The sequence below is a fragment of the Saprospiraceae bacterium genome, from assembly GCA_016709995.1.
GTDB lineage: Bacteria > Bacteroidota > Bacteroidia > Chitinophagales > Saprospiraceae > JADJLQ01.
The window spans coordinates 922,747-980,417 of record JADJLQ010000002.1 but is presented as its reverse complement, the minus strand read 5'-3'; the positions used below and the strand labels follow the sequence as shown (position 1 = coordinate 980,417).

The 57,671-nt window shown below is 43.9% G+C and carries 28 protein-coding genes (2 of these 28 only partly in view); 10 read left to right on the top strand and 18 right to left on the bottom strand.

The annotated features are described in order from the left end of the window. The 5 genes from IPJ09_18235 to IPJ09_18215 all read right to left on the bottom strand — a co-directional run. Positions 1-1,968 carry the 5' portion of a hypothetical protein gene (locus tag IPJ09_18235; protein MBK7373336.1) on the bottom strand. 243 nt of this gene lie to the left of the window's left edge, so only the first 1,968 of its 2,211 coding nucleotides appear in the window; its start codon is at positions 1,966-1,968; its stop codon lies off the left edge, out of view. A 23-nt stretch (positions 1,969-1,991) separates the two neighbouring features. After that, positions 1,992-8,600 (bottom strand): DUF11 domain-containing protein, encoded by a 6,609-nt coding sequence (locus IPJ09_18230; protein MBK7373335.1) that lies wholly within the window; start codon positions 8,598-8,600, stop codon positions 1,992-1,994. After that, positions 8,515-10,779 (bottom strand): hypothetical protein, encoded by a 2,265-nt coding sequence (locus IPJ09_18225; protein ID MBK7373334.1) that lies wholly within the window; start codon positions 10,777-10,779, stop codon positions 8,515-8,517. Before IPJ09_18225 ends, IPJ09_18230 begins: the two co-directional genes overlap by 86 nt. A gap of 517 nt (positions 10,780-11,296) precedes the next feature. Continuing rightward, entirely contained in the window at positions 11,297-16,417 is a 5,121-nt protein-coding gene (locus tag IPJ09_18220; protein ID MBK7373333.1) for a fibronectin type III domain-containing protein, read from the bottom strand. A 773-nt stretch (positions 16,418-17,190) separates the two neighbouring features. After that, entirely contained in the window at positions 17,191-18,549 is a 1,359-nt protein-coding gene (locus tag IPJ09_18215; GenBank protein ID MBK7373332.1) for a cytochrome-c peroxidase, read from the bottom strand. Positions 18,550-19,418: 869 nt separating this feature from the next. Here IPJ09_18215 and IPJ09_18210 point away from each other — a divergent pair. Then, the gene (locus IPJ09_18210; protein MBK7373331.1) at positions 19,419-19,988 is read left to right on the top strand and encodes a hypothetical protein; all 570 of its coding nucleotides are present in this window, start codon (positions 19,419-19,421) and stop codon (positions 19,986-19,988) included. Between the two features lie 1,010 nt (positions 19,989-20,998). On the opposite strand, the gene dinB is transcribed toward IPJ09_18210, so the two are convergent. Then, a complete protein-coding gene (dinB, locus tag IPJ09_18205) occupies positions 20,999-22,243 on the bottom strand; it encodes a DNA polymerase IV (protein ID MBK7373330.1) in 1,245 nt (414 codons plus the stop codon). A gap of 104 nt (positions 22,244-22,347) precedes the next feature. Between dinB and IPJ09_18200 the strand changes: the two genes are divergently transcribed. Then, positions 22,348-23,079 carry a hypothetical protein gene (locus tag IPJ09_18200; protein MBK7373329.1) on the top strand — a complete coding sequence of 244 codons (732 nt, stop codon included), beginning with the start codon at positions 22,348-22,350 and terminating at the stop codon, positions 23,077-23,079. A 243-nt stretch (positions 23,080-23,322) separates the two neighbouring features. On the opposite strand, the gene IPJ09_18195 is transcribed toward IPJ09_18200, so the two are convergent. Beyond that, positions 23,323-25,860 carry a lamin tail domain-containing protein gene (locus IPJ09_18195; GenBank protein MBK7373328.1) on the bottom strand — a complete coding sequence of 846 codons (2,538 nt, stop codon included), beginning with the start codon at positions 25,858-25,860 and terminating at the stop codon, positions 23,323-23,325. A gap of 67 nt (positions 25,861-25,927) precedes the next feature. On the opposite strand from IPJ09_18195, the gene IPJ09_18190 reads away from it, so the two are divergent. From IPJ09_18190 to IPJ09_18180, 3 genes are all read left to right on the top strand, one after another. Beyond that, a complete protein-coding gene (locus tag IPJ09_18190; protein ID MBK7373327.1) occupies positions 25,928-26,947 on the top strand; it encodes an aspartate-semialdehyde dehydrogenase in 1,020 nt (339 codons plus the stop codon). A 66-nt stretch (positions 26,948-27,013) separates the two neighbouring features. After that, positions 27,014-28,375: a hypothetical protein gene (locus tag IPJ09_18185; protein ID MBK7373326.1), complete on the top strand. Its 1,362-nt coding sequence runs from the start codon at positions 27,014-27,016 to the stop codon at positions 28,373-28,375. Positions 28,376-28,450: 75 nt separating this feature from the next. Further along, complete coding sequence (locus IPJ09_18180) at positions 28,451-30,649, top strand: carbohydrate binding family 9 domain-containing protein (protein MBK7373325.1); 2,199 nt, start codon at positions 28,451-28,453, stop codon at positions 30,647-30,649. Between the two features lie 54 nt (positions 30,650-30,703). Here the strand turns inward: IPJ09_18180 and IPJ09_18175 are convergent, their stop codons facing one another. The 8 genes from IPJ09_18175 to IPJ09_18140 form a co-directional block, all read right to left on the bottom strand. Then, positions 30,704-31,912 carry a DUF2961 domain-containing protein gene (locus IPJ09_18175; GenBank protein ID MBK7373324.1) on the bottom strand — a complete coding sequence of 403 codons (1,209 nt, stop codon included), beginning with the start codon at positions 31,910-31,912 and terminating at the stop codon, positions 30,704-30,706. Between the two features lie 248 nt (positions 31,913-32,160). Then, on the bottom strand, positions 32,161-33,090 hold the full coding sequence (locus tag IPJ09_18170; GenBank protein MBK7373323.1) for an N-acetylmuramoyl-L-alanine amidase: 930 nt from the start codon (positions 33,088-33,090) through the stop codon (positions 32,161-32,163). Between the two features lie 246 nt (positions 33,091-33,336). Further along, positions 33,337-35,394 carry an excinuclease ABC subunit UvrB gene (gene uvrB, locus IPJ09_18165; GenBank protein ID MBK7373322.1) on the bottom strand — a complete coding sequence of 686 codons (2,058 nt, stop codon included), beginning with the start codon at positions 35,392-35,394 and terminating at the stop codon, positions 33,337-33,339. A 111-nt stretch (positions 35,395-35,505) separates the two neighbouring features. Then, on the bottom strand, positions 35,506-37,533 hold the full coding sequence (locus IPJ09_18160; protein ID MBK7373321.1) for a glycoside hydrolase family 3 C-terminal domain-containing protein: 2,028 nt from the start codon (positions 37,531-37,533) through the stop codon (positions 35,506-35,508). A 116-nt stretch (positions 37,534-37,649) separates the two neighbouring features. After that, on the bottom strand, positions 37,650-40,430 hold the full coding sequence (locus IPJ09_18155; GenBank protein ID MBK7373320.1) for a formylglycine-generating enzyme family protein: 2,781 nt from the start codon (positions 40,428-40,430) through the stop codon (positions 37,650-37,652). Between the two features lie 22 nt (positions 40,431-40,452). After that, complete coding sequence (locus tag IPJ09_18150) at positions 40,453-42,834, bottom strand: alkaline phosphatase D family protein (protein ID MBK7373319.1); 2,382 nt, start codon at positions 42,832-42,834, stop codon at positions 40,453-40,455. Positions 42,835-42,851: 17 nt separating this feature from the next. Then, entirely contained in the window at positions 42,852-44,363 is a 1,512-nt protein-coding gene (locus IPJ09_18145) for an arylsulfatase (GenBank protein MBK7373318.1), read from the bottom strand. A gap of 34 nt (positions 44,364-44,397) precedes the next feature. Next, positions 44,398-45,930 carry a M20/M25/M40 family metallo-hydrolase gene (locus IPJ09_18140; protein MBK7373317.1) on the bottom strand — a complete coding sequence of 511 codons (1,533 nt, stop codon included), beginning with the start codon at positions 45,928-45,930 and terminating at the stop codon, positions 44,398-44,400. Positions 45,931-46,327: 397 nt separating this feature from the next. On the opposite strand from IPJ09_18140, the gene IPJ09_18135 reads away from it, so the two are divergent. Both IPJ09_18135 and IPJ09_18130 read left to right on the top strand, forming a co-directional pair. Next, the gene (locus IPJ09_18135; protein MBK7373316.1) at positions 46,328-47,554 is read left to right on the top strand and encodes a DEAD/DEAH box helicase; all 1,227 of its coding nucleotides are present in this window, start codon (positions 46,328-46,330) and stop codon (positions 47,552-47,554) included. A 226-nt stretch (positions 47,555-47,780) separates the two neighbouring features. Next, positions 47,781-48,632 carry an SMP-30/gluconolactonase/LRE family protein gene (locus IPJ09_18130; protein ID MBK7373315.1) on the top strand — a complete coding sequence of 284 codons (852 nt, stop codon included), beginning with the start codon at positions 47,781-47,783 and terminating at the stop codon, positions 48,630-48,632. A 247-nt stretch (positions 48,633-48,879) separates the two neighbouring features. On the opposite strand, the gene IPJ09_18125 is transcribed toward IPJ09_18130, so the two are convergent. After that, positions 48,880-49,254 (bottom strand): hypothetical protein, encoded by a 375-nt coding sequence (locus tag IPJ09_18125; protein ID MBK7373314.1) that lies wholly within the window; start codon positions 49,252-49,254, stop codon positions 48,880-48,882. A gap of 320 nt (positions 49,255-49,574) precedes the next feature. Beyond that, positions 49,575-50,030: a hypothetical protein gene (locus IPJ09_18120; GenBank protein ID MBK7373313.1), complete on the bottom strand. Its 456-nt coding sequence runs from the start codon at positions 50,028-50,030 to the stop codon at positions 49,575-49,577. Positions 50,031-50,093: 63 nt separating this feature from the next. Here IPJ09_18120 and mnmE point away from each other — a divergent pair, with 63 nt between their 5' ends. Next, on the top strand, positions 50,094-51,485 hold the full coding sequence (gene mnmE / locus IPJ09_18115) for a tRNA uridine-5-carboxymethylaminomethyl(34) synthesis GTPase MnmE (GenBank protein MBK7373312.1): 1,392 nt from the start codon (positions 50,094-50,096) through the stop codon (positions 51,483-51,485). Positions 51,486-51,778: 293 nt separating this feature from the next. On the opposite strand, the gene IPJ09_18110 is transcribed toward mnmE, so the two are convergent. Next, a complete protein-coding gene (locus IPJ09_18110) occupies positions 51,779-53,197 on the bottom strand; it encodes a hypothetical protein (protein ID MBK7373311.1) in 1,419 nt (472 codons plus the stop codon). A 482-nt stretch (positions 53,198-53,679) separates the two neighbouring features. On the opposite strand from IPJ09_18110, the gene IPJ09_18105 reads away from it, so the two are divergent. Then, entirely contained in the window at positions 53,680-56,136 is a 2,457-nt protein-coding gene (locus IPJ09_18105) for a glycoside hydrolase family 95 protein (GenBank protein MBK7373310.1), read from the top strand. 38 nt (positions 56,137-56,174) lie between these two features. Beyond that, positions 56,175-57,671, top strand: partial view of an alpha-N-arabinofuranosidase gene (locus IPJ09_18100; GenBank protein MBK7373309.1) — the 5' portion only. It continues 441 nt past the right edge of the window; the window shows 1,497 of its 1,938 coding nt (coding positions 1-1,497); it begins with the start codon at positions 56,175-56,177; its stop codon lies off the right edge, out of view.

Genomic DNA, 57,671 nt, shown 5'->3' with positions numbered 1-57,671 from the left:
AGGGAATGTATTGTTGAGATTAGTTATACCATGGTCTACATCATCTACATCCCTATCCCCATCAGTCAATGTCGGATTGCCCCCTTCATATGGTCCACTGGTCAAATCATACCCTGCCGTGCTGCTGGCAAATCCTTGTAATGCGCCCCCAGCCTGGAAGTTTTTAGCGGTAATCTCTATAATATATTTTCCTTCCAATAAATACCCAAATAAATATCTGCCCGTGCCATCTGTCAATGTGGTATCCAGGGCCACACAAGACATGGCCAATTCATTGTACCAATGCAATACGACCTCAACACTATCCAATGGAACCTCTGTGCCCCGGTCATATACACCATTATTATTGGCATCCCACCATACCTGGTTTCCAATGGAGTTTAACGGTATCAATCCAAAATCGATGGTCAGATTATTGTGATCATCTGTCACCGTGGTATCATTATAAGGATTCTCTGCCAATGGCTCTGGGACATCTCCAAGGTCTATCGTATCAGAAGCAATCAGTCCATCTATGGGACTTCCAGGTGCATTCATTAAAGATCCATTGTCATTATTGTCTGTAGTTTGATCCATCCAGTTGGCATTCGTTTGATCTTCATACGGTCCATTCACAGGATCATACGAGTTACCATCACCCGTGCTGCTGGCAAATCCTTTTGCCAAGGCTCCCCCTGGTGCAAAATTGCTTCCTGAGATAGCGACGATATATCGCCCCATGAGTAAACTGTCAAACACATACAATCCATTGGCATCCGTCGTATCATATCCTATCAACCGGCATATCGTAACAGGCGTATCTTCTTCATCTACAGTATCAATGACTTTATGAAGTTCCATGACTACGCCGCTGATGACCTGTTCACGGGACGGGTCATACAATCCATCATTATTGCGATCTGCCCACACCATATTGCCCAGACTGAAGATCTCCATAAATCCAAAGTCTATATGCAGATTGCTGTTGGCATCCAACGCGGTTGTATCAAACGGCTCACCCGTAGGTTCGTCCTCTCCCAGGTGCAAGGTATCGCTGATGATGCCCCCTGCAAATGATCCTGATGGAACATAAACTCCATGATCCACACTATCTGCCGGTGTATCTGCATCGATCGGCATACCGGGCACTTCATTCGGCCCTGTACTCGTATTATCTCCTCCTCCGGTGCTGCTGATATAATTTTCTAAAGGTTTGCCCGGACCAAAATTGCTCGCGGGGATCTCTACCAGGTATTGACCGGCGATCAAACTATCAAATACATATTTTCCATCCGAGTCGGTGTCCACACTGTCTATCGTCACGCATACTGACATACCGCCCGTCGTATCCACATAATGTAAGATCACTTTGACTCCAGGGATCGCTGATTCTCCCATATCCATTTTCCCGTTATTGTTCGCATCTACAAATAGTTGATTGCCAATACTGTGCAGGGGTACAAAGCCAAAGTCTACTGTCAGATTGCTATTGATGTTTCTGGCTCCACTCATATCGTAGGTGGTGTCGGTCGATCCTGTGCTACCATCGATTTCGGTGGTGGGCTCATTGCCATTCAGTGAAATCGTATCACTGGTCACCGAGCTGGCAAAATTGGTATTGCCACCTCGAATACCATTGTCATCATTGTCTGTATCATCATCCGGATCATTGGGTACATTTTTGTCTTCATACGGACTGCCTGTCTTAGTCGTCAGATCAGAGCCCCCTCCTGTACTGCTGGCATATTTTTCCAACGGTAGACTCATTGCAAAATTATAGGCCGTGATCTCGACGATATAATCTCCCGCTATCAGGGTATCGAACAGGTATTTTCCTGCCCCGTCTGTGTTCTGCGTATCTACTGCTACACATCCACTTTGGGTCACTATATGCAGCACCACTTCTACTCCCGGTATACCCATTTCTCCTCCATCTACCAGGCCATTGTTATTGGCATCAATCCATACCAGATTGCCTATGCTGTGCATGGGTAGGAGACCAAAATCTACGGTCAGATTGTTATTGATATCTGTAGTCGTATTGTCATTGTATGGGTTTCATTCAATGGCTCTCCATTGCCCAAATCTATCGTGTCCGTAGCTATCAAACCGGTTAATGGTCCTACTCCATATTTATTGGTGATGCCATTGTCATCCAGATCGGATGGTACTGCATCCGGATCATTGGTGAGACCTGCAGGGTCATCGTAGGCACTTCCTATTTTCGTAGTCAGATCTGACAATCCGCCCGTACTACTGATATACCCTCCATAGGCTCCTCCACTTACAAAATTGGATGCTGAAAGGGCTAAAATGTACTTGCCTGCTAATAAAGTATCAAATAAGTATAATCCATTGACATCTGTCGTATCGTAGCCTATCAGCTCACAATCCATGGTGGCTGGATTATAATAATGTAATTCTACTATCACTCCGGCCAACGGTGTTTCACCTCCATCATACAGGCCATTATTATTCGCATCTTCCCATACCAGATTCCCTAAACTATGTAACTCGATGAAGCCAAAGTCCATATGCAGGTTGCTATTCATATCCGGTGCAGTCGTATCAAAAGGTTCATTGGTCGGCTCGTCTTCTCCCAGGTGAAGGGTGTCACTGATCACACCCCCTGCAAACGGTCCTGTCGGTACGAAAACTCCATGATCTGTACTATCTGCCGGCGTATCTGCGTCGATCGGCATACCGGGTACTTCATTCGGGCCGCTGGTCGTATTGGTTGCTCCTCCTCCTGTACTGCTATTATAATTTTCTAAAGGTTTGCCCGGACCAAAATTGCTCGCGGGGATCTCTACCAGGTATTGACCGGCGATCAAACTATCAAATACATATTTTCCATCCGAGTCGGTGTCCACACTGTCTATCGTCACGCATACTGACATACCGCCCGTCGTATCCACATAATGTAAGATCACTTTGACACCCGGGATCACTGATTCTCCCATATCCATTTTCCCGTTATTGTTCGCATCTACAAATAGTTGATTGCCAATACTGTGTAATGGTACAAAGCCAAAGTCTACTGTCAGATTGCTATTGACATCCAAAGCTCCGCTATTATCATCTATCCCTGCAGTATCATTTGGAGCAATTGGTTCATTGCCATTCAAATCCAACGTATCAGAGAACACTGATCCAGGGAAATTGATGTTCCCATTCTTCGTACCATTATCATCACTGTCTATATCACTATCCGGATCCGGTGCCCCTTCATACGGTCCTGCGCTCAAATTAGTTGCTCCATTGCCTGTACTCGATACATATCCTGCTAATGGTCCACCTGGTGCAAAATTGATAGCTGCTATCTCTACAAGGTACTTACCCGCGATCAGACTGTCAAACAGGTATCCACCTGCCCCACCTGTATACTGGCTATCCACTGCCGTGCAACTCATCGCAATTGGGTCATAATAATGTAATATCACCAATACATTACTGATCCCGATTTCAGAAGCATCCTTTAAGCCATTATTATTCGCATCAATCCACACCTGGTTGCCTATCGTGTGCATGCGTACAAATCCAAAGTCTACTGTAAGATTACTATTTTCATCAAATGATCCACTGTTGTCATCAAGTCCTGCTGTATCATTTGGCGCTATTGGTTCGCCTCCAAATAAATCCAACGTATCGGAAAACACTGCTCCTGGAAACATGAGGTTACCATTCAGCGTACCATTGTCATCACTGTCTATATCATTATCCGGGTCCGGGGCAGCTTCGTATGCACCTGAGGTCAGGTCATCTGCTCCGTTGCCACTGCTGCTGGCGTATCCTTCTAACGGTCCACCAGGTGCAAAATTGATCGCCGCTATCTCTACCAGGTACTGTCCTGCTATCAGCGTATCAAACAAATATCCACCCATTGCATCTGTAAACTGACTATCCACCGCCATGCAGCTCATCGTATTCGGATCGTAATAATGCAGGATCACCAATACATTATTGAGCCCAGATTCTGTATTGTCTTTAAGTCCGTTGTTGTTCGCATCCAGCCAGACTATATTACCAATACTATATTGTGTTAATTGGACGGAAGCTGGGTCCGCATCATCTTCATCTAAGCCAGAGTTAGGATCACCTGGCGCACCGGAACCATTACCTCCCGTTGAATTATCACTTCCCGTATTGATCGCGCCACCACCACTGGCGAGGCCATCCGGGTTACTATCCGGATCATCTGCTTCGGTGAGACCTCCCACATCCCGTGACGAAGTTACTTCAGCCACATTGATAAGATTGCCATTATTGGCTCCCGGAGCTATCGTGAGATCAATAAAAAATGAGATAGAATCACCTGGAGCTACCTGATCTAAAGGTGCTAATAAAGTATCCAGACAAGCGTTCATACCCGAAGGAGTCCAACCATTATTGGATACAAAACTATAACCTGCCGGAATATAATCTGTCACTTTCAGACTATCCAATGATTGATTGCCCTGATTGTAAACTCTTATTTCAAAGGTGATGAGATCACCGATATCTACCGTGCCTGATCCTGACCTGATCTTAATCAAGGCCACATCATGGATAGGTAGATAAGCCGGATCTGCATCGTCTTCATCTATACCAGGTGTGGTACCAGGCATCATGGGAACACCTCCGGTACCCGTAATTACATTATCAGCCGGATTATTGACTGCATTTGACGCATCAGCACCATTATCATTTGTTGGGTTGCTATCGGGATTACTATCAATATCTAAATCCCCAATCTGAACTGCTCCGTACGGGTTATTTGGTTCGACAATACCTTTAACCGAATTTATCTCAGCATGATTGGTATAGCTTTGAATGTTTAAACCTCCTGCCAAAACTATTAATTTCACAGGAATGGCGACACTATCACCCGTACAAATGGTATCGCTCAATACATAATTGCTGGTGTAAGCTACTCCCGACCCACTCCATCCAGGGTTTAGTACAGGACTCAGGCTTAAATGAGAGGGTACATAATCATTGATCACGAAACTATCACCACATATGTTACCTTGATTATAAATGGTTATCAAGAAATTTACGGTGTCCCCTATAGCATATGGGCCTGGTGTAGTAATCGTTTTTCGCAATGCAAAATCGACTACAGTGATCAGAGCCGGATCTGCGTGATCTGCATCCGTAGCCGCCACTCCATCTCCAACTGTGCCTGCGCCTGTCCCTCCAACAAAGTCATCTGCAGGGCTGCCTGGTTGCCCTCCGGGATTGTCTGCATAAATGCTGTTCAGCACTCCATCAATATCCTGATTACTCACATCGACTCCATCGTAACCATATGCTTTACTGATCTCTGCCCGGTTGGTATAGTCTGCTTTCGTTCCCAAGGGTAGTGCATTAAGTTTTAACCAAATAAAAACTGTAGCACTATCTCCAGATATCAATGTATCATTGGGAGTTTTACCCCAGGTATAATTAGCCTCATTGCCTGCCATTGTCCATCCCTGATTGATGGCTCCGGCAGGAGTCACAAATGTAAATCCATTGGGTATCGTGTCATTGATCACCAGGCTATCGATCGGTACTGATCCCTGGTTAAAGATTTTTATCGAAAATTTTATGGTGTCTCCATATTCTAAAACTGCGTTGCCCAAAGTATCTGCTACAGTCTTTCTCAAAGCTACATCCACAATCCTTATTTCTGCCGGATCTGCATTGTCCTGGTCTGTACCAGCAACACCCGAACCCGGTGCTCCAGTACCATTGCCTGTCACCGAATCATCGGAAGGACTGCCAGGATTACCCCCGCCATTGTCTCCGTAATTATCATTTAATGGACTGTCTATGTCCTGACTACTTACATCCACACCGCCTAAGCCATAGGCTTTGCTGATCTCTGCACGGTTTGTATAGTCTGCTGACATGCCTGCAGCTACTGAATTGACCTGCAACCAGATGCAGACTATGGCACTATCACCAGACTCTAAGGTATCCATCGGTGTCCTGCCCCAGGTATAATTGGCTTCACTGCCACTCAATACCCAACCTTGATTGATGGCTCCGGAAGGAGTTACAAACGTATATCCGTTGGGTATACTGTCATTGATTACAAGGCTATCTATTGGTAAGGATCCCTGGTTAAATATTTTTATTGCAAATTTTATAGTATCGCCATATTCTAACACTGCGTTACCTAAAGTGTCTGCTATGGTTTTTCTCATAGCTACATCCACTATAGTGATTTGAGCAGGGTCTGCATGATCCGCATCGGTTGCTGCTACACCATCCCCAATAACTCCAGTACCTGTGCCTCGTACAAAATCATCTGCAGGGCTACCTGGCTGACCTCCGGGATTGTCTCCGTAATTGCTATTTAGGATGCCATCAATGTCCTGGTTGCTCACATCGACTCCACCCAATCCATAGGCTTTACTGATCTCTGCACGGTTAGTATAGTCTGCTTTCATTCCAGCTGCAACTGAAGTAAGTCTTAACCATATACACACGGTAGCACTGTCTCCTGACAACAAAGTATCCATCGGCGTCCTGCCCCAGGTATAATTGGCTTCATTGCCACTCAATACCCATCCCTGGTTGATCGCTCCTGAAGGCGTCACGAAGGTATATCCATTGGGTATAGTATCATTGATCACCAGGCTATCTATAGACACGGATCCCTGATTAAATACTTTGATTGCAAATTTTATCGTGTCGCCATACTCCAGGACTGCATTGCCTAAAGTGTCTGCTACGGTCTTTCTCAAAGCTACATCCACTATATTCAGCTGGGCCGGATCTGCATTGTCCTGATCTGTCCCGGGCACACTCGTGCCTGGAGCTCCTGTACCATTGCCGGTCACTGCATCATCCGCAGGACTACCCGGATTGCCTCCTCCATTGTCCCCATAATTATCATTTAATGGACTGTCTATGTCCTGGCTACTTACATCCACACCGCCTAAGCCATAGGCTGTGCTGATCTCTGCACGGTTAGTATAGTCTGCGGACATACCTGCTGCTACTGAATTGACCTGCAACCAGATGCAGACTATGGCACTATCACCAGACTCTAAGGTATCCATCGGTGTCCTGCCCCAGGTATAATTGGCTTCGTTGACACTCAATACCCATCCTTGATTGATAGCTCCCGAAGGAGTTACAAAAGTATATCCATTGGGTATACTGTCATTGATCACCAGGCTATCGATCGGTAAGGATCCCTGGTTAAATATTTTTATTGCAAATTTTATAGTATCGCCATATTCTAACACTGCGTTACCTAAAGTGTCTGCTATGGTTTTTCTCAAAGCTACATCCACTATCGTAATTTGAGCAGGGTCTGCATGATCCACATCGGTTGCTGCTACACCATCTCCAATAGCTCCAGTACCTGTGCCTCGTACAAAATCATCTGCAGGGCTGCCTGGCTGACCTCCGGGATTGTCTCCGTAATTGCTATTTAAGACGCCATCAATATCCTGGTTGCTCACATCGGCTCCACCCAATCCATAGGCTTTGCTGATCTCTGCACGGTTTGTATAATCTGCTTTCATTCCAGCTGGAACTGAAGTAAGTCTTAACCATATACACACGGTAGCACTGTCTCCGGACAACAAAGTATCCATCGGCGTCCTGCCCCAGGTATAATTGGCTTCATTGCCACTAAATACCCATCCCTGGTTGATCGCCCCTGAAGGCGTCACAAAGGTATATCCATTGGGTATAGTATCATTGATCAACAGGCTATCTATAGGCACGGATCCCTGATTAAATACTTTGATTGCAAATTTTATCGTGTCGCCATACTCCAGGACTGCATTGCCTAAAGTGTCTGCTACGGTCTTTCTCAAAGCTACATCCACTATATTGAGCTGAGCCGGGTCTGCATTGTCCTGGTCTGTCCCGGGCACACTCGTGCCTGGAGCTCCTGTACCATTGCCAGTCACTGCATCATCCGCAGGACTGCCAGGATTACCCCCGCCATTGTCCCCATAATTATCATTTAATGGACTGTCTATATCCTGGCTACTTACATCCACACCGCCTAAGCCGTAGGCTTTGCTGATCTCTGCACGGTTAGTATAGTCTGCTGACATACCTGCTGCCACTGAATTGACCTGCAACCAGATGCAGACTATGGCACTGTCACCAGACTCTAAGGTATCCATCGGTGTCCTGCCCCAGGTATAATTGGCTTCACTGCCACTAAATACCCATCCTTGATTGATGGCTCCCGAAGGAGTTACAAACGTATATCCATTGGGTACACTGTCATTGATTACCAGGCTATCTATTGGTACTGTCCCCTGGTTAAATATCTTTATCGCAAATTTTATCGTATCACCATATTCTAATACTGCATTACCTAAAGTGTCTGCTATGGTTTTTCTCATAGCTACATCCACTATATCCTGGTTAGGCAAATAAAATCCCGCATCCAGGCTATGATCAGACTGCTGACCAGAACGATAAAAAATAACCGGGTAACCAACCCATGGCTGAACACCCACCACTGAAGTATCATAAGGATCTGAATCATTTAAGTCTGGTGCGACGCCTGTACCAGTATTGGACACGGTGAGTTTATAGGATTTGCCACCTACCAAAAGTATATCCGTAGCAGGAGTATACTGAGCTCCTGCTACCATCTGGGCCAAAAACGATTGCATAACTGCTATCTGTCCTTAAACTATCAAAATAATACTGACCTATCATATTGGTTGTCGTAGACTTGATGAAAGTCCCTGAGCTAGAAAACAATGATACAATAACTCCTGGGATCGAGTCCTCTCCCGGGTCTTGTATTCCATCCAGATCCGTGTCTTCCCAGACATAATTGCCTATTTGGATGAGTGGTAATCCACAACCTGCTTCTATATCACCCAATCCATTGGCTTTATCCAAAGTTGCATCATCACCAGATAGATACACATCGTAAGCACCTGTATAGAACCCAGTAGTATTATTGTATCTTACTACGCCTCCTGTATTATAATTATCATCACGTTCTGCACCAGCAGAAGTTTCATTTACAGCATCAAACGCAGTTGAAATGACATGGTTTTGCCCAGGTAAAACTAATAGGGCTCCCTGCGTCGATTCACCGACAGTATCCGGGCTACTTGCCCCATTCGGGCCGATATAATCATCTCCATCACCTGAATAGTCATCTCCATAATAAAACTCTCCTCCGCCGGGCCCAGAAGGACCGTGAGATCGGACTGATCCAGCGGTCGTAACTCCTCCGCAAGATCCGCCTGATTCCAATGTATATATACCACCAGAATAACAAGCTCTCAAAATATCGCCATGTGATCTTGGATAAGGAGGATCATTTGCAAATTTACACGCTCCGGGTGTCTTATCAGCATATCTGTCCCTTATACCAAGTATCATATTCATACCATCGAAAGCAATATCACTTAACAATGGCTCCGCATGAAAGCCTCCTCCGTCGTTAAAAGGAGCTCCTATCCTATAGTTTCCAAAAGTATCTACATCCGTCCAGGGATGAAACGGATCATTTTTCCTTGGATAGTTTAAACTTTCATTTAGCACCATGGTGAAGCCTCCTGCACCGTCAAACTCCCAGACATAAGCTCTGAGCTCACTCGCGAGCTGAGAAGTCTGAGCAGAGTAAGTAGCACCAACATAGAGTTTACCATTGTAAGGATTCACCCCTAAAGCCATTGGCCGCACATCTACAGAAAGAGGTCCTATAGCTGGTTTTGAGATTGATCCAACATCACCGGAACCAGAAGTAGGAATAGGCCATCTTTGGATAGTACCACTATTTAATGGACCCGTGGTCGGTATAGCATACAATTGTTTGTCATGCATATTGACTACATACAAGATCGAATCATTGGCAGACATCTCAAGATCACCCAAACTAGTCTTGGAAACAAACGGGCGACTGATTGTATCATGGTTCCAGAAATTACTACACAATGCATTGTTGACCAGTGGATTTGGATGAGTGTTTTTGCCGGCTGTCCCTGCTCCAAATATAGTGTTGAGATTTACATAATCGGATACGACAGGCGATGCACCATTAGGACTGGTGATTCTGAATATCTGACCTGGCGCTGCAGTATCGCCTGCCGCGGTAGCAAAGTCTTTATATGGCGTTCTGGTCCGCAAAAATGCACCAGAGTACAATATTTGTTTTGAGCGATCGAATGCAAGTCCATAGGTCGTACCGGTTTCACTATAGTCAGCGACTGTAAAAGGCACCGGTCTTGCGGAAGAATTAGGGGTTAAAGTGCCGTCTCCATCAGTCCCTTGAGTAGTAATATATCTAAATCGAACCAAAGCTTGCCTGGTACCAGGACTTGAGGCCGCACCCAGGATAAAGCAGGGTACGAATATATTGAGTCCCGCCGTATCACATGCTCCGATTGTTCGAAGTCCAACATCGGCTGTACAGGTAGGTGCAGTGACGAACTGTACGGTTGTATTATTATTAGTACCAAACTTAGTTTTGTCTAGATTAGTGATGACCTCAATACGATATGGATAATTAGTTAGTACTCCAAATGAATATTTACCCACGGTATCGGTCGTCGTGGAGCCCACCAATCCACCATCATCGTACAGTCTTACTTCGACGCCAGGTACTCCTACTTCTCCTGCTGTCCTGATGCCATTGAAATTGTTGTCAGACCAGACCTGACCACCTAAATCGCCCGGATTGCATGGGGGAATAAAAAATAACTCCTCCTGATGGTACCGGAATATCATATTGGCAGCAAAGGAGCCGAGGACCAACAATAATACGATCATCACCAACCAATGGATTTTTGAAAGCCTTGAAGTCAATGGTTTTAATGCGCGAGAAAGATTCATTCTAGAAATATTTACGTAGTAAAATGGAGTTTAAATACAATTCATGCCTGAAGCACGTATATGCAAAGCATATATTGTGCCACATCTGATTATCATAAATCAAAATTAAATTGTTCAATATGAAAAGTTTATAAATAATCAATATCACGATATATTATATTAACAATTAAAGTGTTCACAAACATGAGGTAAATATATGAATGGAAGGCCAAATATTTGAATAGAATACAAATATTATTTTTTAATATATAATTATCAATATTTTATTATTTTATATATAACCTTAAGCAGAATGAATAGGTTAGATATTTTATTATTTAATATATTAAAAAATTAGAATAAGTAAATAATGTATTACATTTTTACAATTCATTTACAGATAATTTTGTAATATTTTATTTTAATGGAGAAATTGATATTAATAAAAAAGGGAAAGTATCAATTAAATTAATACTTTCCCAAATATTCCCCTTTCAGGGATTAAAGTCTTTAAAATCTTGGCGTGGTATGACGCTGCTTAACGTTGAATTAAGACCCTTTCTGACCTAATGAGTCTGCCTTTGGAGTCACTGACTTTCAATAAATAAAATCCATTCTGCATATCACCGGTCTCAATTTTGGTAGCAGTCGACAATGATCTCTCCCTTTTCATCAGCTGACCATAAAGATTGAAGATTTCCACAGTTCGATCTGAGGCATCATTATAATTGTAGACTACAATATAATCACTGGCAGGATTAGGGTAGATATCGGTAGAATTATCTTTGACTGAGTATTTTTTATTAAACTCTGTCAAACGGTGGCTTGACGCCAATCCAGAAGTGGGCGAATAAGTAAATTCAAGAATACTTCCTGGATTGGCCGGAGTAGTCGTAACCCCACCGGTAGGTCCGGAAGTGGAACCGCTGGCGTCGCAAGCCAAATATATTTTAAGCCCATCAGGGGAAACCACTACATCTCTAAATCTTCCTTTACCCTGAAAATAATGGATAGTATCAGAGATAATACTTTGGCCGTCATTACTCAATTTATACCTGAGCATAGCGCCCCTTTTTAATTGTGCTATTAGCAAAGAATTTTGCCAGCCAGGTATCGCATTGCTTCCATAAAAATCAGCTCCGGAGGGTGCTGTGGATGGCCAGGTCATATTGTCGCCACCGGAAGGAGGGTTTCCCACTGGAAACAATGACTTTAAAGGTTCTTTAACATTTAAATTTGCACAATTCGTTTGCTCACTAACGATATTAAAAGTGCCGAGGGTACGGCCGTTGTAATTTCCATCACATAATCCAGCCACCTGGGGCCAGCCGTAATTGCGACCTCCTTCTATAAGATTTACTTCGTCATCGCTGTAAGGTCCATGCTCATCACTATATAAAATATCAGTACCGTTGACATTACCCCACACCAGGCCCTGAGGATTGCGATGACCCAAAGAATACACGGCATTGGTATTTCCAAATGGATTGTCTGCAGGAATCCATGATCCGGAGATCTGCTCCGTATTCAATCTTAATATTTTGCCCTCATACACATTGACATTTTGGGCATTTTGTGTTCTGTTGGTGTTATCAAATTGGCCTGCCCCCATATCACCGATAGAATAATAAAGCTTTAAATCAGGCCCTATGGCCAGCCTACCTGCATTGTGGTCATTACTTCCGGGTATATTTTCTAACACCGTCACAGCAGAACCCAGAGTATTGTTGCCAGAATTATAAGTATATCTGGCAATCCTGGTTTTACGCACTGTGGAACTTGAGGATTGATAAGTATATGCGATATAGACATATGGTTTTCCGGACAGTAGTTGAGGGTGAAGAGCCAAACCGAATAAACCGTCTTGTCCACCCACCAGTACCATTGCAGAACCCAGGGTAAGTAAAGTGGTTTTAGCCCCCGAAGCAATATTTACGAAGCTCACCGTACCGGCAAATCTTTCTATATACCAAAGGTTATTATCCGGTCCGTACACCAGGTCGTGCGGCATGTTTTGACTGGCGATCACAGTCCTTTGAGTAAAGGTTTCTGTTCCCAACGCGACTGTAGTTGTAGTCACATGTAAGGTAGTACTCGCCAGACTGGTATTTCCTGCTGCATCTTTGGCGATCACATAAAAAGAATAAGAAGTAGCTGCAGTCAGACCAGTCACTATATAGCTTGTAGCAGTGATGTTACTGCCATTGATTTTTATGCCGTTACGATACATATCATAACCTATGACCGATACATTATCAGTAGAGGCTGTCCACGATAATGTGAGGGTGGTCTGGGTCACTGCTGATGAGGCGAGATTAGTAGGAGCTGTCGGCGATTGCGTATCCGGAGTAGTTACGTTTAAGGTACTACTGTTGGTACTGTTACTTGCAGCATCCTTTGCAACCACATAAAAAGCATAGCTGGTGCTGGCTGATAATCCGGTCACATTAAAGCTCGTCACTGCAATATTACTTCCGTTTATTTTTACTCCATTACGATATACATCATAACCTGTCACCCCCACATTGTCAGTAGAAGCACTCCAGCTTAAGGTAAGTGACGACTGTGTAAGATTGGCGGCGGCAAGGTTGGTCGGTGCGCTCGGTGCCTGGGTATCCGGAGTCGTGACATTTAAATTGGAACTATTGGTGCTATTACCGGCAGCATCTTTTGAAGTTACATAGAAAGTATATAGTGTTGACGCAGACAATCCTGTCACGGGATAACTTGATCCCATCACATTGCTACCATTGATTTTTACTCCATCCCTGTATACATCATATCCAGTCACCCCTACATTATCCGTTGATATAGTCCAGGTTAAGGTCAAACTAGCTTGAGTGAGACTGCTATAGGCAAGATTGGTCGGTGCGCTCGGTGCCTGGGTATCCGGAGTCGTGACATTTAAGGTACTGCTATTGGTACTATTACCGGCAGCATCTTTAGCTTTTACATAATAAGCATAATTGGTAGTCGCGGATAAACCACTGAAATTGTAACTGGTGCCGACTATGGTGGCTCCATTGATTTTTGATCCATTCTGATATACATCGTACCCAGCCACGCCCACATTGTCTGTGGATGCTGTCCACGAAAGTGTCAGTGAAGATTGGGTAAGATTGGTTACTGCCAGGTTAGTTGGTGCCGTTGGAGCTTCCGTATCCGGCGCTGCAAGTGTAGTCACCAATAGAGAACTGCTGGCAGCAGACATATTGGTCGCTGCATCTATAGCCCTGACCAAATATGTATAAGGTGTGTTTAAAGATAACCCTGAAATATTATAACTGGTCGATACTACACTTCCACCATTGATTTTTATGCCGTCTTGATAGACATCATATCCAATCACTCCTACATTGTCAGTGGATGCTGTCCATAATAACATAAAAGAAGTTTGTGTCAAATTAGTCGCAGCAAGATTGGTCGGTGCGGTCGGTGCCTGGGTATCCGGGGTTGTAACATTGAGCGTGGTACTATTGGTACTATTACCTGCGGCATCTTTAGCTTTTACATAATATGCATAATTGATAGCTGCGGACAAACCACTGACATTAAAATTGGTGCCGGCTATGGTAGCTCCATTGATTTTTGATCCATTCTGATACACATCGTACCCAGCCACGCCCACATTGTCTGTGGATGCTGTCCACGAAAGAGTCAGTGAAGATTGGGTAAGATTGGTTACTGCCAGGTTAGTAGGCGCACTTGGTGCCTGGGTATCCGGGGTCACGACATTCAGCGTACTGCTTGTGGAAGTATTGCCTGCCGCATCTTTAGCGATCACGTACAATCCATAAGAGGTGGATACTGTAAGTCCTGAGATATTTTGGCTGGTACCGCTGATGGTGCTCGTATTCACTTTGACCCCATTTTGATATACATCGTATCCCACTACCCCTACGTTGTCAGTGGATGCTGTCCACGACAATGTCAATGAAGTTTGAGTCAGATTAGATACCGTCAGATTGGTTGGTGCGGTCGGTGCCTGGGTATCTGGAGTTGTAACATTCAAGGTATTGCTGCTGGCAGTGTTGCCTGCAGCATCTTTTGCCAATACATAGTATGCATAATTGCTAGCTGCAGATAACCCATTTACATTGTAACTAGTGCCCACTATGGTCGCACCATTGATTTTAGATCCATTTTGGTAAACATCGTATCCAGCCACGCCTACATTGTCCGTAGATCCGGTCCAGGAAAGGGTCAACGATGATTGGGTAAGATTGGATACTGCCAGGTTGGTAGGTGATGTTGGTGGAAGTACATCCGGAATCACAGTGACTAATGGCAGCAATCTGTCACCGGGAATCACCTCTGATGGGCTTGAGGTAGATTGCCCAGGCTTGGCCCAGCCGACGGCAAGGTTATCTCCTCCGCCACCTTCTTTCATCAACGCCTCTATGTAATATTGCTGACCAGCTATCATATTGATGGCTACCGACTTTTGAGTACTATATTTAGACCACTCCTGAGAGTTGGTCCATGCCGTGTGATAGGCTATTCTTATTTTATTTGATGCACTCGAGGTAGTACTTAGCCAAAGCTCACCATTATCATCACTTGCTATCCAAAAAGTATAACTGCCGGTAAGTGGGGGACAGAGGTAACCACAAACTTTGATTCCGTAATTGTCTGCAGTATTGGTCACCGTTTCAAATTTTGATAAAGTTCCTGCAGAACTTGGATTGTTTGGAAAATTTGCACTCGAAGTCAAATTAGCAATAGTAGTACCTGCAATATTATTCCATTGTTGATAAGTGATGGTACCTGTTCCAGGACAAGTGACCGGAACCAGCGTGGTGGGGTTGACAGTATTGCTATTGCCAGAGGAGTTTCCTGCTGCGTCATTTGCCTTAATATAAAAAGCATAATTAGTGCCGGATGTCAATCCGTTGACAGGATATGAGGTAGAGGTAACTTGAGTTGAATTTATTTTGATGCCATTTTTAAACACATCGTAACCAGATACACTGACATTGTCAGATGAAGCATTCCAGGAAAGGTCTAGCGAAGTTTCAGTCAGGTTCGAAACTACCAGATTAGTAGGAGCAGTCGGAGCCTGAGTATCAGGTGCGGGGTTGTATTGAGTCATAAGGTTTGAGCCGGGAATTACTTGGCTGGGAGAGTTTGTGGATTGGCCGGGTTTTGACCAACCCACCGCAAGATTATCACTACCTGATCCTTCTTTCATTAAGGCATCGATGTAATAAACTTGCCCAGCCACCAGGGAGACGGTAGCCGATTTCTGTGTGGAATATTTCGTCCATTGCCTTGAATTGGTATATCCAGTGTGATAGGCTATCCTTTGCCTGGCAGCTGGATTTGAAGAAGTGCTCAGCCAAAGCTCACCGCTATCATCACTGGCAATCCAAAATACATAATTACCCGTAGTAGGAGGACAGAGATAACCATACATTTTGATACCAAAATTGCTTCCGGCATTTGAATTCATCTCAAAAGAAGTGCGGGTACCGGAAGATGAAGGGCTATTGGGATAATTAGAATTGGAAGTAAGATTAGAAATAGAAGTACCAGAAATATTATTCCATTTTTGATAATTAATGGAACCAGTGCCGGTACAGGTTTGGGCATATAAATCGATGTTCATACTTCCAATAATGCATAACAATATACCAGCTAAAAAGAATTTAACTTTCATGTTTTTGGCAGTTTAAAATTGAATATTAAAAATTGATTACCTTATAAAAAATAGATTTGAATTGCCTGGTGAAAAATTTTAGCATTGTGGTTTGAATTTCTGTAAAAGAAATAATGCTTGACTTAAAAAATAAACTCCGTTCAAGAAAGGCAAATAGTCAAAGGACCCTGGTTTAGGTTGCTTAGATTTAGGTAATACTATAGGTAGATGAAAACTGATCTTATCCAAAAAGGGGTTTGAAAAACTCATATTAGTTATTTTGGGGTTAACTATTATAACACAATGATAACAAAATAATTTCCTCAAAAACTAAAAAATGATAATTTAATCAAAAAATTATTATTTGACTTAAATTCAAATTTTTGTGTTACCTAATGGTGAGGCTTTAGAACTTCCAAACAACCTGTGGTGAAATTTACTATAGCCCAAAAAAATGTTAAATTGGATTCCAATCAAAATGTAAGAATTGCTATTCGAGCCGCTCTCGCTGACTAGGAAAACAAGTGGTTCCAATGCTGTAGCGGCAGATGGCGCTTTCGAGGTCGCCTCCTGCCTTGCGGGTCGCCATTTCATTTTATTTTTGAAAATGAACTTCCATGCGGGTATAGTGAGAATCAATGCTAAGTACATCTCTCAGTCTTCCATCGTTCTGTGCAGTGTATACCATGGTGAATAAGCGTTTTTGAGATATTTTCATGAAAATTTTAATGGAATGCCTTACTCCTCACTGCCTGATCGACAATTCAAGTCAGTAAGTTTTGAATCTCAAGTGTTTACTGACAGCCCCGATCCTGTCTTGAAACCAAATCATTGTTGGGGAAACAATTGCCTGAAGGCAGTGTTGTGGGTACATATCGACGAAGGTTGGGATCATAGAGTGCATCTTCAATAAATATTCGTAGGCTTTCCAGCTCGTTAGCGCTGAGATTCAGTGGTTTAAAGTCAAATGCGAGCTGGGTCACAGGGACATTTGCATTGGTAGGAGTAGCATTGTTTTTGTATTCAAGGACTTCCCTCACTGTTACGAACTGGGCACCGTGTCCATAAAAGGGTGAGTCTTTGAGATTATATAGCTGCGGTACTTTGAACTTAAACATGTCTTCGGCCTTGCCTGTAAATCCTCCTCTACCCTTGTGCTCCGCTTTAGGACCGGAAGCATTGACGGCACCATACTGGCCATCGCTCAGGTCATTCATGCCCAGAGCATAAAATTCCATGACATTGAGGGCTGGACCTGTGTGGCAGGATACGCAATTGGCTTTGCCAAAAAACAAGGCGGCTCCATCTTTTTCATCCTCAGTCATGGCACTGGCATCACCCTGTAACCATTTTTGGAAAGGTGACTCATTAGCTAAAAGAGTACGCTCATAAGCTGCGATGGCCAGGCCTGCATTGACCCGGGTAAATCTTTCTTCTGGTGTAAGGCCTGGAAAGGCCAGGGCAAACAGGGTGGGATATACCGGCATCTGGGCAATACGATCTACATCTATCTTCATCCGGTGGACATTGAGACCTGCGATGGCCTGGGTCTCCACCCCCTGAAAACCAAAATTGTTGTTTTCTTTTGGAGTGCCTGCGGTCCAGTTGGCTTCTGTGCCCACATTTCTTCCGGTAGCTCCAAACTGTCCATTCCAAAGGACGATCTCCTGGTAAGCCATATTCATAGCAGATGGAGTACGGATAGGTTGGACATCGACTTCCAGGTCTGTGAAGGTCGCAAGTTTTTTACGCCCTTCCCCCTTTCTGCCAAAGCCTACTCCTCCTTCTGAAAGTCCCTGAGCTATACCTGCCTGGAAACCCGCATCTACATGATGACAGCTGGCACAGGAGTAAGTCTCCATGCTTGCAGTTTTCAATGGACTTCGTGCAAGACAGGTCTCGTGGAATAAGAGGCGTCCCAGCTCTACTTTGTAGGCAGTGATGGGGTTTTTAGGATCCTGAGGAATCTGGGAAAAGTCTTTGCCGGCCGGCATTTTGAAATAATCAAGGCCTTTGCCGTTGGAAGCGGTATTGAGAATGGAGGTGAGGTTCTTATCCAGAGACTCGCTGCTGTTTTTTTGGCAAGAGACGAGTAGGAGAAACGAACTCAAGAAAACCAGACCAATATGTGGGGTAAACAAAGACTGTTTCATAAAAAATAATTTAAAATAAACTAAATAAGCAAGTATCGTACCAGATGTCAGATCTTTTGTAAGAACGAACGAAAAATGGGATTATGGGTAAAGATGGGGGTTTTTTGGGGAAGTGCTTGGAGGAAAAAGTTGGGGGTTGATTCTGATAAAAAGCAAGAGGCGGCCCTGAAGGCGCCACTTGCTGGGGAAGCGCGGTCGATGGCAGGCGGTGCTTTCGGAGCACCCTGTGCATTTGCACCTCCTGCCTTGTGCGGTAGGCCGCTGAAGTGCTTGGGAATAAAGTTGGGGGTTAACTCTTGAGAGAAAGCAAGAGGCGGCCTCGAAGGCGCCACTTGCTGGGGGGAAGCGCGGTCGATGGCAGGCGGTGCTTTCGGAGCACCCTGTGCATTTGCACCTCCTGCCTTGTGCGGTAGGCCGCTGAAGTGCTTGGGAATAAAGTTGGGGGTTAACTCTTGAGAGAAAGCAAGAGGCGGCCTCGAAGGCGCCACTTGCTGGGGGAAGCGCGGTCGATGGCAGGCGGTGCTTTCGGAGCACCCTGTGCATTTGCACCTCCTGCCTTGTGCGTTAGGCTGCTGAAGTGCCTGGGGGGAAAAGTTGGGGGTCGACTCTTGAGAGAAAGCAAGAGGCGGCCTCGAAGGCGCCACTTGCTGGGGAAGCGCGGTCGATGGCAGGCGGTGCTTTCGGAGCACCCGGTGCATTTGCACCTCCTGCCTTGTGCGGTAGGCCTTCGTCGTTTGAGCAAGAAAAAATATTTTTTACTTTTGAAAATGAACTTCTATTCTAATCAACTCTTCCATGTTTACAATCAAGGCAATAACCGACAAATAATTTTTCATTCAGATCATCATTATGAGTACTTTCTGTGGAAAATGAAAGCTTATTTACTTCCATTTGCAGATATAGTAGCTTATTGTTTAATGCCAACCCATTTTCATTGGTTGCTTTATGTGCGCCAGACAGTTGTCGATAGAAAATCATTTAGAGAGCATGTGGATTACATCGAAAATATGAGAAGGAAAGAACTTTATGGTTGTGCAGCAAAGATGGTTGACAATGCTGTTGGCAGAAAAGCGCCTGCAAATACAACCATTCAATTAAACGAATCAATCGGAGTGTTACAGATGGCATATACCCGCGCCATCAACCAAGAAAAAGGATGGACCGGGAGTTTATTCAGAAAAGAGTGTAAGGCTAAAGATGGTTGGATCGATGAGTTTGTTACCCTTAGAAAAACGAATGGGTTAATTGATTCAAGATTTTCCAGCGGATCAGATTATGCCTTTACTTGTTTTAATTACATTCATAATAATCCCAAAAAAGCAGGATTGGTAAAAGAAGCAATTGAATGGAAATATTCTTCTGCTAAGGATTATTCAGAACTGGGAAGAGAAAGTATTTGCAATTTGGATTTGGGAAGGGAGTTGATTGATCACATTTAGGGACTTTGAGACAAGACAAGAGGCGGCCTCGAAGGCGCCACTTGTCGGGGGAGGTGCCGGGTGCCGGGTGCGGTAGCGGGCAGGCGGTGCTTTCGGAGCACCCGGTGCATTTGCACCTCCTGCTTTGTGCGGTAGGCTGCTGAAGTGCTTGGGGATAAAGTTGGGGGTTGATTCTTGGGAGAAAGCATGAGGCGGCCCGGAAGGCGCCACTTGCTGGGGGGAAGCGCCGGGTGCCGGGTGCGGTAGCGGCAGGCGGTGCTTTCAGAGCACCCGGTGCATTTGCACCTCCTGCATTGTGTGGTAGGCCGCTGAAGTGCTTGGGAATAAAGTTGGGGGTTGATTCTTGAGAGAAAGCTAGAGGCGGCCTCGAAGGCGCCACTTGCTGGGGAAGCGCGGTCGATGGCAGGCGGTGCTTTCGGAGCACCGTGCATTTGCACCTCTGCCTTGTGCGTTAGGCTGCTGAAGTGCTTGGGAATAAAGTTGGGGGTCGACTCTTGGGAGAAAGCATGAGGCGGCCCTGAAGGCGCCACTTGCTGGGGAAAGCACGATCGATGGCAGGCGGTGCCTTCAGAGCACCCGGTGCATTTGCACCTCCTGCCTTGTGCGGTAGGCTGCTGAAGTGCTTGGGGGGAAAAGTTGGGGGTTGATTCTTGAGAGAAAGCAAGAGGCGGCCTCGAAGGCGCCACTTGCTGGGGGGAAGCGCGGTTGATGGCAGGCGGTGCTTTAGGTGCACCCGGTGCATTTGCACCTCCTGCCTTGTGCGGTAGGCCGCTGAGGTGCTTGGGGGAAAAAGTTGGGGGTCGATTCTTGAGAGAAAGCAAGAGGCGGCCTCGAAGGCGCCACTTGCTGGGGGGAAGCGCGGTCGATGGCAGGCGGTGCTTTCGGAGCACCTCTGCCTTGTGCGTTAGGCTGCTGAAGTGCCTGGGGGGAAAAGTTGGGGGTCGACTCTTGAGAGAAAGCAAGAGGCGGCCTCGAAGGCGCCACTTGCTGGGGGGAAGCTCAGTCGATGGTCACCACCACCGCCTGGTCATCTTCGCCCATCTAGGATCTATCGGCGACTTTGCATTTTCTTTCTTATCAGGCATTATTCTATTATCGTGTTCTTTCTCTTTAGCCACATTCACCGCCCTACCGATAGCACCTGCACCCCATCTATTCCGGATATGATCGAGTTCATTGAGCAGGTTCATATCTTCTTCTTTATCATCGAAGAGATTGATCTGGTAGTGACCATGTACCAGGCCGCTGTATTTGACCCCGATGAGGCGGATCATCTGGCGCCGCTCATAGAGTTTGTCAAAGAGGTCGTAGACCTGGCGCAGCAGGATACGATCATTAGAGGTATAGGCTACGCGGACCTGGCGGGTATAGGTATTGAAGTCGGCATAGCGGATTTTGACCGTGACGACGGAGCATAGTTTTTGAGATTGACGCAGTTCGAAGCCCAGCTTTTCGACCATACTGAGCATGATATTTTTGATCTTGCGCAGATCGAGGGTATCCTGGCCAAAGGTTTGTTCGTGGGAGATGGACTTAGCTTCGCTATAGGGTTGTACGGGGGTAGGGTCATAGGCATTGGCGCGCTCCCACATGACCTTGCCGGTCTTGCCAAACTCGCGCTCGAGCAGGCGCGGGGGGATCTCACTCAGTACTTTGAGCGTACGCACGCCCATAAAGCTGAGTTTTTTATAGGTAGCCTCGCCGATGCCGGGCATCTTGGAGGTAGAGAGGGGGGCGAGGAAGTCTTTTTCGGTGCCTTTGAGTACTTCTTTGGTACCATTGGGCTTGGCCTCGTTGGTACCGATCTTGGACACCGTCTTATTGACAGAGAGGGCGAGGGAGATGGGCAGGCCGATCTCGCGGAGGAGCTTCTGCCGCAGCTCGAGGCTCCACTGATAACAGCCAAAATAGCGGTCCATACCGCTGAGGTCGAGGTAAAACTCGTCGATAGAGGCTTTCTCCATACAGGGTGCATCGGCTTCGATGAGCTCGGTCACCTGGCGGGAGTATTCGCTATAGGCATCCATATCGCCGCGCAGGATGATGGCATCAGGGCAGAGACGGCGCGCCATCTTCATCGGCATCGCCGAGTGCACTCCATATCGCCGCGCCTCATAGCTGCAGCTCGCCACTACCCCCCGGTCACCGCTGCCACCGATGAGTAGGGGCAGACCCTTAAGGGCGCTGTTGCGCAGCACCTCTACGGAGACAAAGAAGGAGTCGAGATCCATATGGAGAATGGCGCGGTCGTACATTTGGTCGAATATATAGACAAATATAGGTCGTATTTTGAGACAAGTCCGGATAGTATAGAACTTTTTGAAGGTATTGGTTGTATATAATATTAACTAATATGAATATGAAACACACAAAAGAAAATTGGACTCTAATTATAAGCGGTGCAGCAATATTAATTTCCTTCTTTGGTTTATGCCAATCAAATAAAGCTAATTCGATTTCATCCGAATCTAACATTCTATCCAATCGGGCATTAAATTTTCAAAAAAACTCCTTTGATAAGGTGTATTACCGAGATAGCATACAAAATGTAGAACAAAATAAGCTTGTAGATAAACAACTTCTTTTAGCTGAAATGCAGACTCAAAATCAAATGAGGCAAATTTTAATTGATAGTACATTTTCTGCGAAACAACTTAATTATATATCAAAAGAGTATAAAATCAAGCAACTAGAAGAGGCTAAACAGTATATGAAAGAATTGTCAGAATTAAAAACATTAATAACTGAGATCAAAGATGTTCAGGTGAAGATTAATCTAAATCCAAATGATTCAGCTGACAAGTTAGAATACGATAGAATGATTCAATCAATTGCAACCAATATCAACAGAGGAAGAAGCAACCAACTTATATTTTCAAATAAGGAAATTGAAAACAAATGGGAGTCGATTTATGAAAAGGTTTATTTCACTCAATTCGCTCTAAATAGTCGAGATCGACGAGGAGCTTCAACAATTAGTGATAATACTACCTATTTCAAAATAGTAAAGAGCCTATTTAATGGTATCAATGCTGACATAAAATCAGTTGACTCTGTCGCCGCGAGAAAATATTTTACAATGAATAAATAAAAAATATTTAAGCCGAAGCCCATATTTATGAGTGTCGCTCTCCAAGAAATATAGAAAGGATTTTATGATTAAAGATTATTTTTTACTAATCTAAAAAGACTTGGATGGAAATCAACTGCCTTCATAACGAAGTCCATTAAATTCAATATTTTAACTATAATCTGCGTATTGATACGAAATTTATTATAGATTTTTTCGCATCAATACGAAAATTACCAATGTTATATGTGCAGTTCCACCCCATCATCTACTCAACACCCCGGTCACCAACTCCCTCACCCGATGCCCCTGTGCATCGATCGCTTCTATCCTAAATATATAGATCCCGGTATTGGATAGTTGATTGCGGTCATCCAGGCCATCCCAGGACAAGCTGCCTTCGCGCGCGAGGAGCAGGTTATTGGCCAGTCTTTTGATGGGATGACCCCTGTCATCATAGATATATATATGAGCGACATAGCCAGGTCCGGGCAGGGTATAATCCAGGTAAAAGAGATCATCTATGCCATTATGATCCGGAGTGAATACTTTTTGCTTGGCTGTAAAAGAAGTGACCGTAGTCGTGGAGGTCACAGAGTTTTTTGAAGTCGGGGTACCATAGCCAACGGTACCTGCCGCAGAATGCCAGTTTGACTTTGTCGGTGGCAAATTGTAATCAATGCGCTCGAGCGCTACCCCGTCCTGGGAATTAAGAAAACGATCATGGTAGGTTTTGTCATAGGAGCAGGAGTCTATCAAAGTGCGGGATGCGGTCATCAGGCTGAGCTGACCCTGGTCATCTGGAAGGGAAGGCAGGGATTGGGAAATTAATTGGTCTGGGTGATCTACCGTATATCGATCCAAAACGAAGGAGGGGCTTGCGCTCAGTACCCAATAAGTGCCGGGCAGCACCAGGGAGGAGGCGGTGATGCTTCGCTCCTGGTTATTCAATTCATTCCTGATGATCAGGTCTTTGAGTGAAAATATTTTGGAGGATCGATTGTACAATTCGACATAGTCGCTGCCACCGGACACCGGATTGAAGAGGATTTCATTGATGACTAGATCGTTTTTTTCAGGTGACTCTACCCTGGCGATAGCGGTGGATACAATATCCGTCGGTAAGCCGTCACAATCCTGAGGTGACATCGTCAGTGTATAGATCACCCCTGAGCTTAAGGCCTGATCAAATATGATATCCAGATGATTACCCAAAGAGGTAAACTGATAACTGATCGGGGGATCCATCTGAAGCTGGTCTTTAACGATAGTGGTCAATAATTTATTCACGTATACCTTTATATGACGATCATCGAGGTAAACCGTGGAGTCAATCTTCAAAGGCAGCCTATAGCCCGCATTAGCGACAGCATTGACTTTGCCCGGAGTACCACCTGTAGGATCGACAGAAGCACGCCAATTAGCTCTCTGATCACAATGATTGGCGGTATTGATCATCTCGAGGGACCAGCCGCCATTGGCTTTCTGACTGTCCTGATACCAACTATCATCATAGGACACGAAGTGAATCTCCTTGCCCGCAAACCAAAGGGACAGCAGGCCATTGGTATTTCTGATCGCAGGCCAGCGGGGAAGCGCTATAACTTTGCCATAGGGCATCAATAATGCCGCTGCGGTCGATTCACACAGGATTACATATTCTCCAGGACTCACTAAAATCGCCGCTGTACCTATCATATAATCCGTCTGGTCAAATCGAAGCGTGAGGTCTGCCAGGTTGATGGCATGATCCGAAGTATTCAATAACTCTACATATTCATACAATGGCAATCCTACCGTAGGACTGGGATCAGCCATGATCTCCGTAATCAAAAGATCTAGGGGATTGATGACCTGGAGTAATTTATATTCAAAGCTGGCCCGGGCATTGAGCGTAATATTTCCCTGCAAATCCTTTAATTGACGGCATATAATTTCAAAAGTGCCGGTAACAAGGGGTTTGGTCAAATACAAATCGACGGATCGGTCCTCAACCTTGACTACTTTCCAGGGCTGTCCTACTCCATTGGATATGACATAGTTTTCAGTATCTGTCGCGGAGATGGAGTCCACAGGCTCGTTAAAAATCAGGCGAACTCTGGCAGAATCAGGTAACACATCGACGATTGATGGAGGAGTCAAGTCAGCTTGTGCAGGTCCCAGGTAGATATCGTCAAAGAAAAACTTATCCTTGCGCGTCGAGGTATAAATACAGGATAGAATACAATAAGCGCTGTCAGAAAACAAATAGCGGCCGGGATCAGATATTGTCCATTCTTCATCAAAAGACCTACCTCCGGCATAATCTGCTGCTAAAGTCCAGGATCCCGGACGCTGCCAGGTGAGGAGTACTCGTGCCATCGAAGGATCATTGGCCAGTGCTCCGGCTGACCCAACAGCAAGTAAGGTACTAACACCATTTTTTTGCTTATAAAATTTGAAAGCATCGGTATTATTATTTTCGCCTACTTCCAGGTAATAGGCATTGGCTGCACCAGGGATACTGTCATCCGCCAGTATATATAATCGCAGTTTATTATTATCAGAAGGAGCAAATGCCATTTTAAACCAAATCTCCCATTGTGCTACTGAGTCTGGTTGTATTAGCTTATAGATGGATGAAATGCCCAGATCATTGCCCAGGCTTTGCAGTTTTTTATCTGTAGTGATTTTAAAATCGTTGACTTGACCTTTCCAGCCACCTATGGTGAACCAGGCACTATCTTCAAAGGTTTGGGTGACCTGAGCATGTGCAGATATAAAAAAAAACGTTATAAGAATAAAAGATATGTATCGAATCACCTTGCTAAAAGTATAAAGAAATTGAAACTCCTTATATTTGCGCCCTCAAATTAATAAATAAGTTAAAATGAAAGTTGCTTGTGTTGGTGCTACCGGACTCGTAGGTACTGTGATGTGCCAGGTATTGGAAGAAAGATCTTTTCCAATTACTGAATTTATACCTGTCGCTTCTGAAAAATCAGCAGGACAGAAGTTTACATTTATGGGAAAAGATTATATCATCCACACTTTGGCAGAAGCTGTAGCAAAAAAACCGGATATAGCACTATTTTCTGCTGGTGCCAGCGTATCTCTGGAATGGGCACCAAAATTTGCAGCGGAGGGCACCATCGTAGTAGACAATTCATCTGCCTGGCGCATGGATCCTTCAAAAAAACTGATTGTACCTGAAGTCAATGGCCATACTATTACGAAAGAAGATAGGATCATCGCCAATCCCAATTGTTCCACTATCCAAATGGTCGTGGCACTAGCTCCTCTGCATCAAGCATTTGGCATCAAGAGATTGGTCATCTCCACGTATCAATCGGTGACGGGTACCGGTGTCAAAGCAGTAAAACAATATGATCGTGAACACCAGGGTGAGGTCGTACCCAATGAAGAAAAAGCCTATAAGTATACCATTTTTGAGAATGTTATCCCACACTGTGATGTATTCCTGGATAATGGTTATACCAAAGAAGAAATGAAGCTGGTCAATGAGACAAAAAAGATCATGGGAGATCCTACTATCAGGATCACAGCTACGGCAGTGAGGGTTCCTGTCAAGGGCGGTCACAGCGAAAGTGTCAATGTAGAATTTGATAAAGATTTTACCATCGAAGAAATAAGACGACTATTGTCTGAGGCTGATGGCATAGAATTAATCGATGACATGGCAACTTTCAAGTATCCAATGCCGTTATATGCTAAAGGGAAAAACGAAGTATTTGTAGGCCGATTACGCAAAGATGAGTCTCAGGAAAAGACACTGAATATGTGGATCGTAGCTGACAATCTCCGCAAAGGTGCAGCCACCAATGCTATACAGATAGCAGAATATATGATGAAACATGAATTAATACCCTTGGATCTGGTGACTGCCTGATAGGCCATCACTTTCAAGTTTGTACCATAAATATTATTACTAACAAGGAATTACGACTTATACTTTATGAAAACAAGAATCGTCTTTTGGGGAACAAATGCAGCTAACGAAAAAGTACTTGTAGCCTTACAATTGGATCTCGAGCAAAACAAAGTACACGAATGGATTTTACCCCAGGCCCAGGTCACCGAAGATCTTGCAAATGCTTTGATGAAGGATTGGAGAAATGAAAAAGAGTTTGTATTTCCTGAGTTTGCGCAACACTCCGAGAAACCTTTGACGGCATCTGAGTCCCTCCTTTCAGAAGGTATCAAGTCAGACAAAGACGATATCATCACCCGGGCCCAAACTGAATGGCATTTTATAGTACTTTCTCATAAACTCAAACAAGGATTCGAGCAAGAGTTTCAGGACCTTAAAGAGAAAACAGAGAAATTGTCCAAGTATGAGAATGAAGTCTGGGAAGAATTAAAAACATTTTGGGACAAAGTGCAAAACCAGGTCAAAGACCGGAATTTATTCAGAGAGCATGCCCAAATATTGCGGGACGGTACCAATTCATTATTTGAGCACCTCAAGAAGTTAAGAAAAGTAGTTGACGAAGAATTTGATAAGTCTTCCAGAGATATTGTAGCTCAATTCGAGCACAGTCTTGAACAAATAGGACAAAAACTGAATAAAGGACTCGGCTTGCAACCCATATTTGAAGAATTAAAACAACTTCAATCCAAGCTGCAACAGTCCGAAATGAATCGGAATGACCGGGGATCTGTCTGGGATCAAATAGATCGACTTTTCAAACAAATTAAAGAGAAGAGATCCGGTGGAAAAGATGGAAAGGAAGGCACCCCAGGTTCTGAAAGAATATCACGAAGGTATGATGGCCTGGTGGAGGCACTTAATAAGATGCAATCTTCCATCAAAAGAGATTATAGTGACCTTGAATTCGAGAAAAGAAAAATTGCAAATTCTGAAGGACAACTTGAGGCTCAAATCAGGCAAGCCAAGATCACGATGATCGATGAAAGAATAAGATCCAAGGAGGAGAAATTAAAAGATATGAACGCCACCAAACTGGATCTGGAGAAAAGAATAGAACAAGAAAAACAGCGGGATATCCGAAGGCAAGAAAAGGAAAAACTGGATCAGGCAAAGCATGCAGCCGAAGATAGAATCAAGGATGAAATGCGTAAAGCTGCCGAGGCTCGTAAAGACGATGATCGAATAGAAAAAGCCGCTGAAGCCATCACCGGAGCCAAAGCGGATCATCATGACCATATCATCGATGTGATCGGCACTACTTTAGGCGAAACACTTGAAGATGTAGCAGATACCGTCAGGGCAGTCTCTGAGGTGTTAAGTGAAAAACTACACGACTTTGTAGATGAGCTCAAGGGTGAAAAACCTGAGGCCGAGGATAAGGCATAGGCAGGCTGAGGTTTTTAGTAATTCTTCCCTTACGCAAGGTCTATGCTTCGTTATATTATTGTGTTATTATGTTGCTTGTGCTGGGCTCATAGCCATGCACAATTTTCCACTCCGGAGGCTCATGAGCTATATGTATTAAAATCCTCTACCCCATTAATCATAGATGGTGCTTTAGATGAGCCCATTTGGAGTCAGGCGCAGCCAGTCGGAGATTTTTGGGAAAAATTTCCATCGGATAAAGTCAGAGCTACTCTGAATACTACGGTACAGGCAGCTTATGATGACAAATTTTTGTATTTCGCTATTACCTCTTATGATAGCACGGATCGGTATATAGCTAAATCCCTCAAACGAGATGCCTCAGTGAGGGATCAAGATGGCATCGTGGTGATCCTGGATCCTATCAACAACAAAAGCAATGGATTTGGGTTTTCAGTCACTCCGTATAATGTGCAATCCGAATACCAGTTTAGTGCCAATACAGGCTCGATGGACTTAAGCACCGCCTGGGATAACAAATGGATATCCAATGTAAAGCGATATCCTGACCGCTATGTCGTCGAAATGGGGATACCCTTTAAAACTCTGCGATTTGATGCTAAGATTAAGACCTGGGGAGTCAATTTTATTCGCAGTGATCAGAAAAACAATAAGTTTTATACCTGGACCAATGTGCCGGTGCAGTTTCCTGGATTTGATATTGGTTATCTTGGGTCATTGGTGTTTGAAGGGGAACTACCTTCGGTAAAAGGCAATGCATCCCTGATACCCTATGTCACAGGATCATTACAAAGGGATCCTGAAAATCTTATTTCCACCAAAGCTAAAATCAATGCCGGATTTGATGCCAAATTATCTTTAACCCCTTCACTCAATCTTGACCTTACCGCCAATCCTGATTTTTCTCAAATTGAAGTAGATGAGCAAGTCACTAACCTGACCCGATTTGATGTGTTTTTCCCTGAGCGCAGGACTTTTTTCCTTGAAAACGATGATATATTTTCTTCATATGGACCACCACCATTTCGTCCATTTTTTTCCAGAAAAATCGGACTGGACAAAGATGGCAACCCCATCCCTATAGTATTCGGTGGCAGACTCAGTGGCAATCTCACCGAAAAGCTTAGAGTTGGCCTAATGAATATGCAGACAGCAAGGAAGGGCGATGTAGCTGCCCAAAACTATTCTGCCATCTCGGTGCATCGACGGATATTCAACAGATCATTGATCAAAGGCTATTTTTTAAATCACCAATCCAATCTCACGGCAACGGAAGAGAAAAACAACCCTCTTGATAAATATGGTCGCAATGCAGGTCTGGACATTCAACTCTCTGACAAACCAGGATCCTGGCAAGCATGGGGAGGATACCATACCTCCTTCAAACCGGATATCAAAGATCAAAAAAAGTTTATCCAGACCGGAGGCGGATATTTTGGAAGAAAACTTAATAGCATAGTGGATTACAATATCATCGATAAAAACTATTATGCGGATATGGGTTTTGTCAATCGCATAGAAACTTTCGCCAGCAAAGGAAATAATTATGACCTGGGTGATACTACTTTTCGAAACGGTTTTCAATTATTATACAACCAGAATGATTTTTTTTTCTACCCAAAAGATAAAAAAATCGTGCGCCATAGCATAGGCCTTGAAAATGTAGCCACCTGGTTTATAGATGGGAGTTTTAGTGACCGCAGTCATATCCTGAGCTACAGAATGTTTAGGAAAAATGCCTCATTGCTGGAGATGACTTTAAATGTACAGCAAGACAATCTGCGCTATTATTTTCCTTTGCCTTCTGACAAACCACTTGAGCCGGGTATCTATCATTACAATAATGTAGGCTTGCTCTACGAATCAGATTCGAGAAAAAATATCTTATTCACCGGGGGTGTCCGACTAGGTCAGTACTATAATGGTACCATCCATCAATATCGAGCCGGAATAACTGTGCGACAACAACCACATTGGAATATCACCCTAACTGCAGAATTTAATGATCTTCAATTTCCTAAAGGGTATGGTGACACCCAATTATGGCTCATCAGTCCTAAGACGGAAATCAATTTTTCAAACAATCTATTCTGGACTACTTTTTTTCAATACAATACCCAACAAACTAATTTTAATATAAACAGTCGTATTCAATGGCGGTACAAACCGATGTCTGATTTATTCCTGGTCTACACGGACAATTATTTTACAGATACTTTTATTAACAGGAATCGGGCTATTGTTTTTAAATTGAATTATTGGTTGACGGTGTGAGCGGGGAGCATCGAGGAGTGAGCGCTGAGGTATGAGGCAGGAGATAAGAGGTAGTTAATTTTTGGTGCGGATTGCCAGAGGTTGTAAGGGAGGCAATTCATTGGTGCTCTGGTTTAGATAAAAATAGGCCATGGCGGCTACATCATCTATGCGATAGAAATTGACCCAGCCTTCTGGTAAAGCTGTATCTGTAAGATCAGCTATACTGTCCGCATGATACAGATGAATGAAAGCAGGAGCATGGTGTAGCGTGATGGGGATCAGGGGCAACTTTTTATTTAACAATGATTGTACTTTTTCTTTGGAATTGCCTCCGATCTGTTGGATATCCACTTTAATATCCTGATGAAAAAAGACCGGATCGGGGATATGATATCTATAAAAAGCCCAATGCCGCAAACTGTCATCGCCAACCAGACAACCCGAATACTTATTTTGAAAGACTCCCTGACCCCAGGCTGTACTGATATAATCCTCGGTCCCTGTGCCCACTATAGTAGGGTCACTGATATCCCCATCCAGGTACATTTTGACCTCACCTTCTCCCCACCAGGCATCTTCGTAGATCGGATTGTCGATGACGCTGATATTGGTGCCCAGATATCTGCCTCGACCCCGGATCTTTGGCAATATCTCAAAGTCATGAGCCAGGATGGTTGCTGTATCTCTATGCCAGTAGCCATGAAAATATAAATTGTCGGGATCCCATCGATCCATAGCCTGCATATCTATATCATAAAAGATCATATCGAGATCCTTGTCGGTGTCGTTTATGATTTCTATTCTTGCTCCAACCTTAAAAGGCATGGAAATAAACGATACAAAAGATCTCCCTTCTCCGGAAGAAAACAACTCGTTTTCAAAGGCAAGTCTTCGCTCGAATCCCTGGCCAAAAAAATCTCCTATGGGGGCTGACACAGCAGGCTTTTCTGCACCATCCCAATACATATTGATCACCAGGCCACGAAGCATATAAGCTGAACGATCATTTATGGTAAGCCAGATCCGCCGGATGATCCCGGTACCTTTATAATTCATCAGGTCGACTGAGGTGTGCGCCGGTATGTCATCACAAGGGTGGCCTTTGGCACCATTATTTTCTTTTGCACCTGCTCCAGGCTGGCCAGTCGGATTTTCGAAAGAGAACCATCGGGTGGCGCTGTGTTCGTCATACTGATAGATGGGATGGCTCTGGTTGCTATTGTGGTCATGTATACCACAAGCCATCAAAACTAAAAGGAGGGAGGATAAAAATGATTTCATATACTTCAGCAATATGAACCCGAAAATACTCTATAACCTTAAATAATGGGTAAAGAAGCATGGAGTGGGTTTTGGCAAATGCATAAAACTTCAGGTCCGGCTGGCAGCAAATTGATTACAACCATAGTACATTTTGTCATACCTGTGGACCAGACAACTGCCTATTAGGACTCAGCGATTTGAACCTGCAGGTATCAACGCAAAAGCCATCGAATCGACACTACAATTGACAGCGGTAAGTGAAACAATTATTCCCACTGAAATGGGTTGTAGGCTCTGATTTTAGTTTTCTTTTTTGGGTCGTAAATAGTGCCGGTGACATGACTGGTGGCTAGTTCTGATTCGGGCATTGCACGGGCCCCTGCTGCCCTGGTCGTATTGATCGGGTGCAGGACTGGCAAAAACTCATCGGCCTGGACTCCATCTATCAGGGTGTCCCAGTCAAAAGCCATGCCGATATCCCACTTGCCACTGGCTCTATAATTGATATGACTATTGATTCCGGGGATATCACGGCTGGCAGCCGCAAAATTATACCTGTCCGTTTCTGGTAAAAAAGCCCTCGGTATATCATATAGCGCAGTGAGATATCGTATCAGCACCGTCAGACTTTCTACCTGCACGGGCGTATGCGCCGCAAAATATTTTTTCTCTCTGAACGGCAGATCTAACTCTACGTAAGCATCCGTGTCATCGAGGCTGCAGTAGATGTCGGCCGGATTTTCTTTGCCATTGATCTTTTGTCTTGAATATGCAGTCTCCAGCATACCGTCCCTTAGCGTCAGCCAACCATAATTGGATAGTTCGATGGCAATGGATTGTTTGTCATATATTTTACCGGGGTTGCCGGAGGTCATGCCCAAATGATGGGACCAATATTTGGTGTAAAAAAATTGATAAATGGTGCCATCGCGGGCTATGACAAAAGGCACCGAGACATGATAGTGATCCATAGAGAGTTGGCCCATATCCCCTCTAAGATTGCCGGCAGTAAAATGGATGACTACTCTTTTTTTAGGATGAAGATCCGTATAATAATAGTCCGCGGTGGGTGGTTTATAAAACAAACCTTGCACTCTTTCTATGCCCTTAGAATAGTCAAATGGGATGAGTTTGGGCTTATTCTGCATTTTAAAATCAGACTCAATGCCTGGGAGTTTTGAATATCGATTGCTCATAATTTGAATATTAATTGAAAATAAAAAGAATTTAAGTGAACGACTCACGTTCTCAATATTTCGAAGCCATTAAATATAAGTGTAACGACAGGATTTTTTGTCCCACTTTAAGTTAAGGTTGATTTTTCTTGATCATATGAATCATCAGATCATAACTATTTAATCAGTCAGCATTGGATAAATATATTTGCTGAATCTTATGGACCAAATCAGGTTAAAGCCAGGCACTTTCTGACCATCGATGGCCTATATCTTTTTCTTTAAAGCCAGCATCTCATCCCTGAGCTGGGCTGCCGTGATGAAGTCCAGGTCTTTAGCGGCAGCTTTCATTTTCTTCTCTGTTTCAGCTATCAATTTTTCTATTTGATCCCGACCAAGATATTCAACCACAGGGTCTGCTGCCATCAGTCCACGATCTTCGGGCTCGATATAGGCTTTGGGGACTGCCCGGAAATCCAGGATAGATCGTTGTGACATGATCTCTTCTTTGGATTTGGCGAGCGTGCGTGGAAGAATATTATTCTCTTCGTTATAGGCTATTTGTTTGGCACGCCTTCGTTCAGTCTCGTCGATGGTACGCTGCATGGAATCTGTGATTTTATCTGCATAAAATATGACGCGACCATTGATATTACGAGCAGCACGACCTGCGGTTTGAGTCAGTGATCGCGCATTCCGTAAAAACCCCTCTTTGTCTGCATCGAGGATAGCTACCAGGGATACTTCAGGCAGATCGAGCCCTTCCCGCAATAAATTGACCCCCACCAGGACATCAAAATTGCCCAGTCGCAAATCTCGCAGGATCTCTACCCTATCCATGGTCAGCACTTCTGAGTGAATATACTTAGCATTGATATTGAGTCGTGCCAGGTATTTGCTGAGTTCTTCTGCCATGCGTTTGGTCAGTGTGGTAATCAGGGTCCTTTCCCCCAGTTTGATTCTTTTGCCGATTTCATCCATCAGGTCATCAATTTGATTGAGACTAGGCCTGACCTCAATCGGAGGATCAAGTAAACCTGTAGGTCTCACGATCTGCTCTACGACGGAGCCCATGGTCTGCTCCAGTTCAAAATCGCCGGGGGTAGCACTGACATAGATAACTTGATTGACGAGGCCTTCAAATTCATCAAAATTGAGAGGTCGGTTATCAATAGCAGATGGGAGTCGGAAGCCAAAATTGACCAGATTGAGTTTGCGAGCACGATCTCCACCCCACATTCCTCTAACCTGGGGAATGGTCGCATGGCTTTCGTCGATCACCATCAGATAATCTTCGGGAAAATAATCCAGGAGGCAAAATGGCCTGGTGCCCTGAGGCCTGCCATCAAAAAACCGTGAATAGTTTTCCACCCCACTGCAATAACCCAGCTCGCGGATCATTTCAAGGTCGAAATTGACACGTTCATGGATGCGTTTAGCTTCCTGGTATCTGCCTTCAGCCTGGAAAAACTTTTCATGTTCGTGGAGTTCGTCTTCGATTTCACGAATAATGTATTTGAGTCGCTCGCGGGGAGCGACATATAGATTGGCGGGAAAAATGGCTGCATTGTCCATGGCCTCTATCCGTTTGCCGGTCTCGAGTTCGATCTGTTCGATAGATTCGATTTCATCCCCAAAAAAGATGACCCGATACCCATAATCCACATAAGGAAGGCTGATATCGACCGTATCACCACGCACTCTAAACTTACCTCGTTTAAAGTCTATGTCTGCACGGGAATAAAGGCTTTCTACGAGGGAATGCAAAAAAGAATTTCGCGAGATGCGTTTACCTTTCTCTATTCGGATGATACCTCCTTTATAATCCTCAGGATTGCCCATACCGTAAATACAGGAAACGGATGCTACCAATACGATATCCCGCCTACCGGAGAGCAAGGTGGAAGTAGCTCTCAACCTCAGTTTGTCTATCTCTTCATTGACACTGAGGTCTTTCTCGATAAAAGTATCGGTGACACTGATATAGGCTTCCGGTTGGTAATAATCATAATAGGATACGAAGTATTCTACTGCATTGTCGGGGAAAAAATCTTTAAACTCTCCATACAATTGGGCAGTCAGGGTCTTGTTGTGTGAAAGTATAAGGGTAGGTTTTTGGATCTCCTGGATTACATTGGCTATAGTAAAAGTTTTGCCGCTACCGGTGACACCCAGTAGTACCTGAGCTCTTTCGTTTTCTTTGACGCCGCGCACCAGTTGTCGGATTGCTTCTGGCTGGTCACCGGTGGGGGAATATTTGGAGGTGAGTTTGAATGGCACGGTTGCAAAAATACGAGTTAAATTAAGAAAGCTCAGAGACTCCATATTTACAGAATGTTATCTCACTTTCGACTAACTCTTCCCCTTTTCCTTATCAAAATTCCAGCGTAGGTGGCAATACAAAAAAAAAATCGTTCGGAGCTTAAAATCAACCTCTTAATACTTCAGTCCTTCATTCAGATTAAACAAGGCATAACCTTTTTTTTCTTTGTACCCCGGCACATCGGGTAATTGATTTTGAGCTGCAGATTCTGAACTCGGCGTACTAAACGGCATCTTGCCAGAGGGGTTAAACTTACCAGAGATAATATCTATCACTGCATCCAGCGTGGTACCAAATGTCGCAATCACACCCGGTATATTTTTTTTGGTGCTGTCATTGTATATTTCATCAATCACCCAGGGATTAGTATAGTTGATGGCCAGGATAGTTGGTTTGCCGGAAGCCAGCTGGTTGATATGATCGATATTGACTCCGTTTTTAGATAACGACAGGTAGATGGCAGACCCATCCGCTTCGAATAAGGATTTGGAGCCAGGGGTGATCCAGCAAACAATGACATCGGCTGCGGCAGGCTCCGATACAAACTCTAAAGATGAAGTATTAATCTTTGGCTGATAGATATTGGTGGGGCTGGTGGCACCTCTTTTTTCGAAATAAGATTCAAAATAAACTTTGGTTTTGGGCTTCAAAGGCAGGAGATGGCGATCATTGCGTAGCAATACAATAGATTTACGCATCGCAAGATCTGCTTTAGCCTGAAACGATGCATTTCCAACAATTTTTTCTGCAGCATCTTCGTCGACATATGGATTCTCAAAAAGTCCCAATTTAAATTTTTCTAAAAGCAATAAATAGACTGATTGATCGACATATTTGATATCCACCATGCCACTCTCCACTGTTTGAAGAAACTCTGTCGGGTCTGCAGATCCTGAATATAGATTGATCCCATTCTCCAAAGATTTTTTATACCGTTCTCTGATGCTTAAGTTTTCGACACCCCATGGCATCATCTCAATCGGTCCCGTATCAGAATTGATAATCCCTTTGAATCCGAGTTGTTTTTTTAAAAGATCCTGGATAATTCCCTTATTGTATGCATAAGCAACCCGCTCATAAGGAGTATGTACGGGAATGGAATAATAAGGCATGATGGCCGAAGTACCTGCCTTGATAGCAGCTTTAAATGGTATCAGATTATTCTGCAGCATACCACCAATAAAACTTTCGTTTTTACCCCAATCAAAGTGTGCGTCCTGGCCTCCTTCAGCTGCGCCGCCACCCGGAAAATGTTTGGTGGTCAAGGCAACCGAAGTCGCTCCTAATTTTTTGCCCTGAAATCCGCAGACTACCTCTGTCATCATTTTGGCGACCCATTTTGAATCTTCTCCAAAGGTACCTTCTACCCGCTGCCATCTGGGCTCCGTAGCCAGGTCAGCCATATACATATACCCTTTGCGCAAACCTACTGCAGCCCATTCTTGTCGGGCAATATCTGCAAATTCTCTGACAAGGGGCAGATCATGCATGGCAGAAAGCCCAAGCTCTCCAGGCCAGGTAGAAAACACTGTGGTGCCAACACTCAACCCTATGGAGGCGTCTTTGGTGATGTGGTTGCGTGGATTTGAAGCAATGATGGCCGGAATCCCAAGACCATCAGACTCACAGAGTGCCTGGATTTTATTCGCCCATTCTGCTGTCATACGGGCACTGACATTGGCTCTAAAGATAAAATGGCGCAAATGGGATTGAGTGACCCCTTTGGTCGTCCCGGCTGCCATCGTCATAGGTACAGGGAGTGGTTTTTTAGTAAACATATTCACACTTTGGACCTGATCTTCTTCATTAAAATCACTGGTGATCGGATCCCTGTTGGCTGATGCTCCAAAGGACCCATCATTTTTTAGACGGGCGGTACTGATCAACATAAAACCCACTTTGTCAGAAATACTCATCTTGGTAATAAGGTCTTTTGCCCGGACATCATGAGAAAGTCTCCAATCTTCATATAGGTCTAAAGTTCCATTCTTATTCAAGTCTTTAAAGGTGAACCCATCTTGAGATATCAAGGCGACGGATCGATGACCAAGTATGGGCTGTATAGATACAACTGATTTAGACTGTCCATATAATGACAAATGCATAATCCAAAGGCCGAAAAAGGTTAAGCAAATTTTCATTTATTCAATATTTAATACCAAGGTAGCTATATTCATGGATCAAAAACTTTCAAACCAATTAATCCAGCTCCGACTCTATGTAACCAATCAAAAAAAATAACGGATCAGCGTTGGATTCATGGCATATCCCTCATACATCTAAACCCCACTGTACTACTTCGTTCATACCCCTCGCTGACTTTCAACCACATTTGACGCCAGCTCAAGGGTTGCGGACCACCTTGTACATACCACCAACTGGCAGTCGGTTTAAAATAAGACCCTCCTTTTAAAATAAGGTATCTATAACTGCCGGACTGATATTGATCAGCGGTCATCTGCCAGACTGAGCCAACCAGGTCAGTCAAACCAAACGGATTAGTACCTTTTGGGTATTTACCGACAGGATCCAAAATACCATTACCCGGATTGGCATAAGTAGAATCGAAAGTATCAAATACCGTATGTGTCAGGGTCTCTGTGATAACTTCTGATTGAATTTGCCGGATACCCGCGTCTTCTCCCCAGGGCCATGAATGTAGTCCCGAAGTCTGAGCAGCGTATTGCCACTCTGTCTCCGTGGGCAATCTAGCCCCCTTCCATTTACAATACGCCAAGGCGTCTTCATGACTGACATAGACCACAGGATGCTGCTCTAAACCATTTGGTATTTTTCCAAGGACCCAATGCTTTAAAAAATTAGTTTTATCTATTGGCTTATACTTTGACTGATTCAGGAAAACTTCATATTCTGCATTAGTGACGGGATGCTTGTCCATATAGAATGATTTCATCTTCATGTGTTGACCACGACCATTCTCAGGATAAGGAATAAATTCATCACCATGTGTCGTAGTCCATGTAAAACTGTCCGATGGAATCAGTACCATATACTGATCTGCGCCTAAAATACGTGATCGATCCGGCCTGGAAATCAAGTATGGAGAAGCCGGTGGTGATTTAATAATCCTTTCATCGATCAATTGAAGGCTATCAAAGGATTGCACAATAAAATCATCGTCCCAGCCGGGAAATAATTGATGAAGATTTACAGTTAACGCTCCGGCCATAAACCTGGTGGGATTTTTTGAATAATCCGGCTTACCTGCCCAAATCAAAATATGGGAACCTGAGCTTGAAGAAATGGCATAATGATCACCATCAATATGCTTTACCTTCAGCACTGAATCAAATCGGGCGATCACACCCACTGAACCTTCATTGTTAGTGCCCTGATCTTTCAGAGGATAAGGGTCCAGGGAAATGGATAATGATCGCTGATACGGATTGATATTGATTTCTTCATGATTCCACAGATCGACAAAATGACCCTGAACGGGTGTGTCCACATTCATGAGGACTCCACTAAAACCAACTGAATTGGCATTGTATACGGTATAAATATCTTTAGTGATACCAGGCCAAAAATTGATCAACACCCCTTCTTGTTTTGATGGAAAAAGTGGTTGCCAATCCGGAGAAGAAAAGTTGTCACTGTGTTCTCTCAAAATACGCAGAGCTTTACCGAGATATCGATATTGATCATCCAGACCTTCAGGTTGGCCGGGGCGAAATACATTAAACTCAATACCATACCCATTGAATAACGCAGCATGGATCTCCCGGCGAATAGGTTCTTTATATACTTCGGCTACTCTAAAAATGCCAAAGTCAGGTTTGATCAATTTGTTTAAATTCAAAATAGGAGGATAATACAAAGCATTGTGCACTCTACCCGCGACGATAGACTCCATATCTTTTGGAACGGCCATACCTTCGCTATACATGATCACTCCTGGTTTGACTTTATCGACAGCCTCCTGCAATTCTTTACTGCTGGCACCTCGGGTATCGAGAATCACTCCATCCGCGTCCAGATTTTTGACCAGGTCTGCCATACCCCGCAGATGATCTTCTTTCCTGGTGCTTTCATCCCAGGGATTGTAGGAGATAAATATTTTTACTTTTTGCTGATGTGCCTGATCGACCAGGGTGCTTAATCCTTTTATTCCTCCAGGCAGGTCCCGGTACAGGTCCCATTGATTACGCTGATCCATACCCAATGCAGGCCAGGTGGGCCAGATACCTATGATGTCATCACCGCCATATAATAATTTTGCTTTTGCAATAAATTCATTCAACACGTATTTATTCTTTTTCCTGTCATACAATCTATCATCCCAGGCCATGAGGAGGTGTATCATTTTTGATTGTTGGATCCAATGCAGATCAGTACGGTGGTACATCGAATCATCAAATGCATCCATATCATATAGTTTCTGCCTTTGAAAACATGTTCGCAAGCCTTCCTGCCAAACGCCTGAAAAAGTATCAACAAAATAATCGTATAATACTGAGCCCTGTGGGTACAATATAGTCTCGAATCTTTTTCGTTCCGCCCGGTCCCACGATTTTCTTCGGGTCAATGTATACATACTCACTGAGTCATTGATCTTCAAAGAAGCATATCCGAGGTTCCAGACATTGTCCGGTACGATTACATTAACCGGATTATAACCAGGGACAAACAAATGGGTGCGGGACAATGGATGATCGCCGAGCCCGGTGATATAGACATGATCCATTTGAGCAGCCAGGGGGAGTATATTTTTCAGACTCAAAGTATCTTTCGAAATATTGGTCATAACTATGGAATAATGATGGCCGGATGCTGACCATTTTACCTCTAATTGGCCTGGTAAATTATCCGATTCGTAATATGCATCATTCAAGATTAAGGAAAACAATGGTCTATCGGTCATGCTGTAAGATTGACCATTCAACTGGATACCTTTGAATTTTAAATCTTTAGCATCGGCCCGGACTTGTGCGTGCATGGAAATAGCCAGTATACACCCAATGAATAAAAACTCAAATCGCATAATCATTAAAGATAATAAGTTATCATCTATCTCCATCAGCAGCAAAAGCAGAGTATGCCTAATGTTTCACCGCGGACTTATTGATAGTGATGGGCCAGCCTTCAAATTCATCGGTCTCCTTCTGGACAGCGCCTTTAAACCTGGGCCAACAATGGAGCGTAATGTCTCTCGAAATGGTATCAAACTCCACCAAGCCAAAACCTGTAGTGCGATTGTAGAATACGGCAGGTTCTTTATTGGTTTCGTAAGGATTGGCTACAGCATGAACTGTAATTTTATTTCCAAATCCATCTTCAAAATTGCCGGTATAGCTGGGCTTGCCAGGCAAGGATTGATGTTGTTCATCTACCGGCGGCCACCATCTTCTCGGCCAGATATTGCACAGCGCCGGGACGGCGAAACAAAAGACACTGTCATTGTATTCCTCTACTCCATATTGTACGATAGACGGCAGATGCTGGTCGCCTACTATATGAAGGTCAATGTTTTTGCCCAATAATTTTAAAGCTTCATTTCTTCTATTATGCGGCCATCCATTACTGTCCATATCCCGGGTAGGTGCATCTCCTTTTACATATTCACCTTTTTGAGGTATAGGCAGATCTGGGGTAATCTGATCATTTAATGCACCCAGGGGCAAGGTTTGCAGACAACAGAAAGGGGTCGCTGAAAGCATCACTTTGATCGGATATTCCGTCCTGTTGTTTTTACTCCAATGGTCTAAAAAAAATAATTGTCGTTCTCCCAATAGCTGGGATTGAAGGTCTTTAATTTTTGAGAGGTCAAAATCAGGGTTAGCAGCATATCCATTCCAGACTTTTGCTTCCTCTGGCAAGATATCTTTCGGGGGAGATTTAAATTTTCGGTCTTCAATGATACCAAAACTTATGCCTGCATAGTCCCACTCTGTATAATAGACTTGAATACCCTGTAGGATTGGAGTGGGATCAAAAGCATCAGGCATATGACTGGTCTGGGTGAGTTGCGCCATATTGACCCATTCAGGCAGCATTTTATATCCACCGGTATCCTGGGCATCAGAACCATCAAATAAAGGCCTGGTAGCCCTACCTCCGGCTCCCCATATATTTCCATGGTACATGTCATGATCGTCCGGCAAGGCGACCATGGGGATATTCCGAAATAACGCACGATAGCTCCAGCCAAACATGATCCACTTTCGTAAATAATCGAGACAAGCCTTGTCTAAAGGATTCATTTGAGTTCCAAAACCACCATTTGCTTCATAAAATTGGTCGCCAAGAAAAAATACCATGTCTGCATTTTGCGCGGAGGCGACATCTACCACTTCATTATCCGGAAAACCATAGTCCCAATTACAACTAAAAGCCAGCGCTCTGATATTTGACTTATGAATTGGTTCTGCAGCGATAGTTCCTTCATAGCTATATTCCTTATGTTGACCGTTTTTCAATGGCAAGGAGCAGGATATTTTATACTTAACAGCTTTTGTGGAATCCCAACCCACAATTCTAAAATTGGCAATCCTGGCCAAAGGGTGAATCTGAGACTTTGCAATTTGCTCCCAGGTATGATCCTTTTGGATAAATAAATTAACCTGGGTTCCCGGAATATCTATCGGTGAAAGTTGCGCAGTAAGTTTCAGTATGCCGGCATGCAAAGTGTATTGAGCAAAATAGACAGCACCAAAAACCTGTTGAGGAAAATAATTAAGCTTTTCGCCTTTTACAACAAGATTGCTGATGGCGACGGATGGTTGTGCAGCGTACTCTGTAATCGCTTTCTGGTGACTGATGATGGCAATATTGCCCTGCAAGGTGCCCACATCCACTAAAGGTGCACTCCAGGTCGCAAGAGTATGATGAATCCGGTCAGTAGCTTTTAGTTTGACCGTATACTGGCCAGATGCATGGGGAGTTACAGCCATGGATAAGTTTATGGTGCCGGTCATTTTAGATTCGTCAATTTTTTTTCCACCTACGGATTTTCCAATAAACAAATATCCATTGCGTGATATTCCTATATCTACACCGGTCCCAGTCATGATGGCAGAGCGATAATCTTTATGCCGACCTTGAGCACCGATTCTAAAACCAATATAATTTTCCTCAGGTACGACCGTATAAGATTGGTGCAGAAATCTCAAGGACATGGCAGCCTTAAATGAATTTGTCTTCTCAGAAAGCTGATGGGTAAGAATATGAACAGATCTGTCTGGGGCATGAACCAGGCATCGTAACTCGCCGTCTTTGATGCACCAGTCCTGCAGCCGCTGTGTCCACAGATCTTCGCCGGTCCAGGGCATATCCGGATATAGATGCCATTTGCTTTTAAAACGGGTAGCAGCATCAGTATCCAGCTCATCTATAGCATGGTTCATTTCTGATTTGACATTCAAAAATGATTTAGTACTTGCAGCACCAATAAATAATGACCTGATGATATCTCTGCGACGCATGTTTTGATTACATAAAATTATTTCATCTGAAGTATTACCTCATTTACAAATTGCCATGCCGGCTCATTGGCTTTGGAATCCCGGTGCTCCTTTTTCACAATGGCATCAAGCTTCTTCAAGATCTGCTGATGGTCTTTGGCCAAATTCTTCGTCTCACCTAAATCAGATTGGAGATGGTACAACTCCCAGGGAGCAGCTGGATTTTTTTTCAAGTTAGATTTCACACCCTTCCAATCTCCCAAACGTATAGCGATCTGCCCCCCTTTCTCAGGATATTCAAAATATAAATATTTATGTTTTTTTTGTTTTTTCTGAAGCAATTCAGGCAAAAAAGATATGCCGTCAATACCAGTCACCTTTTGATGTGTCAGATCTGCTACAGTCGCAAAAAAATCAAATTGTGCAGAAATTAAATCTGAGACAGTCCCCGATTTTATTTTTCCGGGCCACCGGGCAATGAACGGCTCCCTGATCCCTCCTTCATATAAATCCATTTTCAGGCCTCTTAGTCCGGCTACGCTATTAAAAAATTTCGCATCTACTCCCCCATTGAAGGTAGTCCCATTATCACTGCTAAACAGGATGATGGTGTTTTCATCCAATCCAAGTTGTTTGATTTTTTCCATTACCAGCCCTACCTGAGCATCCAAAAAACTGATCATCGCTGCATAAGTAGAGAGTGGGCATTTGGTCGAAGCATAACTTTGTTGCCCATAATATGGCTTTTCCTCAAAGAGTCCAATATATTGTCGTACCCATTCGTCCGGGGCCTGCAAGGATGCATGGGGGATAGTATAAGGCATGTATAAAAAGAAAGGGTGCTCTTTATTCTCTTCTAAAAAGCCAAGAGCCTTTTCTGTCATTTTCGCGGGAGCATATACTTTGCCTTTAAAATATTCAAAGTCTGCGTCCGTAGCAGTCTGGGGATCGAGTTTTCGATGTACATTGATAAATGGCTGATGGAGGGAGTCCCATTTTTCGTTTTCCCAAAGATGGGTGGGATAATAATTGTGTGCTTGTTTTTGATCCAGGTAGCTGTAATAATAATCAAACCCCTGGTTGATGGGAGATCCTTCTGTATTATTCATGCCCAATCCCCATTTCCCTACCAACCCGGTCACGTAACCTTTTTGTTTTAATAATTCTGCTACGGTAAATTCTGATTTGAGTAAAGGCATTTGGCCACGCTCTGCACTATCGGGGAACCCGCCCAGTTCATGATTGCCTCTTATATAGGCATGTCCGCCATGTAAGCCTGTCATCAACATGCAGCGCGCTGGGGCACAGACGGGCGTACCTGAATAATGTTGAGTAAACCGCATACCCTCTGCTGCCATCTGGTCCAGATGCGGCGTCTTTATTTTTTGCTGACCATAACATCCCAACTCTCCCCAGCCCAGATCATCTGCATAGATATAAACAATATTGGGCATGGCAGGCGGATCAAACACTTTTTTATTTTGAGCAGAAATGGAATTCGTTCCCCAACCAAGCAGGCATAAAAAAATAAGTCGGAAGGTTATTTTCATCTTCAACGTTGATCTGCTCATGCTATTTAAAAAATTATTTCATCATCATCACGGCACTCATGGTTTCGATGCCGTCAAAAAAATTTTTCAACCTGATGTTTTCATTCTCCGCATGTTGGTTATTATCATGATTGGCGATCGGCAAAGTAATCGTATTAGCATGGAGATATTTTTCAAAAAGGAATAGCGGAAGACTTCCTCCCAAAGTGGGTTGCAATACCACCTGTTCGCTTGTTGTGTTTTTTACGGCAGCTATTACTTTTTGGGCTATGGGCAATTCCATAGAGGTGCGTTGTGCATTATAACCTTCATGGCGAATCACATAGATCAGTTTGTCATACTTGGTTCGATCTTCCTCCGTGGGCTCATGATCGATCACCTGGTATCCCTGAGCTGTTATATGGTCTATGACTTTTTGCTGCTGACGCTGCCAGTCATTGCCCAGGACTAATCTCAGGTCGAGGACCGCCGTTGCATAGGTAGGTATCTGATTTGAAGCTAGCTTTCCCACATTGCCGCTGGCCATACCATTGATATTGAGTGAAGGCAGATTAATACTGGCGGTGAGCGTTGAACCTGACATCTCAGTAGATTTGAGGCCAAGTTCTTTTTTCATTTGTTCATCGACGGAGGGAACCTCCATCATAGCTTTTTTCTCCGAAGCAGTGAGCGCTTGCACATCATCATAAAATCCCTTGATGGTGACATGGCCCTGATCGTCTTTCATCGATGCAAGGAGTTGGGCGAGCATCATTGCAGGATTGGGAGCCCAATTGCCATAGTGACCACTGTGAAGCGGACGCTTAGAGGCAAATACCGTCAACCCCAAACCAGTATCCCCTCGTACACCAAAGACGATCTGCTTTTTGCCGGATTGATGCACCGGCCCATCACATATGAGCCATAGATCTGATTTTAATAAAGGAGCATATTTTTCCAGTATTTCATTGAGGTGAGTAGAACCAGCTTCTTCTTCGCCTTCAAAGAAAAAACGAATATTACAGGTCGGATACAAACCGCTTTTAATAATGGCATGGTAGGCTTCCAGAATGACCATCACGCCTGCTTTGTCATCAGAGGCACTGCGGCCATAGATACGCCATTCCTTATTGTAATGATTATCCGATGGAAAGGGAATATTCGATCCGCCCTGATCTAATGCTCCGGTAAACAATTTTGGAGTAAACGGTTCTAAGCCCTGGGCCCATTGAGCAGGATTGACAGGCTGACCATCATAGTGTGCATAAAAAATGATGGTCTGAGATGCTCCAGGCACATTGACTTCCCCATATACTACCGGAGGTACCTTATCGGTGACCCCAGAGAGTAATTGTACATTTTGAATACCCCGATCCCGCATCATGCTAGAGATAAATTCGGCATTTTTAGTAATGTTCTGCGGATCCCTGGCAAGATTAGGCAATGCTAAAAAAGTGGAGAACTCAGAGATTATTTTATTGGCGTTTTGCTGATGATATTTTCTAATGGTGAGTATATCAGCAGATTGGGCCAACGACCACATCTGAGCAAAAAAAATAAACAATATGGTATAAACCCTTCTGGTCATAGTAACGCGATTGAGTGTAAGCAAAAGTATAAAGATATCCAGTATGAGCCTACTACCGATTATTCAAAGCGGATCTAAATCGTTGAATTATTTTCTCTAAATTATCCAGGATGATGGGTAGCTTCATTTTGCCAAAGCAATACGGTAATAGTCAGTTAATGTATTTAATTCAATATATAACAAGGTTCTCTTCATGGGATTACACACTGTTTCAAAATAATTGTAGCTATATCATATAATTATAATTAACTTTGCAGCACTTATAGTTTTTACACTCTCTGTTTGTGTAGTTCACCCCTTCCCAAATTGTGATGTTTTAACCTAAGGCGGATAATGTACCGACTTTCAACATTTCGGTAGCCTTATCACATTTATTTAATCAAAACATATTTAACTAGTGTCATTTAACAATTTGCCGCTTATAGAGCCGTTATTAAAGGCTTTAAGCAAAGAAGGGTATACTACCCCTACACCTATCCAATTACAAGCCATCCCCGTAATCTTAGAAAGAAGAGATCTACTTGGATGCGCTCAGACCGGCACCGGAAAGACTGCCGCTTTTACTATCCCGATATTGCAGCATATGCATCTTTCATTACAAAAAGAATATCGACTTCGTACATTGATCTTAACTCCTACCCGTGAGCTCGCCATACAGATCGGCGAAAGCATAGAAGCTTATGGCCACTTTCTCAATCTCAAACATAAAGTTGTATTCGGAGGAGTATCCCAGCACGGCCAGGTCCAAGCGGTCAAAAGTGGGTTAGACATTATCGTCGCTACTCCTGGCAGGCTATTAGATCTTATTCAACAAAAAGTAATTTCACTCAACGATATAGAATACTTCGTATTGGATGAAGCTCATCGAATGTTGGACATGGGATTTATACATGATGTCAAACGCATCATAGCCAAATTACCACATAGAAGACAAAACCTATTTTTCTCTGCAACGATGCCTCCTGAGATCACACGACTGGCTGATATGCTGTTAGACGATCCTGTGCGCGTAGAGGTGACTCCTTCTGCTACCACGGTAGAGATCATACAACAATCAGTGTATTTTGTCGAGAAACCATACAAACTGCCGTTACTGATTCACCTGTTGAAAAACAGTGACCTGGAATCGATCCTGATATTTACACAAATGAAGCATGCAGCCGACAAGCTGGCTCGCAGTCTAAGTCAGGCCGGAATCCGCACTGAAGCTATCCATGGCAATAAATCTCAAAATGCGAGACAAGCCGCATTAAAAAGTTTTAAAAATAAAGGTACGCGGGTACTGGTAGCGACCGACATCGCAGCGCGTGGTATCGACATCGACGAACTGACCCATGTACTCAATTTTGAATTGCCAAATACACCTGAAACCTATGTACATCGAATCGGCCGTACAGGAAGAGCAGGAGCCGGAGGCAATGCTTTATCTTTCTGCGATAGAAGCGAAAGAGTACTGTTGTCAGACATTCAAAAATTGATCAAAAAAACGATCCCTGTGGTCAAAGGACATATTTTTGATGGCTATGGAGCTGGTGTGTCTGAACAAACCAATCCTACACCGACTGTAAAACTTAAATCTGCCGGCAAAGGCAGACGATTTAGTCGAGCATTTGCAGCCCGATAATATAAATATACCTCAGACTATTTATCACATTGATATAGAACTCAGGGGTTAAAGTAAAAACTATTAAGAGCTAAAATCCTTTCGTTCAAGGGAAGGATTTTATTTTTAAAACTTATTTATTGATCGAAAACTAATTATTAAAGGTTCAATTTTTATATTTTAGTAATCCAAAATATTCGTCATTATGATTCAAAAACTTATCATGGCTATTCTGGTAATAGCTTTTATGGCCGCATGTAAAAACTCTACGACTACAGACGCCAATAATTCCAATACTGCTGTAGAGACTCCAGTCGTCAAGACTCACAAATTAATTGCCAAATGGGAAAGTGATTCATTATTTAAAGTGCCAGAGTCTGTCTTATTTGATGCCAATAATCAAGTGCTCTATGTATCCAATATTGAAGGTACAGAACCCTGGGGTGCTGACGGTAAAGGCTCGATAGGCCAACTCGGGTTGGATGGTAAGATCATCAATGCAGAGTGGGTCAAAGGGCTTCAAGCTCCAAAAGGAATGGGCATCTTCAATGGCAAACTATACGTAGCTGATCTTAAAGAAGTGGTGACTATCGATATCGCATCCGGCAAGATCGAAAACAGATTTAAGGTCCCGGGGGCTGTCGGTTTGAATGATATATCGATAGATGCAACCGGAGTGATTTATGTCACCGACTCGCAAGGAAAAAGATTATACCGGATTGAAAGTAATTCTGCATCAATCATACTCGATTCGCTCGCTGGTCCCAATGGAGTTCTTGTCAACGGCTCAAATCTTTACATTCTGAATGCAGGAGGCTTCTACAAGATATCTAAAAGTGGTGGCCTGGGGCTCATCGCTGATGGCATGGAAGGTGGTACCGATGGTGTTGAAAATGTAAAAGGCGATGAATTTATAGTATCTTGTTGGGCTGGTGCTGTATGGTATATCAATGATGATGGTCGCAAAGAATTGCTGTATGATGGAAAATCAATCGGCAAAAACACTGCAGATATTGGGTTTGATCCCGCTACCAGGACCGTGTATGTCCCTACATTTTGGAAGAATACGGTGATGGCATTTGAAGTAGCCGAGAATTAAAGAAATATCTAAACAAACTGTATATAACGGATCCGGGGTAAACCTTGGTCCGTTTTTTTTTGTCCAAAACCCGAAAAAAATTATTGCTCATTTTAAGGTGGAACCTACCAAGCGCTTAAAATCAAAGTAAATTAAAAGGGCAATTTGTCCACTAAGTGATCACATACTACGATATAACTATTGATTTAAATAGTATAAACAGTCCTACAAAATTAAATACAACTTTTTTGGAATAAACCCCCAACCATTACAACGTACTCACCACACTACACAACTCCACCCTCGGCATATGTTCTTCCACCAGTCCCGTAGGATGCGCCTCTGTACAGGGGATATACGTGTACTGTTCATTCGTCGCATTGTAGTGGATCTCTACTTTCTGGCCTTCTACCTGGAGGCTTGGCGAGAGAAAGCTGGGATAGACCCGATTGCTATTATTGATGCTCCAGGCTACCTCGAGGTAATAAAAAAAATCGGTGCCGGCTACATTGAGCATCTGCCTTTTGACCACGGCTTTGGTTACACTGGAACAAGCCGCTGACTGCGGCGTGGTGATATCAGCGAGTTCTGATTTGGAACAACCAAAGGTCAGGATGAGGGCGACAAACAGGAGATTTTTCATGCAGCAGATTTTAAAGCTTTCCAAATATAAACGAAATTAGGGACCAGGAGGTTGCTTTATTTATTTTGGGTAAGCCAAAGGTGCTTTTTCTCCCTTCTGGGTCGGGGTAATAGGTATTTTAGGACAAGTCAGCCGCCTCATTGTCTTTTGGGGAATAAGAAAAATTTACCTTTTGCCACTGCGCAAAGTAGGAGGAGGCCTTGGAGTCACAGCCAGCTAGCGACCGCACTTTATTCAAGTAACACTTCGTGGCCGCCAGTTGTCTGATGCTAAAATCTTAATGATGCTTAGTGCTCCTTATTGGTTAAAAAACCATTCCCCTATTTAACCTCTATCGGTTTCCCCCCATTCACACCTCCTATGGGTATATTGGTTGGAAACTGGGGAGCTACCGCAGGAGCTGATTCTACCCGGTAGACATAATATTTAGTATCTCCCTGCCAGGGAAATTTGAAGTATTTTTCTTTGTAATACAGTTCCAGACGCTCGCCGGTAGCAGAAGCTTTGAGGATCTGATCAGCGACCTCTTTATTTTGTACAGAAAATGCCCAGACATTGGGGGTCATGGTCCCCAGGTTGTTGGTAGACGGCATCATCATCAGGTTGAGCTCGCCTTCGTGGGTCTTGAAGATCACTCCTTTTTTGCTGAGTTTAATGACCTGGCCGGCTCGCATGCCTTCGCTAAAAGGCACAAATGTAAAGAAGGAACCAACAGCTGCTGCCAATACGAATAGGACGATCAGGGTGCGGATAACATATTTTTTTAATGTCTTCATCTAGTGATTTTAAAGTATACTTGTGATAACAATACTGGGATCAAATTTAGTTCAATTTTAACAATGTACAGTCGGCATTCTTTAGAAGACACCATCGTGGCATTAGCTACTGCTCCAGGCCTCGCCGCGATCGCAGTGATCCGTATCTCCGGAGATCAGGCATTTGAGATTGTAGAGGAGTGTTTTGAAGGCAGATCAATACAGGACTTGGACAGCCATACAGTCCACTTGGGATATATCCGGAGCGCAGAAGAGCAGGTGATCGATCAGGTATTGATCACCCTATTTAAAGGGCCTCACTCTTACACAGGCGAAAATACCATAGAGATCAGTTGTCATGGTTCTTCATATATCCAAAGTGCCATCATCGATAGATTGGTGGCCCTCGGCGCCAGGCCGGCAGGCCGGGGAGAGTTTACTTTCAGGGCTTTTTACCATGGCAAGCTGGATATGACCCAGGCCGAAGGGGTGGCTGATCTGATCGCTGCGGAATCCAAAGCTGAAGCAACGGTCGCCCTCCATCATCTCAAAGGGGGTATATCCGCGGAGATCGCCGCGCTTAGGGATCAGCTCGTACATTTCGCTAGCATGCTGGAGTTGGAACTGGATTTTGGAGAGGAAGAGGTGGAGTTTGCAGATCGTCAGCAGTTGACCCAGCTTCTGGATACGGCCAATGCCCGCATTCAAATATTATTGGACTCTTTCAAATTGGGCAATGCCATCAAACAAGGCATCACTACCGTCATCGCTGGCAGGCCCAATGCAGGCAAAAGCACCCTGCTCAATGCCCTGCTACAGGAAGAGCGCGCCATCGTATCCGATATACCCGGCACCACCCGAGACACGATAGAGGAAGTACTCCATATCGAAGGCATCCCCTTCCGTCTAGTCGATACAGCCGGCATCCGCGAGGCCAAAGATCAGATCGAAGCCATCGGCGTATCCCGCACCCACGAAAAAATCCGCCAATCCTCTATACTATTATATGTGTTCGATGTGACCGAGATGCGACCCGCCGAAGTAGAGGCTGATATCTACAGACTTATGCATGCCGACCTCGAAGTCATCCTGGTACCCAACAAAATGGATCTCAATCCCTATACCCTGCCGGAAGACTATATCATGCCTGGCATCACGCGCGCGGACATCATCCCCACCTCCGCCAAAAACCAGATGAATATCATCTATCTCAAAGAAAGAATCCTCCAGACCATCCACTCTGACCATGCCTTGCTCGCTCAAAACATTGTGAGCAATTCCCGTCACGTAGACAGCCTGGTCAAAGTACAGGAGCACCTCGCGCGCGCACGCACGCAGGTGACCAATCTATCAGGACATGAACTGATCGCGATGGATATCAGGCAGGCCTTGCATTATCTCGGCGAGATCACCGGGGAGGTGACGACGGATGAATTGTTGGAGAGTATATTTGGGAGGTTTTGTATCGGAAAGTAATTTCACACTCAATTGTACTTATAATTCACACCATTATCCAAATTCTAACCATTTTTCACAAAACATAACTACTAATCATGAAAAATAGCCCAAGGTGGTCCAATTATCTAAAAACTAACTCAGGTCTGACCAACTATTCGCTCTTTATCAATATGCTGACTCGATGAAGTCCCAAATCAGTAGACAAGAAAGAGATGAAGGATTAACAAGGAGCTAACCATTAGAGTATTTGGATATGAAAACATTATAGGTTCATGGAATGGAAACCCTATCCTTCTTACCAGACTTATACGCTACACCTTAATCATCTTTTGTTGATAATACCTGCTAAATATCAAAAATAAAACGCCACAAAGCAACCAGGCCGGGAGGGTTAAAAAGGATAAAAACACATCAAATTGAACAGAGATAAAATAAAACAATCCAAAGCTGATGGCCCAGGCAAATGCTACCGCCTTATTAAATTTAATATTGGCAACCTCTGCATAATTTTTAATAATGCCTGCCTGGTTAGAAAAGAAATGTTCAAATACGATAACAGCTCCAAAGGGAGCAAGAATAAACCCATACAGTGCCACGAACCCTAAAAGCTTCATAGCAAATGCAGGAAAAATTCCCGCGAGCGTAGCTACGGACCCTGCAATTATAGTAACCCAAAAAGTCGAAACTTTAGGTATGATGGCTTGAAAAGCAAGTCCTGCTCTATAGATGGTAGGATTAGCTGTGGTCCATCCGGCCAGTACGACAGCTATAATTCCAAATATACCGAGGGCATTATACGCCAGTGGCCCGGGAGCGACCGGAGGTGCTTCTCCATTATTTAAAAAACCTATTGCTTCAGGAGATTTTAAATAAACAGAGTATAATAAAGCTGCTGCTATCCAAGCCATATAATGACCTACATACATGCCGGCCGCTGTCGTCCATCCTGCACTAGCTTTCTTAGCAAAACGAAAAACGGACAGATCAGACATCCCGATATGCATAGCCGCATTGGCAAACCAGGACCAAAGCACAACATGCCAGAACGTATATTTTATTTGCCCTGGAAATGGATCTGAACCCTCACCCCAGATCTGCCAAAATTGGGAAAAACTTGAAACCCCTAATTGATTTAATGCCACATAACCGCAAGCTAAGAACGCGATTACAATTACAGGAGACATCCAATTAGCAGCTCTCGAGACCATATCGTAACCTCTCGCTGCAATAATGGATATGGCTACTCCGAGTAAAACCACAATGACCACCCAGGTAATACCATTGGGCATCGTGTCTGATAATTTCGGCATAGGCATATCAAACGGAATGCCAATAGCTGTGGCAGACACGGTGATCATGGAACCTGCTAAAAAACAGAATAAAATACCATTGGCCAGGTTATAGCCAATCACCAATTTTTTACCACATATTTTCTCCATTTGATAGTACAGCGTCAATCTATTTTCAACCGCTATCTTAGCCGTGAGATATCGCCAGCTCAATACTGCTAACAGGTTTCCTACGAGTAATCCTACAATTAAATCGAAAGCACTAACGCCTGCAGTTAAAAATAAGGGCCCAATCATAAACTCTGTACCTGCTGCATGCTCACCTGCATACATGCCTAAAAAACTTTTCCAGCTTTTTAATTTTGACTGGGGTACCGGCGTTCTTTCAAATTCGCCGCCAGCTATCTCCTCAATTTCTTCTTCAATGTTAAATTGGCTCATATATTTCTAATTAGTGATTATTTTGTCAAGTGTAAAGTCTAAGATGCATGAATAACCCGTTTCTAATTTCATGCGGTCGGAACCCATAATTTGGAACATCACACAAAATAACCAAAACATATTAATAGAGGTAGTATCCATGGAGGCTATCTGCGCATTTGGTTATCAATTCGTCGAAGCCATATTATAATCTCACCATTATTGCCAATTTTATGGACTTCATTCTATCATAAGGGTGTTTACTTTGTAACTGTTTTTTCAACTCCCCGGGTAAAGCCGTTATTTTTAGGTTGAAAGCCACCGTGTGGGTTCATGCGCCACGGGTCTTCTGTTAGTGATCGAACAATATGCTGGAAGGAAAATGATGAGTAGGTCACTATAGCGGTCATAGCGCGGTCGAAAAAATAGCAAAGTGTCTGCATCTGCATGACCAAAATGAGCCCGATTTATTTAAGGTTAAATATTTCATCTATTTTTCTGCTATGAAAAACTATTTGTGTCTTTGGATGAGTCTTTTTTTAATTAATGGATATGCACAATCTGAACTTAAGCTTTGGTATACCCAACCATCCGGGGCAACATGGGAAAATGCGCTCCCGATCGGTAACGGCCGCCTTGGAGCTATGATATATGGGAATGTAGCGGAGGAAATCATGCAACTCAATGAACACACTGTATGGAGCGGCAGTCCCAATCGTAATGACAATCCGGCAGCACTGGCAGCACTGCCTGAGATCAGGAGATTAATATTCGAAGGCAAACACAAAGAAGCGGAAATGTTAGCCGGTCAGACGATCATATCCAAAAAATCGCATGGACAAAAATTTGAACCGTTCGGCAATCTTCACTTAAAGTTTGATGGCCACGAAGACTTTAGTAATTATAGGAGGGAACTTGATCTGAAGCAAGCTATCTCCAAAATTTCGTACAAAGTAGGTGAGGTCACCTATACTAGGGACGCTTTTGCATCCCTGGCTGACAATGTAATTGTAATCCACTTATCAGCCAATGCCTTAGGCAAACTTACTTTTAGTGCCTTCTACACTTCGCCCCAATTGATTAAAAACATCCTGGTCACCCCGGCGCATGACCTGATTCTATCCGGTACGACGAGTGATCATGAAGGCGTCAAAGGCATGGTTAGATTTAAAGGAATGACACGAATCAAATTGGACGGAGGATCCATCACCTCTACGGATACATCTCTAATTGTTCAAAATGCTACTGCTGCAACCTTATATATTTCAATAGCTACCAATTTTAATAATTACCACGATCTCCAGGGTGATGAAACCAGCCGGGCTTCGGAGTACCTAAACAAAGCCTTTCGACCATCGTATTCACGACTTAAAAGTGCACATATAGCTGCCTATCAACATTACTTTGATCGGGTGCAATTAGATCTTGGAACTACGCAGGCAGCGAATTTGCCCACGGACGAAAGATTAAGAAATTTCAACCAAACCAACGATCCTGCATTGGTATCGTTGTATTACCAATATGGACGATACTTGCTGATATCTTCTTCAAAGCCGGGAGGCCAGCCTGCCAATTTGCAGGGACTTTGGAATCATCGGATCAATCCTCCCTGGGACAGTAAATACACGATCAATATCAATGCCGAGATGAACTATTGGCCTGCCGAAAAAACCAATCTTTCAGAGCTCCATCAGCCTTTCTTAGATATGGTAAAAGACTTGTCTATCACCGGCCAACAAACGGCCAGGGATATGTATGGAGCAAGGGGTTGGATGGCACATCACAATACGGATATTTGGCGGGTCACCGGCGCCATTGACGGGGCATTTTGGGGCATGTGGACCGCCGGAGGGGGCTGGGTAAGTCAGCATTTATGGGAGCATTATCTGTATACAGGCGACAAAACTTTTTTAGCCTCTGTATATCCTGCACTAAAAGGCGCTGCATTATTTTATCTGGACTTTTTAGTAGAACATCCCACTTACCGTTGGATGGTAGTGAGTCCGGGCAATTCTCCGGAAAATGCACCTGCAGCTCATGGTGGTTCATCGCTGGATGCAGGTGTCACCATGGACAATCAAATCGTATTCGATGTATTCAGCACGGCTATTCAAGCTGCTGCAATATTGCATAAAGATCCGTTATTGATGGATTCACTCAAAGCAAAGCGGGCTGCATTAGCACCGATGCATATAGGTCGTTATAATCAATTGCAGGAATGGCTGGATGATATAGATGACCCCAATGATCATCACCGGCACATTTCCCATTTGTATGGCCTTTATCCTTCCAATCAAATTTCAGCGTATCGAACACCTGATCTATTTGCTGCTGCTAAAAACACCCTTATCCAGCGTGGCGATGTATCGACAGGATGGAGTATGGGTTGGAAAGTAAATTGGTGGGCTAGGTTACAAGATGGCAACCATGCCTATAAACTAATACAGAATCAATTGACTCCTGTGGGCAATGATCGTGGCAGCGGTGGTACTTATAACAACCTTTTTGATGCCCATCCACCCTTCCAGATTGATGGCAATTTTGGATGTACCTCCGGAATTACAGAAATGTTAATGCAAAGTGCGGATGGAGCTGTCCACCTTTTGCCGGCACTTCCAGATGTTTGGCCCTCAGGCAGCATCCGTGGATTGAAAACCTGGGGAGGCTTTGAAATAGTGGATATGCAATGGCAGGATGGAAAATTGGCAAAATTGGTTGTAAGGTCTGGTCTCGGAGGCAATCTAAGATTGAGATTACCCAACGAAATGAGGTGGAGCAACGGTACCGGTTTGAAACCAGCCACAGCAGATAATAGCAATCCTTATTTTCAAACGGAAGACATTCCCACCCCCATCATATCGCCGCAATCATCTATCCGGCAGCTTGATTTGAAACCAACCTATTTATATGATATTCCTACAAAGAAGAAACAAGTACTTATATTATTATCTTTATCATGAACAAGATGACTTTTTTTAAATATTGTATTTTACTGAAAATGGTACTTGGATTGACCACGCCAACGCCGTTGTCAGCGCAGAAGAAAAAATCAACTCCTACCCACCCAATTTCTAAAAAAATCAGCCCTCATTTATTCGGACTCTTTTTTGAAGATATCAATTACGCCGCTGATGGCGGACTGTATGCCGAAATGATACAAAACCGATCCTTTGAATACAGTCCTACAGATCGTAAAGACTGGCATTCCCTCACTGCCTGGGAATATCTCACCCCGGGTTTTTCTTATGGGTCCTTATCGGTGGAAACTCAGCAACCCATTCATCCAAATAATCCACACTACCTGGTATTGACCGCAGAACATATCGGGTTTGAAGGCCTTGGAATTAAAAATGCGGGATATGCCAATATGGTCGTTACGGCCGGCGAACAATATAATTTCAGCATGTTTACGCGCCAGCTTTCTACAAATCCAGTTACTTTAAAAATAAAACTTCAAGACAAAAAAGGTGCCATCCTGGACTGGCGGGAGGTGACGGTTGACTCCAAAGACTGGCAAAAGCAAAACCTTATGCTCTCTCCATCTAAAAACTGTGACAGCACCTCCCTGGTGATCGTGGCCGTATCCGAAGGTAAGCTGGCATTGGATGTAATTTCTCTTTTCCCTGAACAAACCTTTAACAAACGCCCCAATGGTATGCGGGCAGATCTGGCTCAGGCACTTGCTGACATGAAGCCCGGATTTATGCGGTTTCCCGGAGGCTGCTTAGTTCACGGAGATGGAGTGGGCAATATGTATCGATGGAAAAACACAATCGGGCCGATTGAAACGAGGCTCGAACAAAAAAATATCTGGGGATACCATCAAACCGGTGGCCTTGGATTTTATGAATATTTTCAATTATGTGAGGATCTTGGCGCCAAACCTGTCCCTGTACTTCCGGCAGGGGTGAGTTGTCAAAATTCGGGTGGCACCTGGCGCATAGGGGGCACCGGCCAAATGGCACTCCCACAGGAAGAGATGGATGACTATGTGCAAGAGGTGTTAGACCTGGTCGAATGGGCTAATGGATCCGTTGAAACGACCTGGGGTACCTATCGGGCCGCCGCCGGACATCCTGCACCATTTAATCTGGAGTATGTAGGCATTGGAAATGAAGAAAAAATTACCCCTGAATTTGAAGAGAGGTTCCAAAAGATCTATAGTGCTTTAAAAGTCAAACATCCGGAGATCACAGTCATTGGTACGGCGGGGCCCGGCGAAGATGGAGATGATTTCGATAAAGGCTGGAAGCTTGCATCCAGCATTAATCTTCCGGTAATAGACGAACATTATTACAAACAACCGGATTGGTTTAAAGCAAATCTCAACCGATATGATACTTATGACAGAAATAAATCGATAGTTTATTTAGGGGAGTATGCTTCCTGGGGTAATAAATTAATCAATGCGATCACCGAAGCTGCTTATATGATTGGGTTGGAGCGCAACGGAGATATCGTCAGGATGGCATCTTATGCTCCTATGTTTGCCAAA

What these genes read in the sequence shown, in the direction of transcription:
- IPJ09_18190 (MBK7373327.1), top strand. Translation starts at nt 25,928, where the DNA reads ATGAAAGTTGCTTGTGTTGGTGCTACCGGACTCGTAGGTACTGTGATG.
- IPJ09_18140 (MBK7373317.1), bottom strand. Translation starts at nt 45,930, where the DNA reads ATGACCAGAAGGGTTTATACCATATTGTTTATTTTTTTTGCTCAGATG.
- IPJ09_18150 (MBK7373319.1), bottom strand. Translation starts at nt 42,834, where the DNA reads ATGCGTCGCAGAGATATCATCAGGTCATTATTTATTGGTGCTGCAAGT.
- IPJ09_18210 (MBK7373331.1), top strand. Translation starts at nt 19,419, where the DNA reads ATGAAAGCTTATTTACTTCCATTTGCAGATATAGTAGCTTATTGTTTA.
- IPJ09_18145 (MBK7373318.1), bottom strand. Translation starts at nt 44,363, where the DNA reads ATGAAAATAACCTTCCGACTTATTTTTTTATGCCTGCTTGGTTGGGGA.
- IPJ09_18105 (MBK7373310.1), top strand. Translation starts at nt 53,680, where the DNA reads ATGAAAAACTATTTGTGTCTTTGGATGAGTCTTTTTTTAATTAATGGA.
- IPJ09_18175 (MBK7373324.1), bottom strand. Translation starts at nt 31,912, where the DNA reads ATGAAATCATTTTTATCCTCCCTCCTTTTAGTTTTGATGGCTTGTGGT.
- mnmE (MBK7373312.1), top strand. Translation starts at nt 50,094, where the DNA reads ATGTACAGTCGGCATTCTTTAGAAGACACCATCGTGGCATTAGCTACT.
- IPJ09_18220 (MBK7373333.1), bottom strand. Translation starts at nt 16,417, where the DNA reads ATGAAAGTTAAATTCTTTTTAGCTGGTATATTGTTATGCATTATTGGA.
- IPJ09_18160 (MBK7373321.1), bottom strand. Translation starts at nt 37,533, where the DNA reads ATGAAAATTTGCTTAACCTTTTTCGGCCTTTGGATTATGCATTTGTCA.
- IPJ09_18130 (MBK7373315.1), top strand. Translation starts at nt 47,781, where the DNA reads ATGGCCGCATGTAAAAACTCTACGACTACAGACGCCAATAATTCCAAT.
- IPJ09_18110 (MBK7373311.1), bottom strand. Translation starts at nt 53,197, where the DNA reads ATGAGCCAATTTAACATTGAAGAAGAAATTGAGGAGATAGCTGGCGGC.
- IPJ09_18125 (MBK7373314.1), bottom strand. Translation starts at nt 49,254, where the DNA reads ATGAAAAATCTCCTGTTTGTCGCCCTCATCCTGACCTTTGGTTGTTCC.
- dinB (MBK7373330.1), bottom strand. Translation starts at nt 22,243, where the DNA reads ATGTACGACCGCGCCATTCTCCATATGGATCTCGACTCCTTCTTTGTC.
- IPJ09_18215 (MBK7373332.1), bottom strand. Translation starts at nt 18,549, where the DNA reads ATGAAACAGTCTTTGTTTACCCCACATATTGGTCTGGTTTTCTTGAGT.
- IPJ09_18185 (MBK7373326.1), top strand. Translation starts at nt 27,014, where the DNA reads ATGAAAACAAGAATCGTCTTTTGGGGAACAAATGCAGCTAACGAAAAA.
- IPJ09_18200 (MBK7373329.1), top strand. Translation starts at nt 22,348, where the DNA reads ATGAAACACACAAAAGAAAATTGGACTCTAATTATAAGCGGTGCAGCA.
- uvrB (MBK7373322.1), bottom strand. Translation starts at nt 35,394, where the DNA reads ATGGAGTCTCTGAGCTTTCTTAATTTAACTCGTATTTTTGCAACCGTG.
- IPJ09_18155 (MBK7373320.1), bottom strand. Translation starts at nt 40,430, where the DNA reads ATGGAGATAGATGATAACTTATTATCTTTAATGATTATGCGATTTGAG.
- IPJ09_18120 (MBK7373313.1), bottom strand. Translation starts at nt 50,030, where the DNA reads ATGAAGACATTAAAAAAATATGTTATCCGCACCCTGATCGTCCTATTC.
- IPJ09_18230 (MBK7373335.1), bottom strand. Translation starts at nt 8,600, where the DNA reads ATGCAATCGTTTTTGGCCCAGATGGTAGCAGGAGCTCAGTATACTCCT.
- IPJ09_18225 (MBK7373334.1), bottom strand. Translation starts at nt 10,779, where the DNA reads ATGAATCTTTCTCGCGCATTAAAACCATTGACTTCAAGGCTTTCAAAA.
- IPJ09_18170 (MBK7373323.1), bottom strand. Translation starts at nt 33,090, where the DNA reads ATGAGCAATCGATATTCAAAACTCCCAGGCATTGAGTCTGATTTTAAA.